The organism is Crenobacter luteus (genome assembly GCF_004345725.1).
Lineage (GTDB): Bacteria > Pseudomonadota > Gammaproteobacteria > Burkholderiales > Chromobacteriaceae > Crenobacter > Crenobacter luteus.
The window spans coordinates 54,040-110,698 of sequence record NZ_SLXG01000006.1; the positions used below are offsets into that span (position 1 = coordinate 54,040).

Here is a 56,659-nt window from a genome sequence, read left to right on the forward strand (position 1 = left end):
TTTCTTCCATCGCCGCATTGCCGGCGCGCTCGCCGAGGCCGTTGACGGTACACTCGACCTGGCGCGCGCCGCCGAGCACGGCGGCGAGGCTGTTGGACACCGCCATGCCAAGGTCGTTATGGCAGTGCGCCGACCAGATCACCTTGTCGCCGCCCGGCGTCTTGGCGATCAGCTCGCGGAAGAAGGCCTCGGTCACCTTGGGCACCGCGTAGCCGACGGTGTCCGGCACGTTCAGCGTGGTCGCGCCGGCCTCGATCACTGCGCCGAACACGCGGGCGAGGAAGTCGATATCGGAGCGCAGCGCGTCCTCGGCCGAGAATTCGACGTCGTCGGTGTATTCGCGGGCGATCTTCACCGCCTTGACCGCCGCGTCGACCACCTGGTCCGGGCTCATGCGCAGCTTGTGCTCCATGTGGATCGGGCTGGTCGCGATGAAGGTGTGGATGCGCTTCTTGGGCGCCGGCGCGATCGCCTCGCCGGCGGCGCGGATATCGCGCTCGTTGGCACGCGCCAGGCTACAGACGGTCGATTCCTTGATCACCTCGGCGATCGCGCGGATCGCGTCGAAGTCGCCCGGGCTCGCCGCGGCGAAGCCGGCCTCGATGACGTCGACGCCGAGCTTTTCCAGCTGACGCGCGATGCGCACCTTCTCTTCCTTGGTCATCGCGGCGCCCGGCGACTGCTCGCCGTCGCGCAAGGTGGTGTCGAAAATGTACAAACGGTCGCTCATGGCGGGCTCTCTCTTTGTCGCGGTCGCCGTCGTCGCGGCCCCCGTCAGGTAGGTATTGAAGTCGAACGGTCGTCCCTGGCTGGCGGCCAGCTGCGCCAGCTTGTTCAGCTGGATCAGCGGGAGGCTGCCGCGCTCGCGCCACTTGTAGATCGCGGCGCGCGACACCGGCTCGTCGGGAAACGCCGCGTTCAGCGCGTCGGCCAGGGCGCCCGGCCCGCCAAAATCCGCGACCAGCTTGTCGATGTCCAATTGCACAGTTCGCTCCTTACTTGTATTGCAGCCAGCGTACGAAAAATCGGACAGCACGTCAAACCATTTTCGACAAAAAAAGCGACAGGGGCATAGACCCTTGTCGCTTTCGCGTCCAATGTAGACATTTTGTCCGATCAGACCGGTCTGCGCCTCCGCCCCAGCATCTCCCACAACGCCATCACGTAACCCGACGCGCCATAGCAGACAAAGAAGCCGAACAGCACCAGAGCCGGCTTGGACGCCAGCACCAGGATGGCCAGCAGCACCAGCAGCAGCGCGACGAACGGCACCTTGCGGCGCACGTGCAGCTCCTTGAAGCTCCAGAAGCGCACGTTGGTCACCATCGAGACGCCGGCGAAGGCGGTGAAGCCGAGCGCCACCCACGGCAGGATCGCCAGGTCGTTGTAGCCGTACTCGTGACAGATCCACACCAGGCCCGCCACCAGCGCGGCAGCGGCCGGGCTCGGCATGCCGATGAACCAGCGCTTGTCGGCGATACCGATCATGGTGTTGAAGCGCGCCAGCCGCAGCGCGGCGGCCGCGCAGTAGATGAAGGCGACCATCCAGCCGAGCTTGCCCATGCCGGTCAGCATCCACTCGTAGGCCACCAGCGCCGGCGCGACACCGAAGCTGACCATGTCGGAAAGGCTGTCGAACTCGGCACCGAAAGCGCTCTGGCTGTGCGTCAGCCGCGCGACGCGGCCGTCCATGCCGTCGAGGATCATCGCGACGAAGATCGCGACCGCCGCGTATTCGAAGTTCTTGTTCATGCCCTGCACCACCGCGTAGAAGCCGGCAAACAGCGCGGCGAGGGTGAACAGGTTGGGCAAGAGATAGATGCCCTGGCGCCGGAGCGTGGGCTTTTCCCTGCCGAGGGTATCGGGAGTCTGCATCTTCACTTTCCACAGGGGGCAACGGCGCGATGGCGCCGCTGCGGTTGGAATGACAAGCCGTCCATTGTAACGCGAGCGCGGCGGCGAGCGCGCAACCACGCCCGACCGGCCCGCCGGCACGAGCGGTGGTAGGCTATAATTTGCCGTTTTGACCGAAATCCGGGAACCATCTTGTCCGAGCGCCTTTTCGTCCAGCTGCAGCATGCGCTGCCCAAGCTCCTGATCACCCGATTGTTCGGCTTTGTCGCCCGCCGACGCGCCGGCGCGCTGACGCAATGGATGATACGCCGCTTCATCGCCCGTTACGACGTAGACATGAACGAGGCGGCCGAATCCTCCCCGCTCGCCTATCCGACCTTCAACGCCTTTTTCACGCGCGCGCTGAAGGCCGGCGCGCGACCGTTGGCCGAGGCCCGGCTGGTCTGCCCGGTGGACGGGGCGATCAGCCAGTTCGGCGCGATCGAACGCGACCAGATTTTCCAGGCCAAGGGCAAGACCTACAGCAGCCGCGCGCTCCTGGCCTGCAGCGAGGCCGAGGCGCGCCGCTTCGACGACGGCCTGTTCGCGACCCTCTACCTGAGTCCGCGCGACTACCACCGCATCCACATGCCGTGCGACGGCCGGCTGGTGGCGATGCGCTACGTGCCGGGCGAGCTCTATTCGGTCAACCCGGCCACCGCGCGCGGCGTCGACGGCCTGTTCGCGCGCAACGAGCGCGTCGTCTGCGAGTTCGACTCTCCGCACGGCCCGTTCGCGCTGGTGCTGGTCGGCGCGACCATCGTCGGCAGCATGGAAACGGTATGGCACGGCGTGGTCAACCCGCCGCGCGGCGCCGCGGTGCGTCACTGGGACTACCGCGACCGCGACATCGTTCTCAGACAAGGCGACGAGATGGGCCGCTTTTTGCTCGGCTCGACGGTGGTGCTGCTGTTTCCGAAGGGCGAGCTGCGCTTCAACGACGCCTGGGCGCCGGCGCGCGCGGTACGCATGGGCGAGGCGATGGCCGACTGAACGGAGCGAAGCAATCGGATGCAAAAAAGCCGGGAACTGCTCCCGGCTTTTTGCATGCCCGCGTCGGGCTTAGTTCTTCGACTGGTCGACCAGCTTGTTCTTGGCGATCCACGGCATCATCGCACGCAGCTGCGCGCCGACCTGCTCGATCGGGTGGGCGGCGTTCAGACGGCGACGGGCGGTCATCGACGGGTAGTTGGTCTTGCCTTCGAGGATGAACATCTTCGCGTACTCGCCCGACTGGATGCGGTACAGCGCTTTCTTCATCGCTTCCTTGGTGGCGGCGGTGACCACTTCCGGACCGGTCACGTACTCGCCGTATTCGGCGTTGTTCGAGATCGAGTAGTTCATGTTGGCGATGCCGCCTTCGTACATCAGGTCGACGATCAGCTTCAGCTCGTGCAGGCACTCGAAGTAGGCCATTTCCGGCGCGTAACCGGCTTCGACCAGGGTCTCGAAACCGGCTTTCACCAGCTCGACGGCGCCGCCGCACAGCACGGCCTGTTCGCCGAACAGGTCGGTCTCGGTCTCTTCGCGGAAGTTGGTCTCGATCACGCCACCCTTGGTGCCGCCGTTGGCCGCCGCGTAGGACAGCGCGATGTCACGGGCCAGGCCGGACTTGTCCTGGTAGACGGCGATCAGGGTCGGCACGCCGCCGCCCTTCAGGTACTCGGAGCGCACGGTGTGGCCCGGGCCCTTCGGCGCGACCATGATCACGTCGAGATCGGCGCGCGGCACGATCTGGTTGTAGTGCACGTTGAAGCCGTGGGCGAAAGCCAGGGTGGCGCCCTGCTTCAGGTTCGGCTCGATGTCGCGGTAGTACACTTCCGGCTGCGACTCGTCCGGCAGCAGGATCATCACCACGTCGGCGCTCTTCACCGCGTCGGCGACTTCCTGCACGTTGTGGCCGGCCGCTTCGGCCTTCTTCCACGACGCGCCGTCGCGGCGCAGGCCGACGATCACGTTCACGCCGGATTCCTTCAGGTTCTGCGCGTGGGCGTGACCCTGCGAGCCGTAACCGACGATGGCGACCTGCTTGCCCTTGATGATGGAGAGGTCGGCGTCTTTGTCGTAAAACACTTTCATTTCGCAATTCCTTTTGCTCGGGGCGGCACGCCGCCGCCCCCTTCGATCAGATTTTCAGGATTCGTTCGCCACGGCCGATGCCGGAAGCACCAGTGCGGACCGTTTCCAGGATCACTGCACGGTCGACCGCCTCGATAAAGGCGTTGAGCTTGTCGCTGGTGCCGGTCAGCTCGATGGTATAGGTCTTTTCGGTCACGTCGATGATGCGGCCGCGGAAGATGTCGGCCATCCGCTTCATCTCCTCGCGGTCCTTGCCGGTGGCGCGCACCTTGATGAGCATCAGCTCGCGCTCGATGTGCTCGGACTCGTTCAGGTCGATCACCTTGACCACCTCGATCAGCTTGTTGAGCTGCTTGGTGATCTGCTCGATCACGTCGTCCGAACCGTGGGTGACGATGGTCATCCGCGACAGCGTCGGGTCTTCGGTCGTCGACACCGTCAGCGAATCGATATTGTAACCGCGAGCCGAAAACAGGCCCACCACGCGGGACAGCGCGCCCGCTTCGTTTTCCAGCAGGATGGAAAGAATGTGTCGCATGGATGTCCTCGATCAGCTCAGGTTGCCGTAGTCGCGTTCGCCGGCGTTGCCGCCGTTGTCGCGCATATGTGCCGGCAGGTCCATCTCGTCGAGACCCTTGCCATTGCCCACCATCGGATAGACGTTTTCCGACTGGTCGGTCAGGAAGTCGAGGAACACCAGGCGCTCCTTCAGCTTGGCGCTGAACGCCTCGCGCAGCACGCCTTCGACGTCGGACGGCTTCTCGACCTTGAAGCCGACGTGGCCGTAGGCCTCGGCCAACTTCACGAAGTCGGGCAGCGCGTCCATGTACGATTCGGAATAGCGGTTGCCGTAGAAGATCTCCTGCCACTGCCGCACCATGCCGAGGTAGCGGTTGTTCAGGTTCACGATCTTCACCGGGATGTGGTACTGGCGGCAGGTCGACAGCTCCTGGATGTTCATCTGGATCGACGCTTCGCCGGTGATGCACGCCACCTGCGCGTTCGGGTTGGCCAGCTGCGCGCCCATCGCGTACGGCAGGCCGACGCCCATGGTGCCGAGGCCGCCCGAGTTCAGCCACTGTTTGGGCTCGGCGAACTTGTAGTACTGCGCGGCCCACATCTGGTGCTGACCGACGTCGGAGGTGATGATGGCCTTGCCGCCGGTCACCTCGTACAGCGTCTCGACCACGTACTGCGGCTTGATCAGCTCGTCGGAGAACGTGTACTTGAGCGAGTTCGGCGCGCGCCAGTCGTCGATCTGCTTCCACCACGACGCCAGCGCGTCGGCGTCGATGCGCTGCGGCGTCTGCTTGAGCAGGTCGAGCATCTCGCGCAGCACCAGCTTGACGTCGCCGACGATGGGCACGTCGACCTTGACGCGCTTGGCGATCGACGAGGGGTCGACGTCGATGTGCACGATCTTCTTCGGCACCGCGGTGAACTTGGACGGCACGCTGATCACGCGGTCGTCGAAGCGCGCGCCGATCGCGATCAGCACGTCGCAGTTCTGCATCGCCATATTGGCTTCGTAGGTGCCGTGCATGCCGAGCATGCCGAGGTTCAGGCGGTCGTCGCCCGGGAAGGCGCCCAGGCCCATCAGCGTGTTGGTACAGGGCAGGCCGAGCGAGCGCACCAGTTCGCGGACCTCGTCGGACGCACCGCCGAGCACCGCGCCGCCGCCGACGTAGACGTAGGGGCGCTTCGCCTCGAGCAGCAGGTTGACGGCTTTCTTGATCTGGCCCGGATGGCCGCGGGTCACCGGCACGTAGGAGCGGACGCTGACGCTGTCGGGGTAGTGGAACTCGGCCAGCGCCTGCTGCACGTCCTTGGGTACGTCGACCAGTACCGGGCCGGGGCGGCCGGTCTTGGCGACGTAGAACGCCTTCTTGATGGTCGAGGCGAGCTCGGCGATGTCCTTGACGAGGAAGTTGTGCTTCACGCAGGGACGGGAAATGCCGACGGTGTCGACTTCCTGGAACGCGTCCAGGCCGATCGCCGGGGTCGGCACCTGACCGGTGATGATGACCATCGGGATCGAGTCGAGGTAGGCGGTGGCGATGCCGGTGATCGCATTGGTCGCACCCGGACCGGAAGTCACCAGCGCGACGCCCACCTTGTCGCTGGAACGCGAGTACGCGTCGGCGGCGTGCACGGCGGCCTGCTCGTGGCGTACCAGGACATGCTTGAATGCGCTCTGTTTAAAGATGGCATCATATATTTCGAGAACCGCGCCACCAGGATAACCGAAGACGAATTCGACGCCTTCTTCCTGCAGGCTGCGGACGACGATCTCCGCGCCCGATATCTGCATCATTGCCTCTTGATTTGATGTTTGTTAGGTTTTAGTGAATGAAATTAGCCTAACAGGGAAAGCCCGGTCAAGCCTTTTTGTGCAAACGCAAAACGCATAAGAAGCAGGGGTTTTCCCCCTCGTCCGGGCCCCGTTTTGCGGGCTATCCGCTTGAATCGGGAAATTTAATTCTTATGGCATTTTTCTTCGCCCACGGCCCGCTTATTGCCGCGGCGCGCCCACGCTAGAATCGCTGTTATTTTTTGCGAATCCTCACGATGAATGCTCCGCTTCCCGACGCAGGCCTCGCGCGCCGGCTCGCCAGTCTCGCCTACGAAAGCCTGCTGGTCGGCGCGCTGCTGCTGGTCGCCTCGGCGCTGATCACGCCGCTGCTGACCGCGCTCGGCCCCTCGCTGTTCGCCACCCTGCTGTCGCAGGGCTTTTTCGCTACGGTGCTGTTCGCCTACTTCGGCTGGTGCTGGGTCAGGGGCGGGCAAACGGTGGCGATGAAGACCTGGCGCATCCGGCTGGTCGACGCCGACGGCCTGACGCTGCGCTGGCGCGGCGCGCTGCGCCGCTTCGCGATCGCGCTCGGCCTCTACGTCGGCCTGCCGGCGCTGTCCTACCTGGGCCTCGCCCGCCACGACGGTAGCCTCGGCCAACATCTGGCGATCGCGCTGCTGTGGTGGCTGCTGCTGCCGCTGTCGGCGTGGCTGGACCCCGAGCGACGCTTCCTGCACGACCGCCTGGCCGGCACGCGCCAAGTGCTGACACCGAAAAAACCCCGCGGCTGAGCGCCCGTCCCGCGCCGTCCGCGTCCCGGCTCCCGCGGCTCGGCCAACGTCGGCCGAGCCGCTGAGCGTCAAAAAAAAGCGACCGCCCGTGGCGGGCGGTCGCAACGACGAGAGCGACGGTGCGGCGGCGCGCCGCTCAGGCTGCGCGCGCGTAGACCTTCTTGCCGGCGACGTAGGTCGCGGCGATCGCGCGGTCGTCGCCCATGGTCATCTGGATGAACAGCGCCTCTTCGAAGTCCTTCGCGTACTTCATGCGGTAGGCGATGATCGGCGTCGAGTAGAGGTCGATCACCGCGAGGTCGGCTTCCTTGCCCGGCTCGATCGAGCCGACCTTGTCGTCGATGCCGATCGCCTCGGCCGAACCGCGCGAAGCGAGGTAGAAGGCGTGACCGGCCGACAGCGGGTAGCCGTTCAGCTGCGCCGCCTTGTATGCCTCGTTGAGCGTCTGCAGCATCGAGAAGCTGGTGCCGGCGCCCAGGTCGGTCGCCAGGCCGACGCGGATCGGGCGGCGGCTTTCCTTGGCCTTCTTGACGCTGAACGCGCCCGAGCCGAGGAAGAAGTTCGACGTCGGGCAGTGCGCGACCGCCGCGCCGGTGGCGTGGAAGATCTCGAGCTCTTCCTCGGTCAGGTGGATGCCGTGGCCGTAGATCGCGCGCTCGCGCATCAGGCCGTACTTCTCGTATACGTTGGTGTAGCTGCTGCACTCCGGGTACAGCTCCTTGACCCACGCGACCTCGTTGACGTTCTCGGACACGTGCGACTGGATCAGCGCCGTCGGGAAGTCGCGCGCCAGCTGGCCGACCATCTCGAGCTGCTCGGGCGTCGAGGTCGGCACGAAGCGCGGCGTGATCACGTATTCGGCGCGGCCGCGGCCGTGCCACTTCTTCGCCAGCGCGGCCGATTCGTCGTAGGCGCGCTGCGGGGTATCGAGCAGCGCCTCGGGTGCGAAGCGGTCCATGGTGATCTTGCCCGCCTGCACGCGCATATTGCGCGCCTCGGCCGCCTCGAAGAAGGCGTCGACCGACTGCGGGTAGACGGTACAGTAGACGGTTGCACTGGTGACGCCGTTCTTCAGGCACTCGTTCAGGAACACGTCGGCGACCTCGTCGGCGTGGTTCTTGTCGGCGAACTGCTGCTCGGCGATGAAGGTGTAGTTGTTCAGCCAGTCCAGCAGTTGTTCGCCGTAGGCGCCGATGATCTGCGTCTGCGGGTAGTGGACGTGGGTGTCGATGAAGCCGGGGACGATCACGCTGTCCTTGTAGCTGTCGATCTCGACGCCGGCCGGCACCTTCTTCAGCATGTCGGCGGCGGGGCCGACGTCCTTGATCTTGCCGTCCTCGATGAGGACGATGGCGTCGGACTCGTAGACCATGCAGTCTTTCATGTCCTTCGCGAAGGGGTCGTCCTTGAAGGTGAGCATCGCGCCGCGAATGGCTGTAAGCATCTCGATTTCTCCTGAATGGGCGGTTTCCGGTGTCGTCTGCGCCGCGGGTCCTGCCCGGCCCGCTCGCCGGCAGACGGAAAAAATCCACGCCGGCGCGCGGACTTAGGGCAATTCCCATGGCCGCGCAGCCGCGCGGCCGGTGCATAATAGGAACTGCCGGACCGATAAGTAGCTTTATATCAAAATTCTTACGATAAAGAATCTTTAGATCAAGCTTTTTGTCCCGCGGACAACAAGAACGACAGCGACCGCTGTCAGAACCCGCGCGCCCGCGCCCGCCGGGCCGACACGCGGCGCCCCGCCGCGACGGGTTCCGGGACATCGTGGAACTCGTGAAGCAAACCCTGATAATGGATAAGCCTGTGACCCTTTCTTCCCTGCCCCCGGCCAACGCCGTCCGCACCGATGTCCCCGACGCCGAAACCGCGCGCGACCAGATCGACCGCATCGTCGCGCTGTGGCAGGCCGAGCGCCCGGACCTCGACGCGTCGACGACCGAGGTGATCGGCCGCATCGTGCGCATGGAATATTTCATCACCCGCCGCGTGCTGGCGGACCTGGCGCGCTACGAACTGAACGTCGGCGAATTCGACGTGCTCGCCGCGCTGCGCCGCACCGGCAAGCCTTACCAGTTGCCGCCGCACCAGCTGCAGGGCATGGTGCTGATCTCGTCGGGCGGGCTGACCAACCGGCTGAACCGGCTCGAGGCCAACGGGCTGATCGCGCGCCTGCCGGACCCGAGCGACCGCCGTGGCGTGCTGGTGACGCTGACCAAGAAGGGCCTGTCCGTCGTCGACGAGGCGGCCGAGTTCCACCTGGCGGCCGAGGCCGAGATGCTCGCGCCGCTGGACGCCGACGAGCGCCGCCAGATGGCCACGCTGCTGAAAAAACTGTTGCTGGCGCACGACAGCCACGACGAGGAATGAACCCTATCGTCAGTAAAGCAAAAACGGCCGGGAAATCCCGGCCGTTTTTGCTGATCGCCAACGCTCAGCGCGCCAGCGTGGCGCGCTGCAGGTGCGGCGGCGGCGTCCATTGCCAGTGCGCGCGCATCGCACCGAGCACCAGGTTCGGATACTGCGCTTGGCCGAGGCTGCCGTTGTAGCGGCCGAGCGCGCGGAACAGGTTGCCTTTCTCGATGTCGAGGTAGTGGCGCAGGATGGTGCAGCCGTAGCGCAGATTGGTCGTCAGGTCGAACAGGTTGTGCTGCGGCGTGCCGATCGCGCGCAGCCAGAACGGCATCACCTGCATCAGGCCGCGCGCGCCGACCGGGCTGATCGCGTACTTCCTGAAGCCCGACTCGACGTGGATCAGGCCGAGCACCAGCTGCGGGTCGAGCCCGGCGCGCGTCGCCTCGTAGTGGATCGCGGTCAGCAGCCGCTCGCGGAACCACGCGTCCGGCACGCGCTTTTCGAGCCGGCGCGACATCTCGGCCAACCACGCCTGCCCCTCGCGCGCGTCGTCGAACACCAGCCGGGGCGCGTTGACGTCGGACACCGAGCGCGACATCGCCGACGCGACGTTGGCCGACAGCGCTTCCTCGCGCTGCGCGCCGGCCCACGCCGGCGCGGCGAACGCGACGGCGAGGCAGGCGGCCAGCAGCGCGCGGCGCGGCACGCTCAGCGACCCAGCCGGGCCAGCACGTAGCCGAGCGCGTCGCCGACGGCGACGGCGGTCGCCGCGGCGTCGCGGCGGTGCTGGTACTCGACCTTGCCGTCCTTGAGGCCACGGTCGCCGATGGTGACGCGGTGCGGCACGCCGATCAGTTCCCAGTCGGCGAACATCGCGCCCGGGCGCTCGCCGCGGTCGTCGAGGACGACGTCGACGCCGGCGGCCGCGAGGTCGGCGTAAAGCTGGTCGGCGGCGGCCTTGACGCCCTCGTTGCGGTCGTAGCCGACCGGGCACAGCACCACGGTGAACGGCGCGATGCTGTCCGGCCAGATGATGCCCTTGTCGTCGTGGTTCTGCTCGATCGCCGCGCCGAGGATGCGGGTCACGCCGATGCCGTAGCAGCCCATCTCGAAGAAGCGCGGCTTGCCGTCCTCGTCGAGGAAGGTCGCGCCCATCGCCTCGGAGTACTTGGTGCCGAGGTAGAACACGTGGCCGACCTCGATGCCGCGCTGGATCGCCAACACGCCCTTGCCGTCCGGCGACGCGTCGCCGGCGACCACGTTGCGCAAGTCGGCCACCTCCGGCTCGGCGCAGTCGCGGCCGAAGTTGGCGCCGGTGTAGTGCTGGTCGTCCTCGTTGGCGCCGATCACGAAGTCGGCCATCGCGGCGACGGTGCGGTCGGCGATCACGCGACCCTTGAAGCCGACCGGGCCGAGCGAGCCCGGCTGCGCGCCGAAGGCTTCGCGGATCAGCGTCGGGCTGGCGAAGCTCAGCGGCTTTTTCACGCCGGCGACCTTCTCGGCCTTGATCTCGTTCAGCTCGTGGTCGCCGCGCACCAGCATCAGCACCGCCTCGCCCTCCTCGCCCTCGACGACCACCGCCTTGACGGTCTGCTTGATGTCGACCTTGAGGAAGTCGACCAGCTCGGCGATGGTCTTGACCGCCGGGGTGTGCACCTTGGTCAGCGGTGCCGTGGCGGCCGGACGGGTCCCGGCCGGCGCCACCGCCTCGGCCAACTCGATGTTGGCGGCGTAGTCGGAGTCCGGGCAGTAGACGATGGCATCCTCGCCGGTGTCGGCGATCACCTGGAATTCGTGCGAGCGGTCGCCGCCGATCGCGCCGGTGTCGGCCGCCACCGCGCGGTAGCTCAGGCCGAGGCGGTCGAAGATCTTGCAGTAGGCGGCGAACATATTGTCGTAGCTACGGCCGGCGGCTTCGGCGTCGCGGTCGAAGGAGTAGGCGTCCTTCATGGTGAACTCGCGGCCGCGCATCACGCCGAAGCGCGGACGGCGCTCGTCGCGGAACTTGGTCTGGATCTGGTAGAAGTTCTTCGGCAGCGCGCGGTAGCTCTTCAGTTCGCTGCGCGCGATGTCGGTGACGACCTCCTCGGAGGTCGGCTGGATCACGAAGTCGCGCTCGTGGCGGTCCTTGAAGCGCAACAGCTCGTCGCCCATCTTGTCCCAGCGGCCGGTTTCCTGCCACAGCCCGGCCGGCTGCACCACCGGCATGCTCAGCTCGATCGCGCCGGCGCGGTTCATCTCTTCGCGGACGATGTTTTCCACCTTGCGCAGCGACTTCAGCCCCATCGGCATCCAGGTGTAGACGCCGGCGGCGACCTTGCGGATGAAGCCGGCGCGCAGCATCAGTTTCTGGCTGACGATGTCGGCGTCGGCGGGGGCTTCTTTCAGGGTGGAGAGGAAAAACTGCGAGGCGCGCATGGCGGAGGGTCCTTACGATCAGAATTCGGGCAAATGGGGTTGATTGTAGCGGCAAGCGGACATGGCGAAAACGCCGGCTCGCCGACGCCCCGCTGCCGTTGCGGCCCGCGCCGCGCGGGACTTGGCCCGCGGGCGGCCGAGGAGTAAGCTTCGCGCTGCCTCAACGGGCCTTGCTGCAACGCAGCACCCTCGACAAGGAAAGCCACAACAATGAGTTCTGACGCGCAGAACAAGAAGGCGCTCGCCGGCCTGACCCTCGCCGCGCTCGGCGTGGTCTACGGCGACATCGGCACCAGCCCGCTGTACACGCTGAAGGAATGCTTCGGCGGCCACCTCGGCATAGACCCGACCGAGGAGAACGTGCTCGGCATCCTGTCGCTGGTGCTGTGGGCGCTGATCCTGGTGGTATCGGTCAAGTACATCGCCTTCGTGCTGCGCGCCGACAACAAGGGCGAGGGCGGCATCCTGACGCTGATGGCGCTGGCGCGCCGCCACGTCCCGGCGCGCGTCGGCTGGCCGCTGCTGCTGCTGGGGCTGATGGGCGGCGGCTTCTTCTACGGCGAGGTGGTGATCACTCCGGCGATCTCGGTGCTGTCGGCGGTCGAGGGGCTGGAAGTGGTGACGCCGGCGTTCAAGCCCTACGTGCTGCCGCTGGCCATCGTCGTGCTGACGGCGCTGTTCCTGATCCAGCGCCACGGCACCGCCAGCGTCGGCCGGCTGTTCGGCCCGGTGATGATGGTGTGGTTCGCCAGCCTCGCCGCGCTCGGCGTGCACGGCATCCTGCAGAACCCCGGCGTGCTCGCCGCGCTCAACCCCTACTGGGGCGTGCACTTCATGGCCGAACACGCGACGCTCGGCTTCCTGGCGCTCGGCTCGGTGGTGCTGGCGATCACCGGCGCCGAGGCGCTGTACGCCGACATGGGCCACTTCGGCCGCCGCCCGATCCGGCTGGCGTGGTTCTTCTACGTGCTGCCGGCGCTGACGCTGAACTATTTCGGCCAGGGCGCGCTCATGCTCGCCGACCCGGAGGCGGTCAAGAGCCCCTTCTTCCACCTCGCGCCGGACTGGGCGCTGCTGCCGCTGGTCGTACTGGCGACGCTGGCGACGGTGATCGCGTCGCAGGCGGTGATCTCGGGCGTGTTCTCGCTGACGCGCCAGGCGGTGCAGCTGGGTCTGTTGCCGCGCATGAGCATCCTGCACACCTCGGACATGGAGATCGGCCAGATCTACATCCCGATGGTGAACTGGGCGCTGTTGGCGTCGGTGATCGTCGTCATCGCCGGCTTCCAGAGCTCGAGCGCGCTGGCCGGCGCCTACGGCATCGCGGTGACCGGCACCATGGTGATCACCGCCATCCTGTCGGCGACCGTCGCGCTGCGGAACTGGAACTGGCCGGCCTATGTGGTCGCGCCGGTGCTGGCCGGCTTCCTCGCGATCGACCTGCCGTTCTTCTCGGCCAACGTGCTCAAGATCTGGCACGGCGGCTGGCTGCCGGTGGTGATCGGCATCCTGATGTTCGCGCTGATGACGACCTGGCGCCGCGGCCGCGAGCTGCTGCTCGAGCGCATCAACGAGCAGGCAATCCCGCTCGAGGGCTTCGTCGAAAGCCTGGAGGCCTACCCGCCGACGCGCGTCGAGGGCACCTCGGTATTCCTGACCAGCACCACCAAGGGCGTGCCGCACGCGCTGCTGCACAACCTCAAGCACAACCGCGTGCTGCACGAGCGCGTGGTGCTGATGACGATGCGCACGATCGACGAGCCCTACGTGCCCGAGGCCGAGCGCGTGAAGGTGACGCGCATGTCGCCGTCGTTCTGGCGCGTCGAGGCCTTCTACGGCTTCAAGGAAACGCCGGACGTGCACGACGTGATCACCGACTGCGCGACGCAGGGCCTCGAGTTCGAGCTGATGGAAACGTCGTTCTTCCTGTCGCGCGAGACGCTGATTTCCACCACCCGCCCCGGCATGGCGCGCTGGCGCGAGAAGCTGTTCGTGTGGATGAGCAAGAACGCGCTCAGGGCGACCGACTTCTTCCAGATCCCGACCAACCGCGTCGTCGAACTGGGCGCGCAGATCGAACTCTGAGCGCGCGCACGACGCAAAAAAGACCGCCCCCGGGCGGTCTTTTCGTTTGCCGGCTCGGCCAACCGTGCCGGCCCGGGCCGGCCTAGGCCTCGAACAGCGGCCGGATGCGGCGCCAGTCGAAGAAGGGGCCGGGGTCGGTCTTGCGGCCCGGCGCGATGTCTGAATGGCCGGCGACGTCGGTGAGGCCCAGCTCGCGGCGCAAGAGCGCGGCCAGCTCGGCCAAGCGTTCGTACTGCGCGTCGCTGAACGGCTCGAAGTCGGAGCCTTCCAGCTCGACGCCGAGCGAGAAGTCGTTGCAGCGCTCGCGGCCGCCGAAGCTCGACGCGCCGGCGTGCCAGGCGCGCCGCGTGACCGGCACGAACTGCACCAGCTCGCCGTCGCGGCGGATGAAGAAGTGCGCCGACACCCTCAGGTGCGCGATGCCGGCGTAGTACGGGTGCTCGGCCGGGTCGAGCGTGTTGGTGAACAGCTCTTCGACGCCCGGCCCGCCGTACTGGTTCGGCGGCAGGCTGATGTTGTGCACCACCAGCAAGGTCGGCCGAGCCCCGTCCGGGTAGTCGTCGCAGTTCGGGCTGGCGATGTGGCGCGCCGGCTCGACCCAGCCGGCGGCGTTCAGGGTCAGGCTCATGCCCGCCCTCCCGGGGCGCCGCCGTGCGGATTCCCGGCGAAGGCGGCCAGGAACAGCAGCGACTGGCCGATGCGCGCGGCGCGCTCGTACCACGGCGCGGCCAGCTCGTCGGGCAGGTGGTCGGCCAGCGTCGCGGCGAACAGCGCCAGCCAGTCGTCGAGCAGCGCGTCGGTGACGCCGACCTCGACGTGCTTGGGGCCGACGCGGTAGTCGACGTCGAGGTAGCGCTCGCCGCCGAGGCTGGTCCACCAGAAATGCGCGATGTGCGCCTCGTGGCGCGGCCAGTCGGCGACGCGCGCGAACGGGATCGACAGCCGCGGGTGGGCGCGCACGCGCGTGTAGAAGTCGGCGACCACCGCGTCGACGGTGGCGCGGCCGATGTCTTGGGCGATGTCTTTCATGGGAGTCGGGCGGATTGAACGGACAGCCCACAGCGTAACGCAAAAGGGCGCGCGCGGGGCGCCTCGGCCAAGCTTGACGCAAGACGCTGGCGGCGACGCGGCAAAGGCTTACACTGGGCTCATCAACCTTGTAGAGCCGCCGCCATGCCGCTGACCGATGCCCTGCCCCGCCCCGCGCCGTCCTTCGACGCGCCGCTGGAAATGCTCGCCGCCTGCCACGACAAGATCCGCCGTTTCTGCACCATGCTGTCCGCGCTGCCGGCCCACCTGGCCGCGCACGGCGCCGACGCCGAGGCGGCCGACGCGGCGCGCGCCGTGCTGCGCTACTTCGACCAGGCCGGGCCGCAGCACCACCGCGACGAAGAAGACGAGCTGTTCCCGCTGATCGCCGCGCGCGCGCCGGAGGCGGCCGGGGCGCTCGCGCGGCTGCGGGACGAACACGCGCGCTTCGTCGCGCAATGGCAGGTTCTGCGCGTCGCGCTCGAACGCGTCGCCGCCGGCGAAGCGGTGGCGCTGCCGGTCGGGCTGGTCGAGGCTTACGTCGACGGCTACCGCGCGCACGCCGCGTTCGAGGAGGCGTGGCTGTTCCCGCTGGCCGCGCGCCACTTGTCCGAAGACGAGATGGCCGCCGCCGGCCGGCGGATGGCGGCGCGCCGCCAGGGCTGAACGCGATGGGCTGGCGGCTCGCCGCCGACGCGGTGCTCGTCGTCCACCTCGCCTTCATCGTCTTCGTGCTGCTCGGGGGGCTGGCGGTGCGACGTTGGCCGAGGCTAGCCTGGCTGCACCTGCCGGCCGTCGCCTGGGGGGTGACGGTCGAGCTGACGCAGGGCGTCTGCCCGCTGACGCCGCTGGAGAACGCGCTGCGCCGCGCCGCCGGCGACGCGGGCTACGCCGGCGGCTTCGTCGAACACTACCTGGTCGCGCTGATCTACCCGGACGGCCTCGCCGCCGGCCACCAGCTCGCGCTCGGCATCGCCGTGCTCGCCGTCAACGCGCTCGTCTACCTGCCGTGGCTGCGGTCGCGCCGCCGCAAACACGAAGGGGACGGCTAGCCGTCCCCTTGTCACCTCAGGGCGCGCAGCCCTAGGCGGTCAGCTTCAGCAGCGCCTGGTAGGACTCGACGAACAGCGCGAGGCCGTTGCGCTGCAGCCGCGCGCCGAGCTCCTCCCAGTCGACGCCGGCGGCGGCGATGTCGGCCAGCGTCTGGCGCTCGGCGGCGAAGTCGGCGCCCGACAGCGCGTCGGCCGCCACGCCGTGGTCGCGGAAGGCGGCCAGCGTCGCGTCCGGCACGGTGTTGACCGTCTCCGGGCCGATCAGCTCTTCAACGTACAAGGTATCGCGGTAGGCCGGGTTCTTGGTGCCGGTGCTCGCCCACAGCAGGATCTGCGGATGGCCGCCGGCGGCACGGAGCGCGGCGAACTCGGCGCCGTCAAAGCGCTCGCGGTAGCGCGCGTACGCGGTCCTCGCCAGCGCGATCGCGCCACGGCCCTGCAAGGCGGCCGGCAAGGACGCGTCGATCGCGCTGTCGATGCGCGACAGGAAGAAGCTGGCGACCGCGCGCACATGCGCGATCGGCGCGCCGTCGTCGTGGCGCGCCGACAGGCCGGCGATGTAGGCGCTCCACACCGCCTCGACCTGCGCGAGGCTGAACAGCAGCGTGACGTTGACGTTGACGCCCTCGCGGATCAGGTGCGACAGCGCGACGACGCCGGCCGGGGTGGCCGGGATCTTGATCATCAGATTCGGACGGGCGACGGCGGCCCACAGCCGGCGCGCGGCCTGGAGCGTGCCGGCCGCGTCGTCGGCCAACAGCGGCGACACCTCGAGGCTGACGTAGCCGTCGGCGCCGTCGGTCGCGCGGTACTGCTCGGCCAACAGGTCGCAGGCGGCCTGCACGTCGGGCACCACCAGCGCCTCGTAGGCCTGCTCGGCCGACAGCGCGCGCACCTTCAGCGCGACGAGCTCGTCCTGGTAGCGCGCGTCGCCGCTGATCGCCTTGTGGAAAATGGTCGGATTCGAGGTGACGCCGGCGATGCCGTCCTCGGCGACGAGGCGGGCGAGCTCGCCCGAGGCGATCAGTTCGCGCGACAGGTTGTCCAGCCAGATGCGCTGGCCGAACGGGCGGATGGCTTGCAAACGGTTCATGGCGATATCCCGGTGGCGGTCGTTATTGTCCTGTCATCGTAACGCGGGCGGCGCGGCCGGCCAAGCCGGAGCCCCCTCGGCTTCGACAGGCGTTTGCCGTCAAGGTTGGCCGAGCCTCTCGGCCTCGGCCAACCTTTCGGCGCCGAACACCGCGCTGAAGGTGCTGCCCTTGTCCGGCTCGCTGGCGATCTCGAGCTTGGCGTGGTGACGCGCCAGCACATGCTTGACGATGGCCAGCCCCAGCCCGGTGCCGCCGTTGCCGCGCGAGCGGCCGCGGTCGACGCGGTAGAAGCGCTCGGTCAGCCGCGGGATGTGCTCGCGCGGGATGCCGATGCCGGTGTCGGACACCGAGAACACCGCCTTCTGGCCGCAGTCGCGCCACGCCAGCGTCACCGTGCCACCCTCGGGCGTGTAGCGGATCGCGTTCGACACCAGGTTGCCGAATGCCGAGTGCAGTTCGTTCTCGCTGCCCCACAGCCAGCGGCGCGAACGTTGCTCGCACACGATCCTGTGCCGGCCCTGCGACAGACCCTCGGCCTCGGTGCGCAAGGTCGCCAAGAGCTCGTCCATGTTGACCTTCTCGTTCGGCACCGCCTTCGGGCTGTTCTCGAGCCGCGACAGCGTCAGCAGGTCCTCGACCAGGCTCTGCATGCGCCGCGTCTGCTCGAGCATCATCGGCATGAACTGCTTGAGCATCGCCGGGTCCGGCTCGTCCATGTCGGCGAAGGTCTCGAGGAAGCCGCCGATCACCGTCAGCGGCGTCCGCAGTTCGTGCGAGACGTTGGCGACGAAGTCGCGGTGCACCGTCTGCACGCGCTCCAGCTGCGTGATGTCGCGCGACAACAAGAGCTTGCGCGTCGAGTCGAACGGCACCAGCTGGATCGCCAGCACGCGCTCGGACGGCTGCACAAAACGCAGGATCAACGGTTGCGAGAAGTTGTCGGCCGCCATGTAGGCGTGGAAGTTCGGCTGGCGCACCAGGTTGAGGATCTGGTTGCCGACGTCCTCCTTGCGGTTCAGGCCCAGATGCTCGACCGCCGACGGGTTCAGCCACTCGATGCGGTCGTGCTCGTCGAGCACCACCACGCCGTCGGGCATCGCCTCGCCGGCGCTGATGAAACGCTCGAGCACGTTGGTCAGCTTCTTCTTGTTCTGGCTCTGCGCGCGCGCCTGGCGGTAGAGCGTCATGAACACCATATGCCAGGAACCGAAGCCGTCCGGCACGCGCTCCGAGCCCGGGTGCCGGAGCCAGCGCAGCAAGAGCGCGATGTGGTAGAGGTGGAAGGCCAGCCACAGCAGGACGCAGAAGAGCGCCAGCGACAAGGCCTCGACCGCGCCGAGCGCGCCCCACACCAGGAGCGACAGGAAGGCGACGACGAGGGCGCCGATCAGGGTGCGCTGCAGGAATTCACGCAAGATGGTTCACGCCTGGGTCGAGAAGCGGTAGCCCGTGCCGCGCACGGTCTGGATCAGACTCGCGTGGCCGGTCGGCTCGAGCGCGCTCCTGAGGCGGCGGATGTGCACGTCGACGGTGCGCTCCTCGACGAACACATGGTCGCCCCACACCTGGTCCAGCAGTTGCGAACGCGAATGCACGCGCTCCGGGTGGGTCATGAAGAAGTGCAGCAGGCGGAACTCGGTCGGGCCAAGGTCGATGGTGTTCTCGTGACCGGACACGCGGTGCGTGACCGGATCCAGCCGCAGGCCCTTGACCTCGACCGCGTCGTCGGTCATCTGCGGCGCGCGGCGGCGCAGCACCGCCTTGATGCGCGCCAGCAATTCGCGCGGCGAGAACGGCTTGGTGATGTAGTCGTCGGCGCCGCTCTCGAGCCCGGCGATCTTGTCCTGCTCGTCCGAGCGCGCGGTCAGCATGATGATCGGCACGTGGCGGGTACGCTCGTCGGCCCTCAGCTTCTTGGCGATGTCGACGCCCGAGGCGCCCGGCAGCATCCAGTCGAGCAGCACCAGGTCGGGCAAGGCGTTCTTGACCAGCGTCAGCGCGGCCTCGGCGGTGCTGGCGCGCAGCACGTGGTGGCCGGCCTGGGTGAGGTTGAAGGCGATCAATTCCTGGATCGCAGGCTCGTCTTCGACCAGCAGAATGTTGGCAGGCATGGTGTGACCCCGTTTAGAAACTGTGGCAAGGATAAAAACGGGCGGTTACAGAAATATGACATGTTTTGCACCGCGACAGCCAGCGCGCGCGAGGCGCGCCGCGAACGGCGCGAGAGCGCAAAAAAAACGGGCCCGCTCGGCAGAGCGGACCCGGAAGGTCGTTTGGTCAAACCTGACTAAAGACCAGGGACAAAGAGATCGCCAGAACCATTGCACCGGTAGGCAGAACGCGCAGCCAGAGACAACAGCCCCAATCGAGGCCGCCGGGAAACAAGAGGCAACAAGCTCCGGACAGGCTTCGAGATGGCGTGTATTGTATACAATCGACCACGAGCCCATAATAATGATCGATTGGTTTGATCGCCATTTTGTCTTATTTTCCAAGGGATTGGACCCCGGGCACTTTCGAAATGCAACTGGACAAATACGACCGCAAGATCCTGGCCGCGCTGTCGGAAAACGCGCGCATCCGTTTCGCCGAACTGGCACGCCGGGTGAACCTGTCGGCGCCGGCGGTGGCCGACCGCGTCGAGAAGCTCGAGCGCGCCGGCGTGATCACCGGCTACCACGTCGCGATCGACCCGGCGCGGATCGGCATGCCCATCCAGTGCATGATCGAGCTGACGGTCAAGCACCGCGAGTACGGCACCGTGCTCGACCGGGTGCGCGGCATGCCCGAGGTGGTCGAATGCGTGGCCATCACCGGCACCAGCGCGCTGCTGATCCGCGCCGCGCTGCCGGCGATGCCGGCCTTGCAGGACCTGATCGGCAAGCTGATGCAGTACGGCGACACCAAGACCTCGATCGTCGTCGACACCCCGGTCCCGCCGCGGCTGCCGCCGCTGGGGCCGGACGAGGCCTGAGTCAGGCCGCGACGACGGTAGCCAGCGCCTCCGCCGGCACCGGGCGCGCGAAGCCGTAGCCCTGGCCGAGGTCGCAGCCGGCGTCGACCAGCCAGCGGCGCGTTTCCTCGTTCTCGACCCCCTCGGCCAGGGTGGTCATCTGCAGCGCGTCGGCCAGCTGGATGATGGCGCGCACGATCGCCTGGTTCTCGCGGCTGACCGGCAGGTCGCGCACGAAGGACTGGTCGATCTTCAGCGTGTCGATCGGCAGCCGCTTCAGGTAGGCCATATTCGAGTAGCCGGTGCCGAAGTCGTCGATCGCCACCGTCACGCCGTCTTCGCGCAGCGCCGACAACAGCGTCATCACCGCCTCCGGCTCGTCGATCAGCATCGACTCGGTCACCTCCAGCTCCAGATACCTGCCCTCGACGCCGTGGCGCGCCAGCGCGCCGCGCACGCGCGGCAGGAAGTCGGCGCGCCGCAGCTGCGCGGCGCAGATATTGACCGCCACCGGCACCAGCGGCCGGCCCTCGGCCCGCCACGCCGCCTGCTGCGCGAGCACCGCATCGATCACCCAGAAACCCAGCTCGACGATCAGGCCGGTCTCCTCGGCCAGCGGGATGAAGGCGGCCGGCATCAAGAAGCCGTCGTCCGGATGCTGCCAGCGCACCAGCGCCTCGTAGCCGGTCAGCGCGCCGTCGGCGAGCCGGTGCTGCGTCTGGTAGTGGACGCGCAGCTCGCCGTTCGGGATCGCGCGGCGCAGGCGCGTCTCGAGCAGGATGTTGGACAGCGTGTCCTCGCTCATCGCCGACTCGAAGAAACGGCAGGTGTTGCGGCCGTCGGCCTTGGCGCGGTACATCGCCGCGTCGGCGTGGCGCACCAGGTCGGCGACGCTGTCGGCGTCGTCCGGGTAGAGCGCGATGCCGATCGACGGCGAGGTGTGCACCGCGTGGCCCTGCACCGTCACCGGGTCGGCCAGCGCCGCGATGCAGGCCTCGGCCAAGGCGCGCGCCGCCTCGCGGCCCTCGAGCTCGCCGGCGATGATGATGAACTCGTCGCCACCGAGGCGTGCGACGGTGTCGGTGTCGCCGACGACGCGCTTGAGCCGGCGCGCGACCTCGAGCAGCAGGCAGTCGCCGGCGCTGTGGCCGAGCGAGTCGTTGACCGCCTTGAAGCGGTCCAGGTCGATGAACAGCACCGCCAGGTGGTGGCCGCGGTGCTGCGCCAGCAGCAGCGCCTGCGCGGCGCGCTCCTCGAGCAGCGCGCGGTTCGGCAGCTCGGTCAGCGGGTCGTAGTGGGCGAGGAAGCGGATGCGCGCCTCGTCGGCCTTGAGCCGGCTGATGTCGGTGAACACCGCGACGTAGTGGGCGATCTCGCCCTCGTCGTCGCGTACCGCCGACAGCGACAGCCACTGCGGGAAAGCCTCGCCGCTCTTGCGCGCGTTCCACACCTCGCCCTGCCAGCCGTCTTCGCGCGCCAGCATTTCGCCGATCAGGCCGACGAAGGCCGGCGGGTGGCGGCCGGTCGCCAGCAGCGCCGGCAGGCCCGACGGCAGCTCGTCGGCGCGGTAGCCGGTGATGCGGGTGAAGGCGGGGTTGGCCGAGACGATGCGCCAGTCGGCGTCGGCGATCACGATCGCCTCGGAACTGGCGTCGAACACCTGCGCCGACAGCCTGAGCGAGCGCTCGGCCAACCTTTTCTCGGTCACGTCGTGCCCGACGCCGACGTAGCCGAGGCATTCGCCGCCGTCGTCGGCGATCGCGGTCACGCGCATGCTGTAAGTCAGCACGCGACCGTCGGGGCGGCGGTAGCGCCAGTCGCGCGCCCCCGTCTCGCGCGCGTGCGCGTCCAGCAAGGCGACCGGCGTCGGGTCGGCACGGCCGCAGTAGGCGGCCAGCTCGCCGCGGCCGAGGAAGGCCAGCGGCGTCAGCCGGCCGACCGCGTCGGCGGCGGCGACGCCGAACAGCGCCTCGGCCGCCGGGTTGAAGGTGCGGATCACGCCGGTCTCGTCGGTGGCGACCACGGCGTAGGCGACGCCGTCCAAGAGCGCGCGCCGCTCCTGCGCCTCGCGCTGCACCTCGCTCAGGTCGGTGAAGGTCGTCAGCACCGCGCGCCGGCCGTCGAGCCGCAGCGGCACGCTGTTGACCGCCAGCCAGCGCAGCGGCGCGTCCGGCCGGGTCCGCAGGCCGAGCACGCGGCCGTAGACGGCGCGCCCCTCGGCCAGGGTCACCGCCGCCGGCCAGGCCGCGCGCAGCAGCGTGCGCCGCTCCTCGTCGACCGCCTCCCAGTCGATCGAGTCGAGCGCCAGGCTGAGCAGCTCGTCTTCGTCCAGGCCGAGGATGCGCGACGCGGCCGGGTTGCACGAGACGACCGCGCCGGCGTCGTCGAGGATGACCACCCCCTCGCTCATCGCCTCGATCACCGCGCGGTAGCGGGTCTCGCTGTCGGACAGGCGCCGTTCGGCGCGCTCGCGCTCGGCCGCCTCGGCGGCCAGGCGCTGCCGCCCCTGGCGCAGGCGCAGCACCGCGGCGCCGACCAGCCCGCACAACAGGCCGAAGGCCGCCGCCAGGCCGACGTGGCGCGGCGCCGGCGCGAAGCCGGTCGCGACCCAGCCGCCGGCCGGCACCGCGGCCAGCTCCCACTCCTCGGCGCCGAAGCGCAGCCGCCGCGTCAGCGGCTCGGCGCGCCACACCGCCGCGTCGCCGGCTAACAACCCGACGGCGAAGCGGCTTTGGCGCGTCGCCAGCGCGATGCGCGTCGCGTCGCGCGCGTGGCCGACGATGCGCTCGAGCCGCGCCGTATCGACCAAGGTCGAGATCTGCCCCCAGTAGCGACCGGCGCGGTAGACCGGCGTGCGCAGGATCATCGCGCTGCCGCCCTCGATCAGCGCGACCGGGCCGTCGAGCACCGGCGCGCGGGTATGCATCGCCTCGCGCACCGCGGCGCCCTGCGCCGGGTGGCGCGCGAGGTCGACGCCGAGCGCGCGGCGGTTGTCGCGGTACGGCCAGGCGTGGCTGAGCACGTTGTCGCGCAGCAGGAACACGCTGCGAAAATCGTCCTGACCGCGCGCGGCCTCGGCGATATAACGCTCGAAGCCGGCCTGGTCGAGCGCCGGCTCGGCCACGACGTGGGCCGCGAGGCCGTTCGACAGCACCGCCGCCATCTTCAGCAGCGACTCGAGCCGCTCGGCGGTCACCGCCAGCTGGCTGCGCGTCAGGTGCCGCTGGCGCTCGAGCGCCTCGCGCTGTTGCAGATGCGCCTGCCCGGTCAGCAAGGCGAGGCAGGCGACGGCGGCGATGGCGGCGGTCGCGGCGCCGACCAGCAGCGGGCGCAGGGGGGAGGAAGGAGTCACGAAGCGGGCACCCGTTCCCGCCGCCGGCCTGGGCCGGCGACGGACGACATTGCGGAAAAGGGGGCAGTGTGCCGCCGAGCGGCGGCAATGGCAATGACATGGCCGCCGCCCGCGCGGACGACGGCCGGCGCTCAGGCGCCCGGGCGGGTCGCCAGACGCTGCAGGATGTTGGAGAACTCCTCCATGAAGGTGTCGAAGCGCGTCGCCAGCCGGTCGACGTCGTAGGAGAAACGGTTGTAGCCGACTACCGCCGGGATCGCGGCGAACAGGCCGATCGCGGTCGCGATCAGCGCCTCGGCGATGCCGGGCGCGACGGTGGCGAGCGTCGCCTGGCCGGCGTTACCGAGGCCGATGAAGGCGTGCATGATGCCCCACACGGTGCCGAACAGGCCGATGTAGGGGCTGACCGAGCCGACGGTGGCGAGGAAGGAGGTGTGCGCGTCCAGCTCGTCGAGCTCGCGCTGCGCGGCGGCGCGCATCGCGCGGCGCGTGCCGTCCATCACGTCGGACAACGCGCTGGCACCCTGGCGGCGCAGCTTGAGGAATTCGCCGAAGCCGGCGGTGAAGATCTTCTCGAGGCCGGGCGCGCCGTCGCGGCGGCCGGCGTCCTCGTACAAGCGGTTGAGGTCGGCGCCGCTCCAGAAGTTGCGCTCGAAGGCCTCGGCCTCGCGGCGTGCGCGGCGCAGCAGCGCCATCTTCTGCAGGATCAACCCCCAGGACAGCACGGACAGCAGCATCAGCCCGGCCATCACCAGCTTCACCATCAGGCTGGCGTCGAGGATGAGCTGCACGATAGACAACGGTTCTTGCACGGTGGTCCCCTTTACAGGCCGGCGGTCAGCGCAGCACGCGGCCGCTGGCGAAATCGATGATGGTGGACGGCGAGCGCCGGCCGCCGACGCGGCCCGGCAACGTCAGCAGCCGCTCGCCGAAGGTGGCGCGGCAGGCGCGCGCGCTCTTGAGCGACACCTGGCCGGCCGGGTTGGCCGAGGTCGACACCAAGGGCCCGAGCGCGGCGGCGAGGTGGCGCGCGCCGTCGTGGTCGGGGATGCGCACCGCCAGCGTCTTGTGCCGGCCGCGCAGCAGCGGCAGCACGCGGCGCGACGCCGGCAACAGGAAGGTGACCGGCCCGGGCCAGCGCGCCATCAGCCGCGCCTCGTCGTCGGCCGACAAGGGCGCGACGAGCGGGCGCAACTGCTCGAGGCTGGCCGCGATCACGATCAGGCCCTTGTGGTTGGGTCGGCCCTTCAGCGCGATCACGCGGCGCAAGGCGCGCGCGTCGAGCGGGTTGCAGCCGAGGCCGTAGCAGGACTCGGTCGGATAGGCGATCACGCCGCCGGCCTTGAGGCGGGCGCGGGCGCGGCGCAGCAGCGCGGCGCGGGGTAACTGTCTGAGAAAACGCATGGGACGGGATTATCGCACCGCACGGCGCGCCGGTCAGCCCAAAATGGCTCAGAACACGCCGACGCGGCGCAGGTTCCCCGTTGGGCGCGTCGCGGCAAAAAACTTGGCCGAGCCCGGTGACGGGCTCGGCCAGGTTGGCGGACAGCGCGACAGGCGCCCGCTTACTTCTTCGCCAGCGCCTTGTTGCCGATGTCGCGGCGCAGCTGCTTGCCGGGGAACTGGATCAGGTCGGCGAGGCGGTAGGCGACCAGGCGCGCCTGCTTGACGCTCTCGCCGAGGCCGACGGTGCACAGCACGCGGCCGCCGCTGGTGACGAGCTGACCCTTGTCGTTGAACGCGGTACCGGCGTGGAACACCAGCATGTCGTCGGTGTTGTCCGGCACGTTGTCGATCACGTCGCCCTTCTTCGGGTTTTCCGGGTAGCCCTCGGCGGCGAGCACGACGCCGACCGCGACGCGGCGGTCCCATTCGGCCTCGACCTTGTCGAGCGTGCCGGCGATGCCGTGCTCGACCAGCACCGACAGGTCCGACTTCAGGCGCGCCATGATCGGCTGGGTTTCCGGGTCGCCCATGCGGCAGTTGAATTCCAGCGTCTTGACCGTGCCGTCCGGGCTGATCATCAGGCCGGCGTACAGGAAGCCGGTGTACGGCAGGCCGTCGGCCTTCATGCCCTCGACGGTCGGCAGGATCACCTCGCGCATCGCGCGCGCGTGCACCTCGGGCGTCACCACCGGCGCCGGGCTGTAGGCGCCCATGCCGCCGGTGTTCGGGCCTTCGTCGTTGTCCTTCAGGCGCTTGTGGTCCTGGCTGGTGGCCAGCGCCAGGACGTTGTCGCCGTCGACCATCACGATGAAGCTGGCTTCCTCGCCGGTGAGGAATTCCTCGATCACCACGCGGCTGCCGGCGTCGCCGAGCTTGTTGCCGGACAGCATGTCGTCGACCGCGGCGTGCGCTTCTTCCAGCGTCATCGCGACGACCACGCCCTTGCCGGCCGCCAGGCCGTCGGCCTTGATCACGATCGGCGCGCCCTTGCTGTCGATGTAGGCGTGCGCGGCCGCGACGTCGGAGAAGGTCTCGTAGTCGGCGGTCGGGATGCCGTGGCGCTTCATGAACGCCTTGGCGAAATCCTTCGACGCTTCCAGCTGCGCGGCTTCGCGCGTCGGGCCGAAGATCTTCAGGCCCTCGGCGCGGAAGGCGTCGACCACGCCGGCGGCCAAGGGCGCCTCGGGGCCGACCACGGTCAGCGCGACGCCTTCGGCCTTGGCGAACGCCAGCCATTCTTCGACCGAGTTGGCCGGTACGTTGGTCAGATGCTTGTCGAGCGCCGTGCCGGCGTTGCCCGGCGCGACGAACACTTTGGAGACGCGCGGCGACTGCGCCAGACGCCAGGCGATGGCGTGCTCGCGGCCGCCGCCGCCGATAACGAGAACTTTCATGCGGTGAGAACTCCTGTCAGCTCACTTGCAGCGGTCAAAAACGGGATGGTACGCCACCTCGCCGACCGGCTGCGAATCTTCGAAGGCCAGCGCGAGGAAAAACGCCGGCGGCACCCCCGGCAGCGTCAGCCCGACGCGGCGCGCGAAGCCGAAACGGCCGTAGTACCCGGGCTCGCCCAGCAGCACGCAGCCGGCGGCGCCCGCTTCGCGCAAGGCGGCGAGGCCGGCCTTGACGAGGCTTCGGCCAACGTCGCGGCGCTGCCGGTCGGGCCGCACCGCCAAGGGCGCGAGCCCGTACCAGCCGCAGGCTACGCCGGCGACGGTGACCGGGCTGAACGCGACGTAGCCGATCACCTCGCCGCCCTCCTCGGCGACCAGGCCGAGCGAGAGCGCGCCGGCCGCGCGCAGCGCGTCGACCAGCAGGTGCTCGTCGTGGCGGCTCCTCGGCTGCTCGGCGAACGCGGCGCACAGCACGGCGCGGATTGCCGCGCCGTCCTCGGGCCGTTCGGGCCGGATCTTCATCGCTTCCCCAACCGGTCTCAGTGGCGGAAGTGGCGGGTGCCGGTCAGCACCATCGCGATGCCGTGCTCGTCGGCGGCGGCGAACACTTCTTCGTCGCGCATCGAACCGCCCGGGTGGATGATCGCCTTGATGCCCTGCTCGGCGATCACGTCGATGCCGTCGCGGAACGGGAAGAACGCGTCCGACGCGGCGACCGCGCCGGCGAGGCTCAGACCGGCGTCCTGCGCCTTGCGGGCGGCGATGCGGGTCGAATCGACGCGGCTCATCTGGCCGGCGCCGATGCCGGCGGTCTGGCCGTTCTTGCAGAACACGATCGCGTTCGACTTCACGTACTTGGCGACGCGCCACGCGAACATCAGGTCGGCCATTTCCTGCTCGGTCGGGGCTCGCTTGGACACCACGCGCAGCTCGCCCGCGCCGACGTTCTTCAGGTCGGGCGTCTGCACCAAGAGGCCGCCGCCGACGCGCTTCATGTCGAAGCGGTTGGCGCCGGCGACCAGCGGCACTTCCAGCACGCGCACGTTCTTCTTGGCGGCGATGAGGGCCTTGGCCTCGTCGGTGAAGGCCGGGGCGATCAGCACCTCGAGGAACTGGCCGGTGACGGCTTCGACCGCCTCGGCGTCGACTTCGCGGTTGAAGGCGATGATGCCGCCGAAGGCCGACGTGGTGTCGGTGGCGAACGCCAGACGGTAGGCGGTCAGCGGGTCGGCCGCGACGGCGACGCCGCACGGGTTGGCGTGCTTGACGATCACGCAGGCCGGCGCGTCGAAGGTCTTGACCGCTTCCCACGCCGCGTCGGCGTCGGCGATGTTGTTGTACGACAGTTCCTTGCCCTGCAGCTGCTTGTAGTGGGCGATGCTGCCCGGCGCCGGGTCGAGGTCGCGGTAGAAGGCGGCGGCCTGGTGCGGGTTCTCGCCGTAGCGCATGTCCTGCACCTTGACGAACTGCGCGTTCAGGCGGTTCGGGAAGGCGAACTGCTCGGGCACGCCCTCGATCGAGTCCTCGGTCAGGCTGGTCAGGTAGTTCGAGATCGCGCCGTCGTAGGCGGCGGTGTGGGTGAACGCCTTCTTGGCCAGCTTGAAGCGGGTCGCCTTCGCCAGCGCGCCGCCGTTGGCCGCCATCTCGGCGATCAGCGCCTCGTAGTCGGCCGCGTCGGTGACGATGGCGACGTGGGCCCAGTTCTTGGCGGCGGAGCGCACCATGGTCGGGCCGCCGATGTCGATGTTCTCGATCGCGTCTTCCAGCGTGCAGTCGGCCTTGGCGATGGTCGCCTCGAACGGGTAGAGGTTGACGCAGACGAGGTCGATGTTGCCGATGCCGTGCTCGGCCATCTTGGCGACATGCTCGGGCAGGTCGCGGCGGCCGAGGATGCCGCCGTGCACCTTCGGGTGCAGCGTCTTGACGCGGCCGTCGAGCATTTCCGGGAAGCCGGTGTAGTCGGACACCTCGGTCACGGCGATGCCGGCGTCGGCCAACAGCTTGGCGGTGCCGCCGGTCGACAGCAGCTCGACGCCCTGCGCGGCGAGGCCGCGCGCGAATTCGACGACGCCGGTCTTGTCCGACACGCTGAGGAGGGCACGTTGGATCTTGCTCATGATTCTGCGTTCCAGTCTGGTTGATTTAAAACTTCAATATCGAAAAACTTTGCGTGAAGCGACACCCGAAAAAGCCAAAGGCCGCCTCGCGGCGGCCCTTTCGGCGTCAGATCAGGTCGTAATTCTTCATCTTCTTGCGCAGCGTGTTGCGGTTCAGCCCCAGCAACTCGGCCGCCCGCGTCTGGTTGCCCTGCGTCTGCGTCAGCACCACCTCGATCAACGGTTTTTCCACGCAGGCGAGCACCATGTCGTAGATGGCCGACGGCGTTTCGCCGTCCAGGTCGCGAAAGTACTGTTCCATCGCGAGCCGGATGGTCTGGGCGATATGGTCGTTGCTTTGCATGGTTGTTGTTGGTGTCAGCGTTTTAGTTGTCCACATCCCCGGCCGCCCCCTCGTCAAGGTAGCTGAGGCGTTCTCCGCTCTCGGCGAGGCGGTCGAAATAGGCCGCGACCGCCGCCCTTTGCGTCTCGGTGCTCTCGAGCTGGTACATCGCCTGCCGGAACGCGTTCGCACCGGCCAGCCCGCGGGTGTACCAGGCGATATGCTTGCGCGCGACCCGGCAGCCCGAGTATTCGCCGTAAAAGCGGTATAGCTCGTCCAGATGCTCCAGCAGCACGTCGCGGATCTCGTCGACGCGCGGCGGCGGCAGCAACTGGCCGGTATTCAGATAGTGGTCGATCTCGCGGAAGATCCACGGCCGGCCCTGCGCGGCGCGGCCGATCATGATCGCGTCGGCGCCGGTCTTTTCAAGCACGAAGCGTGCCTTCTGCGGGCTGTCGATGTCGCCGTTGGCCACCAGCGGGATCGCGATCGCACGCTTGACCGCGGCGATGGTGTCGTACTCGGCCTCGCCCTTGTACATGTCCTCGCGCGTACGCCCGTGCAGCGCCAGCGCGGCGATGCCGGCATCCTCGGCCAACCTCGCGATCTTCATCACGTTCTTGTTGGCGCGACTCCAACCGGTGCGGGTCTTGAGCGTCACCGGCACATCGACCGCCCTGACCACCGCGTCGAGGATGCGCGCGACCAGGTCCTCGTGCTGCATCAGCGCCGAACCGGCGGCGACGTTGCACACCTTCTTGGCCGGGCAGCCCATGTTGATGTCGATGATCTGCGCGCCGTGCGCGACGTTCAGGCGTGCCGCCTCGGCCATCTGCGCCGGGTCGGCGCCGGCGATCTGCACCACGACCGGCTCGACCTCGCCGTCGTGGTTGGCGCGCCGCAGCGTCTTGGGCGTGGTCCACAGCGCCTTGTTCGAGGTGATCATCTCCGACACCGCCATGCCGGCGCCCAGCCGCTTGCACAGCATGCGGAACGGGCGGTCGGTGACGCCGGCCATCGGCGCGACGATCAACCGGTTCTTCAGCGTGTAAGGCCCGATGCGCATGGGTCTGGAGATGGCTTTGCGGTCGAAAAGGGCCGCCATTGTATAGCTTTTCGCGCGGCCGGTAAAAACCTTTTTGATTATTTTTTAGGCAGGGCCGATAGCCGGAAATAATCGCCCTGAACGTGAAAACGGCGGGCGCCCGCGTGGGGCGTCCGCCGTCGTGTGAGGGGGAAGTCAACCGGTAAGCCGGGTTCTGTCGTGGACAGTCATTCCTCTAGACCTGCCGTTGCCGACAGGCTCAAGCAACCTACCCGGGTGCAGCGCGGGCCACGCCATCGCACCCCTATTTGGTCTTGCTCCGGATGGGGTTTAGCCTGCCGTCCGTGTTGCCACGTCCGCGGTGCGCTCTTACCGGGCCGGGTTTCCCCGGCCGCCCCCGAAAGGGTCCACCTTTTCACCCTTGCCTGTGCCTTGTTCCCGCTCCGCTCGCGCGTTCGGGGGCCATCGGCGGTTCCGCTCTCTGTTCCACTTTCCATCGCCTCGCGGCGTCCGGCCGTTAGCCGGCATCCCGCCCTGTGGAGCCCGGACTTTCCTCCCCATCCACCAAAGGATGCGGCGACTGTCTGGTTGGCTTCCGGCCGCCATTGTAGCGCAAGCACCCGGCGCCGTCAGGCTCGGCCAACGTCGGGCTGTCCCGCCCTCAGTCGAAGCGCCGCGTGAAGCGGGTCTCGACCGACGAATCGACGTTGCCGGCGCGCAGCACGACCGACCAGCTCTTGCTGAACTGGTAGGAGAACTTGAACGCCTGCTTGGCGCTGCGTATCCCGTACTCGTAGCCGACGAACAGCTCGCGCGTCAGCTGCTTGCCGACGACGAGGATCTGCTCGGCCGGGCTGACGCGGCCGTCGGCGTAGGTCTTCTCGCCGCGGCTGCTCAGCCCCAGGTCGTCGAACAGGCCGACGCGGTCGTTGATGTTGCCGGCGAGGAAGGCGCCGGCGCTGGCCGCCAGCGCGACGTCGTCGCCGCCGCCGGTGCTGGCGGCGCGCCCGAGCACCAGCCAGGCGAGCTTGTCCTTGTCGCTCATCGCCTCGTCGGCGATCAGCCGCACATTCGGCGCGGACACCGTCCCCGTCACCTCGACGCCGGCGCCGACCGGCGACAGCCGGCGCTTGGCGCGCACCGACAGGCTCGGGTTGTCGAGCGGGCCGGCGAAGGTGATCACGCCGCGCTCGATGTCGAGGTCCTGGCCGTAAGCCTTGTAGCGGCCCTCGACCACGCGGACCTGCCCGAGCGCGGTCGGCGCCTCGCCGGGCTTGGCCGCCAGCCGGACCGTGCCGGTCAGCGACACGTTCAGGCCCTGGCCGCTCAGCCGGAAGCGGTCGCCGAGGTCCAGGTCGAGCGCCAGCGTGATCGGCAGGCTGGGCGCGCCGTCGGCCGGCGCCTTGTCGCGCCCCTTGACCACCACGTCGTCGGACAGCGTCGGCGCGCCTTCCTTCGGCAGGTCGATGCGGCCGCGGTCGGCGCGCAGCCGTCCGCTGACGAGCACGCCCTGCGGCGTCAGCGCGATCTCGCTGACGCCCGACACCACCAGCCGCCGCTCGCGACTGCTCAGCAGCGCGAACTGGCGGAACTCGATCTTCGCGTTCGCCTCGGCGCCCGCGTCGCCGGCGCGGAAACGCCCGGCGGCGACCACCTCGCCGCGCCCGCCGGCAAAGCGCAGCTGCTCGAGCCGGATCTCGCGGCCGTCGATCTGCGCGGCGAGCACGCCGTCTTCCAGCTTCAGGCCGCTCTTGCTGTCGACAAAGCCCAGCCGGCTGCCGGCGACGCTGCCGCGCCACAAGGGCGCGGCCGGCGTGCCCGACACCAGCAGGTCGGCGGCGACCGCGCCGCTGAGCGTCATGCCCGGCCCGGTCAGCGCCGTCAGCCGCGCCAGCTCGGCCACCGCCAGCCGCACGCGGCCGTTCATCGGCGCGTTCATCTGCGGCAGGCCGGTCGGCGCGGCGAGGCTCAGCTGTCCGTCGACGGTCGCGAAGCGGCTTTCGACGGCGACATCGACCAGCGCACGCCCGCCGGCGAGGCGCACGGCCAACTCGCTCTTGCCCAGCTCGAGCACGGCCTTGCGACCGTCGCGGCCGGGCGCGACGACGTCGCCGGCCTGACGGCGCAGCGCGAGCGTGCCGCGCGCGCCGGCGCCGAGCGTCAGGTCCCAGTCGGCGGCGAACACCAGGTTCTGTTCGACGGGCAGCTTCAGCCACGGCTCGAGCCTCGCGAGCGCCAGCGTGTCGAGCGCGCCGCGCGTGCGGACCGCGCCGCTGGCGCGCCAGTCGAAGGCGTCGAGCCGCACCGTGCCGCCGGCGAGCGCGAAGCGCGTCGCCGACAGCGACACCGCGTCGGCGGCGGCGGAAACCTTCGCCGGGCTCAACAGGCGCAGGCCGAGCTCGCCGGACAGCGCGAGGCGTTCGACCGTGCCGCGCCACACCAGCGCGTCGGGCGCGAGCCCGCCGTTGGCCGACAGCGCCAGCGTGTGCGGCCGCCCCTGCAGCTTGAGCGCGCCGGCCGCCTCGATACGGTGCGCGCCGCGGTTGCCGTCGGCGTCGACGCGGAGCGTGTCGATCGTCTGCCCCGGCACGGCGACGTCGCTGGCCGCGAGCGCGAGCTTGAACGGCGCGTTGCCGCCGACGCGCACGTCGCCGTCGAGGTCGAGCCGCTGCGCCCGCACGCCGCCGGGAGCCGCCAGGCCGTCGACGCGCAGGCGCGCCGCGAGCTGCGGCGCGGCGCTGCTGCCCGACAGCGTCAGCTCGCCGCGCGCCGAACCGGCGAAGCCCGGGCCGATGCGCGACAGCGCCGGCGCGTCGAGCTTGACGGCGATCGCGTCGCCGGGCGCGCCCCAGCGGCCGTTGGCGTCGAAACGGTTCTCGGCCAACGCGACGCGCGCCGCGAGCCGGGTCAGACGTTGGCCGAGCAAGGCCGCGTCGATGCGCGCCGCCAGCGGCGACCCCGACAGCCGGCTGTTGGCCAGCTCGAGCAACAGCTTGGCCGACAGCGGCGCGGCCAGATTGCCGCTCGCCGACAACTTGCCGTTCAGCTCGCTCGTCGGCAGGCCCTTCATCAGCCGCGCGACGTCGACGCCGCGCAGATTGCCGGCCAGCGCGAAGCGCTGCGGGCCGTCGAGACCGAGTTCGCCGGCCAGCGCCAGCTCACCGCGTCCGCCGACCGGGCCGGTACCGAGGCGCAGCGCCTCGAGCTTGAGCGTGCGCGGCGCACCGCCGCCGGACAGCGCCAGCCGGCCGTCCGCCGACAGCGTGCGGCCGGCCAGCGCGAAGGCCACGCGCGGCGCGGCGGCGGAGCCGCCCAGGGCGATCCGTCCGCCTACCGTGTCGGCCGGCGCCTTCTCGTGCAGCGCGGCGAGGCCGACGTCGCTCAAGGTCGCCGTGAAGTCGAGCGCGTCGCCCGCCACGCGGCCGGCGACGTTCACGCGGCCGGCGAGCAGCTGCACCAGCGCGTCCTCGACAGTGAAGCCCGCGTCGTCGACGGCGACCCGGCCGGCGACGAGGTCGAAGGGCAGCCGGTCGGCGGACAGCGCGCCCGGTTCGAGGTTGCTCGCCGTGACGCCGCCCACGAGCGCGTCGCCGTCGGCCGGGCGCAGCAGCAGCGCGAGGTTGAGGCGGGCGGCCGGCCAGGCGGGATTCAGCGCGCGCGGGTTGACGCCGCCGACGCGCACGTCGAGTGCGCGCACCTTGTGGTAGACGCGCGGCGCGAACGGCGCGAGCCGGCCGTCGACCTCGGCCGACAGGCCTTCGCCCGTCACCGTCCCGGCCAGCCGCGGCGACAGCAGGTCGGACGACAAGGTGAACGCGGCGGCGACCGCGCGCCCCTCGAGTTCGCCGTCGGCCGTCAGCCGCCCCGACAAGGCGAACGGCCGCACCGCGCCGAGCGACAGCGTCGCCCCTGCCCTGCCCCAGGGGCTGCCGAGCCGCTTGAGCTCGACGCGGTGGACGTCGTCGCGGTAGCGGTAGGCCGCCTCGACGTCGAACAACTGCGCCTGCCCGTCCCGGCTGACGCTCTGCAGCGTCAGCGCGTCCAGCCGCACCGCCAGCGGCAGCCCGAGGCTGTCGGGCGCGCCGGCCGGCGGCGTCGGCGACGGTTTCAGCGCGGTCGACTTCAGGTGGCCGAGCGCCAGCCGCTCGACCCACAGCTCGCCGCGCCACAGCGCGCGCGGCCGCCAGTCGAGCGCGACGCGGTCGAGCTCGACGCGCTCGTATTCGCTCTGCCAGACGAGGCCGGACAGCTCGAAGCCGTCCCACAGCGTGCCGCGCCCTTCGGCGACCGCGAGCCGGCCGCCACTCAAGGTGTCCAGATGGCGCGTCAGCGTCGCGAAGCCGGCCGGCGTCGCCGTCAGCCACGCCAGCGCGACGAGCAGCGCCGAGAGCACCGGGAAGCCGACGACGAGCGCGGTGCGGACGACGCGACGCCGGCGCGGCGCGGGCGGTGGCGTCTCGCCCTGCGGCGGGGTCGGCGGCGGCGCGTCGTCGCGGATCGGCGTGTCGTCCATCAGAAGGCCACCCCCAGACCGAGATACCAGCGGATCTTGCCGTCGCGGTCGCCGCGGGCGATGTCGAGCGCGAACGGCGCGACCGGGCTGGCCCAGCGCACGCCGACGCCGTAGCCGCCGGCCGCGTCGAAGCTGGCCCAGTTCTGCGCGGCGTCGCCGGCGTCGTAGAACAGCGCGCCCGAGACGGTGCGAGTGAGCGGGAGCTGGTATTCGAGGCTGGCGACGGCGAGCACGCGGCCGCCGTCGACCGAGCCGTTCGGCCCGGCCACGCCGAGGCTCTCGAATTCGTAGCCGCGCACGGAGGCGGCGCCGCCGGTGCGGAACAGGCGGCTGGACGGCACCCGGTCGGAGTCGGCCGCCCATACCTCGCCGAGCTCGCCGCGCACGACGACGGTCCCGAAGCGGCGGTCGGGTGTCCAGTAATAGGCGGCGCGGCCATAACCGCGCACGAAGGAGGTGTCGGACAGCGCGCCGCCGAGCGTGCCGGTCAGCTGCCCCTCGAGCAGGTGGCCGCTGCGCGGGCGCTGCGGGTTGTCGAGCGCGCGCCGCGTCCAGACGTAGCTGAGCATGGTCGCGAACAGCTTGTCGCTCTCGACGCCGCCCAGCGTGCGACGCTCGCTCTCGAACTCGACGCCGTAGCGCGCGCTGATGTCGCCGCGCTGGCGGATGCGCCACAGCCCGCCCGACAGCGTCTCGGTATCGAGGCCCTGCACCAGGCTGTCCTCGTAAGACAGGTTGACGCTGTGCGAATAGCCGGACAGGTTGCGCGGAAAGCCGAGGCCGACCGCGAACTTTTGCTGGTTTTCCTTGATATCGGCCAACAGCGAGCCGGTCAGCGCGCGCTTGAACAGGTTGTAGTGTTCGTAGCCGGCGCGCACGCCGGGGCCGTCGCTGTTCGAGTACAGCAGGCCGAGCTCGACCTTCTGGCGCGGCTGTTCGGTAACCGCCGCGTGAACCGGCACGCGGCCGTTCGCGACCGCGTCGAAGTCGGCGCTGACCACCGCGCCGGCGAAGTGCGGATCCTGCTCGATCGCGTTCTGCAGGCCGATCAGGTCGGCCAGCCGGTAGGGGTCGCCGTCGCGGAAGTCGGCGAGGCCCTCGACGATGCGCTGCGGGTAGCGTTCGAGCCCGGAGACGCTCAAGGGCCCGAATTCGATGCGCGGGCCGCTGTCGTAGCGCGCGGTCAGCTCGACGCGGCCGCTGTCGGGGTCGACCTCGGCGCGGCTGTCGGCCAGCCGTGCGAACGGGAAACGGTCGGCGGTCAGCAGCCGCAGCACCGCGCGCTTGCTGTCGGTCCAGTCGCCCTGCGAGAACGGCGCCCCCAGCGGCAGCGACCAGGCCTCGAGCGCGGCGGCGAAGCGCTGCTGGTAGTCGGGCTCCTGGCGGACAGGGCCGTCGAGCACCACGGTGACGTCGGCGATCAGCGCCGGCTCGCCGGCGTCGACGCGTACGACGTAGCCCTGGTCGCCGTCCTTGTCGACCTTGACCTGGGTCTTGAAGTAGCCGGCGGTCTCGGCCAACGCGCGCGCCTCGCCCGGCGTCGCCTCGAGCAGCGCGGCCAGCAGCGCCTCGTCCATGTCCGGGTCGTCGCGGCGGGTGATCAGTTCGAGGTGGCTCGTCAGCAGCTCGGCGAGCCCGGACGGCGCGTCGACGCGCACCGTGTAGTCGAGCGCGGCGTGGACGGGAGAAACGGCGAGGACGGCGGCGAGCGCCAGCAGCCTCAGGGAAGGGATCGACGGCATGTTCGGCTTCGTGTCGCAGACCGGCCCCATGGTAAAGAATCCGGCGCGCGACGGCAAAATTCGCTTGGCATTTCCGGCCCGGCACGGGCAAGCGCGCTTCACCCCGCCGGGCCGGGCGCGCACGAAAAAACGGCGGGGAGATCCCCGCCGTTTTGCTTGCCTGACGCTGCCGCTTACTTCTTGCGCTGCGGCGGCAGGTCGGTGCAGCTGCCGTGCGCGACTTCAGCGGCCATACCGATCGACTCGCCCAGCGTCGGGTGCGGGTGGATGGTCTTGCCGATGTCGGTCGCGTCGCAGCCCATCTCGATCGCGAGGCAGATCTCGCCGATCATGTCGCCGGCGTGGGTGCCGACGATGCCGCCGCCGATCACCTGATGGGTATTGGCGTCGAAGATCAGCTTGGTGAAGCCCTCGTCGCGACCGTTGGCGATCGCGCGGCCGCTAGCGGCCCACGGGAACACCGATTTCTCGATCTTGATGCCTTCGGCCTTGGCTTGCGCCTCGGTCATGCCGACCCATGCCACTTCCGGATCGGTGTAGGCCACGCCCGGGATCACGCGCGCGTCGAAGTAGGCCTTCTCGCCATGGGCGACTTCCGCGGCGACATGCGCCTCGTGCACCGCCTTGTGCGCCAGCATCGGCTGGCCGACGATGTCGCCGATCGCGAAGATGTGCGGCACGTTGGTGCGCATCTGCTTGTCGACCGGGATGAAGCCGCGGTCGGTGACGACCACGCCGGCGTTCTCGGCGCCGATGCTCTTGCCGTTCGGCGCGCGGCCGGCGGCGACCAGCACCAGGTCGTAACGCTGCGGTTCCTTCGGCGCCTTCTCGCCTTCGAAGGTCACGTAGATGCCGTCTTCGCGGGCTTCCACGGCGGTGGTCTTGGTGTTCAGCATGATGTTGTCGAAACGGTGTTCGTTCATCTTCTGCCACACCTTGACCAGGTCGCGGTCCGGACCCTGCATCAGGCCGTCCATCATCTCGACCACGTCGAGACGCGCGCCCAGCGTCGAGTACACGGTGCCCATCTCGAGGCCGATGATGCCGCCGCCGATGACCAGCATCTTCTTCGGCACGAACTTCAGTTCCAAAGCGCCGGTCGAGTCGACGATGCGCGGGTCTTCCGGGATGAAGGGCAGCTTCACGACGCGGCTGCCGGCGGCGATGATCGCCTTCTGGAACTTGACGACGACGCGCTCGTTCTTCAGGTCCTTGCCGCTGCCGGTGGTCAGGTCGACCGCGATGTGGTGCGGGTCGATGAAGGTGCCGATGCCGCGCACGATGTCGACCTTGCGCGCCTTGGCCATGCCGGCCAGGCCGCCGGTCAGCTTGCCGATCACCTTTTCCTTGTAGCCGCGCAGCTGGTCGATGTCGATCTCGGGCTTGCCGAACTTGATGCCGTTCGCTTCGAGGTGCGCGACCTCGTCGATCACGGCCGCGTTGTGCAGCAGCGCCTTCGACGGGATGCAGCCGACGTTCAGGCACACGCCGCCCAGCGTCGCGTAGCGCTCGACGAGGATGGTCTTCATGCCGAGGTCGGCCGAGCGGAACGCGGCGGAGTAACCGCCGGGGCCGGCGCCGAGCACCAGCATTTCGCACTCGAAGTCGGCGCCGCCGGCGTGGGTAGCCGCTTGCGGCGTGGCCTTGGGTGCTTCGACCGGCGCGGCGGCCGGGGCCGGGGCGGCGGCTTTCGGCGCCTCGGCGGCGGCGCCGGCAGCCTCGACGAGGGCGATCACGTCGCCTTCGGAGACCTTGCTGCCGACGGACACTTTCACTTCCTTGATCACGCCGGCGTGGCTGGCCGGCACTTCCATGGTCGCCTTGTCGGTTTCCAGGGTGATCAGCGACTCTTCGACGGCGACGGTGTCGCCTGCCTTGACGAACACCTCGATCACGTCGACACCGCTGTGACCGCCGATGTCCGGCACTTTCAATTCGATCAGTTGGCTCATGTTGTCTTTATTCCTGACGAGGCAGTGAGGGGCCGGCCCCGGCGCACGCCGGGGCTCGGCCAACGTTGGCGGGGCTTCACGCCCCGCCCACGCCTCACAGAACGAGACGACGGATGTCCGCCAGCAGTTTGCCCAGATGGACGGTGAACTTGGCCGCGGCGGCGCCGTCGATCACGCGGTGGTCGAAGGACAGCGACAGCGGGCACATCAGGCGCGGCGCGAATTCCTTGCCGTTCCACACCGGCTTGACCTGCGACTTGCACACGCCGAGGATCGCGACTTCCGGCGCGTTGATGATCGGCGTGAAGCTCGAACCGCCGATGCCGCCGAGCGACGAGATGGTGAAGGTGGCGCCCTGCATGTCGGTCGGCTTGAGCTTGCCTTCGCGCGCGAGGCCCGACAGCGTGGTCAGTTCCTGGGCGATTTCCTTCAGGCCCTTCTTGTCCACGTCCTTGATCACCGGGACGACCAGGCCGTTCGGCGTGTCGGCGGCGAAACCGATGTGGTAGTACTGCTTGAGCACCAGGTTGTCGCCGTCGAGCGAGGCGTTGAAGGTCGGGAAGGCCTTGAGCGCCTCGGCGGCGGCCTTGATGATGAAGGCCAGCGGGCTGAGCTTCAGGCCCGACTTTTCCCACTCCTTGCCGATCTGCTTGCGGAAGTCTTCCAGCTCGGTGATGTCGCACTCGTCGTTGAACGTGACGTGCGGGATCACCACCCAGTTGCGGTGCAGGTTGGCGCCCGACAGCTTCTGGATGCGGGTCAGCGGCTTGGTCTCGACCGGGCCGAACTTGGCGAAGTCGACCTTCGGCCACGGCAACAGGTCGAGGCCGGCGCCAGCGGCGGCGGCCGGTGCGGCGACGCCCGGCACCACGCCGGTGATCTGGCCGGTCAGCACGCCCTTCACGAAGGCCTTCACGTCGGTGTCGACGATGCGGCCCTTGCGGCCGCTGCCCTTGACCTGGCCGAGGTTGACGCCCAGCTCGCGCGCCAGCTTGCGCACGGACGGACCGGCGTGGGCCTTGGCGAAGCTGGCTTCGTCGATCGCGGCGGCGGCAACCGGCGCGGCAGCGACCGGGGCGGCAACCGGCGCCGGCGCGGCGGCCGGAGCGGGAGCGGCTTTCGGTGCCTCGGCAGCGGCCGGAGCAGCGGCCACGTTGGCCGAGCCGGCGCCTTCGACGACGACGATCAGGTCGCCCTGACTCACCTTGTCGCCCACCTTGACCTTCACTTCGACGACGCGGCCGGCGGCGGTCGACGGCACTTCCATGGTCGCCTTGTCGGTTTCCAGCGTGATCAGGCTGTCGTCGACGGCGATCTCGTCGCCGACCTTGACGGCCACTTCGATCACGTCGACACCGGCGTGACCGCCGATGTCCGGCACGGTCACTTCGACGCGCGCGGCGGCGGCCGGCGCGGCGGCCGGAGCCGGAGCGGCTTCGGCGGCCTTCGGGGCCTCGGCGACGGGGGCCGGGGCGGCGGCAGCGGCGCCGGCGACTTCGACGCGGGCGATCACGCTGCCTTCGGAGACCTTGTCGCCGACCTTGATCAGCAGGTCCTTGACGATGCCGGCGACCTCGGCCGGCACTTCCATGGTCGCCTTGTCGGTTTCCAGGGTAATCAGCGAGTCGTCGACGGACACGGTGGCGCCCGGCTGGATGAAGACCTCGATGACGTCGACGTTCTCGTGGCCGCCGATGTCCGGTACTTTGAGTTCGATGATCTGGCTCATTGTGTTTCCTCGTGCGAAACGGGGAGGTTGTCTCCCCGTTTCGGTCAGCTCACGTGATTAGGCTTTCCAGGACGGCACTTTGTCCGCGTTGATACCGTACTTGGCGATCGCCTCGGCCACCTTGGCGGCCGGGATCTTGCCTTCGTCGGCCAGCGCCTTCAGCGCGGCGACGGCGACGTAGTAGCGGTTCACCTCGAAGAACTCGCGCAGTTTCTGGCGGGAATCCGAGCGGCCGAAGCCGTCGGTGCCCAGCACCACGTAGCGGCCCGGCACGTATTCACGCACCTGGTCGGCGTAGTTGCGGATGTAGTCGGTCGCGACGATGGTCGGGCCTTCGAAGCCTTCGAGCACCTCGGTGACGTACGGCTTCTTCGGCGCCTCGGTCGGGTGCAGGAGGTTCCAGCGGGAAGCTTCCATGCCGTCGCGGCGCAGCTCGTTGAACGAGGTGGCGCTGAAGATGTCGGACGCGACGCCGAAGTCGGCGGCCAGCAGGTCGGCGGCGGCGATCACTTCGTTGAAGATGGTGCCCGAACCCATCAGCTTGACGCGCAGCGCGCCGTCGCCGACGGATTTCAGCTTGTACAGACCCTTGATGATGCCGGCCTCGGCGCCTTCCGGCATCGCCGGGTGCGCGTAGTTCTCGTTCATCACCGTCAGGTAGTAGAAGACGTCTTCCTGCTTCTCGCCGTACATGCGCTTCAGACCGTCCTGGACGATCACCGCCAGCTCGTACGCGAAGGTCGGGTCGTAGGTCACGCAGTTCGGGATCAGGCCGGCCTGGATGTGGCTGTGGCCGTCTTCGTGCTGCAGGCCCTCGCCGTTCAGCGTGGTGCGACCGGCGGTACCGCCGAGCAGGAAGCCGCGGGCGCGCAGGTCGCCGGCGGCCCAGGCGAGGTCGCCGATACGCTGGAAGCCGAACATCGAGTAGTAGATGTAGAACGGGACCATCGGGATGCCGTGGTTGGCGTACGAGGTCGCGGCGGCGATCCACGAGGACATCGCGCCCGGCTCGTTGATGCCTTCCTGCAGCACCTGACCGTCGGTCGACTCCTTGTAGAACATCAGCTGGTCGTGGTCCTGCGGCACGTAGTTCTGGCCGACGTGGCTCCAGATGCCGAGCTGGCGGAACATGCCTTCCATGCCGAAGGTACGCGATTCGTCCGGCACGATCGGCACGATCTGCTTGCCGATCTGCTTGTCCTTGACCAGCACGTTCAGCATGCGCACGAAGGCCATCGTGGTCGAGAACTCGCGCTCGCCCGAATCCTTCAGCAGCGCGTCGAAAGCGGACAGTTCCGGCACGGCCAGCGGCGTGGTCACCGGCTTGCGCTGCGGCAGGTAGCCGCCCAGCGCCTTGCGGCGGGCGTGCAGGTACTGCATTTCCGGGCTGTCGGCCGGCGGCAGGTAGAACGGCACCTTCTCGACTTCTTCGTCGGACAGCGGGATGCCGTAGCGGTCACGGAAGCGCTTGATGTCTTCCATGTCCATTTTCTTCTGCTGGTGCGAGGTGTTCTGCGCCTCGCCCGAGCCGCCCATGCCTTCGCCCTTGACGGTCTTGGCGAGGATCACGGTCGGCTTGCCGTTGGCGTTGTGGGTCGCTTCGTGGTAGGCAGCGTACACCTTGCGCGGGTCGTGGCCGCCGCGGTTCAGCGCCCAGATCTCGTCGTCGGTCAGGTCGGCGACCAGCTCGAGCAGTTCCGGGTACTTGCCGAAGAACTTCTCGCGCACGTAGGCGCCGTCCTTGGACTTGAAGGTCTGGTAGTCGCCGTCGACGCACTCCATCATGCGCTTCTTCAACAGGCCGGTCTTGTCCTTGGCCAGCAGCGCGTCCCACTTGGAACCCCAGATCACCTTGACGACGTTCCAGCCGGCGCCTTTGAACTCGCCTTCCAGTTCCTGGATGATCTTGCCGTTGCCGCGCACCGGGCCGTCCAGACGCTGCAGGTTGCAGTTGATCACGAACACCAGGTTGTCGAGGCCTTCACGGGCGGCGACGCCGATCGCGCCGCGCGATTCCGGCTCGTCCATCTCGCCGTCGCCGCAGAACACCCACACCTTGCGGCCGGCGGTCTTCGCGAGGCCACGGTCTTCCAGGTACTTCATGAAGCGCGCCTGGTAGATCGCCATCAGCGGACCCAGGCCCATCGACACGGTCGGGAACTGCCAGAAGTCCGGCATCAGCCACGGGTGCGGGTAGGAGGACAGACCCTTGCCGTCGACTTCCTGGCGGAAGTTGATCATCTGCTCTTCGGTCAGGCGGCCTTCGACGAAAGCGCGGGCGTAGATGCCGGGCGCCGAATGGCCCTGCACGAACACCAGGTCGCCGCCGTGCGCGTCGCCCGGGGCGTTCCAGAAATGGTTGAAGCCGATCTCGTACAGCGTCGAGGCCGACTGGAAGGAGGCGATATGGCCGCCCAGACCCATGTCGTTGCCCTTGTTGGCGCGCACGACGGTGGCGAGCGCGTTCCAGCGCACGATGTTGCGCAGGCGCTCTTCGACGGCCGGGTCGCCGGGCAGCGGCGCCTGGCGGTCGACCGACACGGTGTTCACGTACGGGGTCGTCGAGCCCATGTCGACGTCGGCACCGCCGCGGCGCGCGTTCTCGACCAGTTGCTCGAGCAGGTAATGGGCACGCTCGGCGCCGTCGTTCTCCAGCACCGACGCCAGCGCGTCGAGCCACTCACGGGTTTCCAACGGATCGATGTCGTTAGGAAAGATTGCAGCCATCTCTCATCCTCACAGGAGTTCGCGGAAGACCGGGGTACGGGTTCCGTCTTTGTTTTCAGCCGGCTCGCTTACGAAGCGGCAGAGTCCTCGGCGGATTATATGCGAACAATTCCGCAAACGAAATTTTCATTTACGAACAGTTGCAGGAGCCGAGTGCAGTGTAAGTCCGGGGGAAAACGGAAAGGAATCCCCTTTTAAAGCTTTCACTCCAAAAAGCAGAAAATGACGCCGTTGTTGCGCCGCAACATGTTGTTTTTTTGCGATTTGACGACCGGAAAGCCGGTCAGGCGGGACGGCGCAGGGGCGCCGGGAGGCGGTATGGAAGCGGCTTCCGGCAGGTGGCGGGACGGCGGCGGCGCGGCACAGGCGCGAAAACGAAAACGCCCGCCGGGGACGGTCGAATATCCGAACAAAATTGTCGGGAATGCGCCCGCAGCGCGGGCCGCGGACGCGCTCAGCGGGACGCAAAATGCCGGTGAACGTCGCCAAACCGGGCGTCGGCCGGCTTTTTGCCGCGCGTTGTGCCGTCTTCCTTGAGGGTTTTTTCTATTTCGCGCATCCGCGCCTCGATCGCCGAGCGCAGGTAGAAGTCGTCGCCGGGCGCCTTGCCCGCCAGTTGGTACTGCTCCATCGCCGCGCCGTAGCGCATTTCGAAGTAGAACGCGTTGCCGAGCGCCGCGTGGTAGCGCAGCCGGTCGCGGTCGGCGTAGAGGCGCGCCTGCAGCCGGTAGAGTTCCGCATCCGTATTATGGCGACTCAAGGCCTCGCGCAGCCGCGCGCCGGCCGCGTCGCGGTCGCCGGCCTCGAGCAGGAAGTCGATCTCGGCCAGCGTCAGCGCGCGGTTGCCGGGGAAGGCGGCGCGACCGGCGCGGAAGGCGGCGCGCGCGGCCGCGGCGTCGCCCGAGGCGCGCGCGATCGCCGCCGAGAGCGTGGCCAGCATCGGATGGGCCGGCAGCCGGGCCTGCGCCTCCCTGAGCGCGGCGGCGGCCTCGCCGACGCGGCGCTGCGCGAGGCGCGCGCTCGCCAGCCCGAACCAGGTCGCGCCCTCGTTGAGGAACTGTCGGTTCCTGAGCGCCGCCTCGCCAAAGCGCGCCGCCTCGTCGGCGCCGGCGACCGCGACGCGCAGCTTCTCGCGCGCCAGCAGGTAGTCGACGCTGTCGGCGCGCATCTTCAGCGGCAGGCCGAGCGCGCGGTTCTGCGCCTCGCTGATCCGCTCGACCGTCACCGGGTGGGTGCGCAGGAAGGCGTAGGCGTTGTTGTCGTTATGGCGGTTGGCCTGCTGCATGCGCTCGAAAAAGCTCGGCATCGCGCGCACGTCGAAGCCGGCGGCGGCCAGATACTGCATGCCGAGCCGGTCGGCCTCGCGCTCGAAGTCGCGGCTGTACGAGAGCTGGTTCTGGATCGACAGGCCGATGCCGGCGTTGAGCACGCCTATCGTCGCGTCGGCGCTGCCGCTGCGCGCCGCCAGCGCGCCGGCGAGGATGGCCGCCAGCATCACCAGCTGGTTGGGCGCGCTGGCCGCCTTCATGCGCGCCATGTGGCGCTGGGCGACGTGGGCGATCTCGTGCGCGAGCACCGACGCGAGCTCGGCCTCGCTCTGCGACGCGAGCAGCAGCCCACTGTTGACGCCGATGTAGCCACCCGGCAGCGCGAAGGCGTTGATCGAGCGGTCGTTGACGACGAAGAACTGGTAGCGGGTGCCGGCCGACAGCGCCGGTTGCGCGAGGCGGCCGCCCAGATCGTTCAGGTAGAGGGTAACCTCGGCGTCGTCGGCGATCTCGCCGCCGGCGCGCATCGCGGCGACCACGTTGCGGCCTATCCTCGCCTCGTCGGCGGCCGACAGCGCGCTGTCGGCCGCCTCGCCCAGGTCGGGCAGATCGTAGTACGGCAACTCGCCGTGGCTGGCGGCCGGCGCGAAGGCCAGCGCGACCGCAACGGCGAGCGCAGGAAGGAAACGGCGGGTGGGCGGGGTCATGCCGCCTATGATAGGCGCAAGCGCGCGACAGTTGCAGCGGCGGCCGCGCTTATTTTCAGATCGCGTAATCGGCCGTCGCCCCGCCGGCCGCCTGCCACGCGCGCTGGTTGGACAAGAACAAGCGGCCGTCGAAGCCGTCGAGCGCGCCGGCGCGCGCGAACAGGTCGTGCACCGGCCCCTTGACCTCGGCCAACCACAACACGACGCCGCGCGCGGCCAGCATCGCGTCGAAGCGCAGCAGCCAGTCGACCGCGCTGGCGTCGACGCGGTTGACGCCGCTCATCGACAGCACCAGGCAGCGCGTGCCCGGCCGCTCGGCCAACCTTTGCCACAGGTCGGCGTCGACGCGGCGCAGGTTGCCGAAGTAGAGGCTGTCGTCGACGCGCAAAAACAGATGACCCGGCAAGCGCTCGGCGTGCGGATGGCGCGCGACGTTGCGGAAATGCTCGGAGCCGGGCAGGCGGCCGAGCTCGGCCAGGTGCGGCCGGCCGCTCTTGGCCAGCCAGGCACCGAGCGACAGGAGCACGCCGGCGACCACGCCGACGTCGACGCCGACGGCCAGCGACAGCGCGAAGGTCGCGGCGAAAGCGACGCCGTCGGCGCGGTCGGCGCGCCACGCGCGCGACAGCGGCGACAGGTCGATCATCGCGGCGACCGGCACGACGATGACCGCCGCCAGCACCGCCAGCGGCAGCGTCGCCAGCGAACCGGCCGCGAACAAGAGCCAGGCGGCGGTCGCCAGCGCGGTCACCAGCGAGGCGAACTGGCTTTGCGCGCCGGCCTCGGCGTTGACCACCGAGCGCGACAGCCCGCCGGTCACCGGCAGGCCGCCGAACAGGCCGGAGGCGACGTTGGCCGCGCCGAGCGCGACCATCTCGGGCTCGGGCTCGACCGTCTCGCCGCGCCGTACCGCCAGCCACTGCGCGACCGACAGGCCCTGCACCAGGTTGACCATCGCGATGAAGAAAGCCGGCAGCAGCAAGGATTCGACGGCGGCGAACGACGCCGCCGGCCAGACCGGCGCCGGCAGGCCGGCGGTCACCGGGCCCAGTAGCGGCTGCGCGGCGAACCACGGCCAGCGCGCGGCGACGAGCGTCGCGGCCGCCACCGCCCACACCGGCGCGGTGCGCGCGACGAGCTCGGCCAGGCCCTGCCCCACCCCCAGCCGCACCAGCGTCGGCGCGAGACGCCGCCGCGCCCACCACAGCCAGGCCAGCGTCGCGCCGCCGGCCGCCAGCGCCGGGAGCCGTGCGCCGTCGACGATGCGCGGCAAGGCGGCGACGAAGTCGGTCAGCGTCGCGCCGCCGGCCCTGACGCCGACCAGCGAGCCGAGCTGCGAGGCGACGATCAGCACCGCCGACGCGGCGGTGAACGCCGACAGCACCGGCCGCGACAGGAAATCGGCCAGAAAGCCGGCCCGCGCCAAGCCGAGCGCGGCCAGCATCGCGCCCGACAGCAGCGCCAACAGCGCCGCCAGCGCGACGTAATCGGCGCTGCCCGGCACGGCGAAACGCGACAGCGTCGCCGCGGTCAGCAAGGACGTCAGCGCCATCGGCCCGACCGACTGCTCGCGACTCGGGCCGAGCCACGCGTAGACGAGCAGCGGCGGCAGGCTCGCGTACAGGCCGACCTCGGCCGGCAGCCCGGCCAGGAGCGCGTAGGCCAGCCCCTGCGGCACCAGAAGCAGCGCGACCACCGCGCCGGCGGCGATATCGGTCGGCAGGCTCGCGCGCCGGGCGGCAGCCAGCCCCGCGCCGACCCAGCTCACCGGAACACCACGCGGTGCAAGGCCATGCCGGCCAGCATCGCGGCGACGAAGAGCGCCGCGTCCGGCAGCCCGGCGCCCAGCCGCACCAGCGCCGGCCCCGGACACAGCCCGGCCAGCCCCCAGCCGGCGCCGAACAACAGACTGCCGGCGACGAGGCGGCCGTCGACGCGCGTCGCGGTCGGCAGGTTCAGCGGCTCGCCCAGCGGCGTCGTACCGCCGGCGCGCACGCCGCGAAAGCCGAGCAGCGCCACCGCGAGCGCGCCGCCCATCACCAGGATCAGGCTGGGATCCCAGGCGCCGGCCAGGTCGAGGAAGGCGAGCACCTTGGCCGGGTCGGCCATGCCCGACAACAGCAGGCCGACGCCGAACAGCAGGCCGCTGGCGAAAGCGACCGCGACGGTTTTGGGTTTCATCGTGATTCTCCTCAGGCGATCAGATGGCGCGTGACGTAGACGGTGGCGAAGCCCGCCGCCATGAAGGCGAGCGTGGCGGCCAGCGAGCGCGGCGAGCGGCGCGCCAGCCCGCACACGCCGTGGCCGCTGGTGCAGCCGGAACCGAGCCGGGTGCCGAAGCCGACCAGCAGCCCCGCCGCCAGCAGGCTCGGCCAACCCTGGCCCGACGCGGCAGGCAAGACGCCGCCGAACGCGAGCCACAGCGTCGGCGCGACGACGAGGCCGGCGACGAAGGCCAGCCGCACCGGCCAGTCGGCGGCGCGCTCGATCAGGCCGCCGACGACGCCGCTGATACCGGCGATGCGGCCGGCCAGCCGCAGGTAGACGACCACGGCGACGCCGATCAGCGCGCCGCCCGCCAGCGACGACGCCGGCGTGAATGCAAGCCAGTCTATGGCCATCACACTTCCTCCTCTTGCGGCGCGCAGTAGAGCGCGTACAAAGCCGACAGCATCGCCAGCGCCTCGCGGCTGGCGATGCTGTAATAGATCCACTTGCCGTCGCGTCGCGTCGCGACCAGGCCTTCGTTGCGCAGCACACCCAGCTGCTGCGACAGCGTCGGCTGGCGCACGCCGGTCAGCGCCTCCAGCTCCGACACCGATTTCTCGCCGTCGACCAGCTGGCACAAGAGCAGCAGCCGGTCGGCGTTGGCCAGACTCTTGAGCAGGGCGGCCGCGCTCTCGGCGTGACCGCGCAGTTGTTCCAGTTCCATCGCGTCCCCTGTTTCGGTCGGTTGCGGTCCGTGCGGTCGAGTTGCGACGGACCCTGAAAACATTATATTGACTGATATATTATTTATCAATATATTGAAATCGTCACTTTCGCCAGCGGAGGCCACCATGCCCGTCCAGATCGACGCCTTCTACGACGCCGTCACCGGCACCGTCAGCTACCTCGTCTACGACACGCCCGGCGGCCGCGCCGCCATCGTCGACCCGGTGCTCGACTACGACCCGAAGTCGGGCCGCACCAGCCACACCGGCGCGCAGCGGATCGTCGCGCGGGTGCGCGAACTGGGGCTGACCGTCGACTGGCTGCTCGAGACGCACGCGCACGCCGACCACCTGTCGGCCGCCGCGTGGCTGCAACGCGAACTGGGCGGCCGGATCGCGATCGGCCGCCAGATCGACAAGGTGCAGCGTCACTTCAAGCCGGTGTTCAACCTCGAAGCCGGCTTCGCGACCGACGGCACGCCGTTCGACGTACTGCTCGACGACGGCGACACGCTGCCGCTCGGCCAACTCTCGATCGAGGTGATGCACCTGCCCGGCCACACCGCCGCCGACGTCGCCTACCGCGTCGACGACGCGGTCTTCGTCGGCGACACGCTGTTCATGCCCGACGTCGGCACCGCGCGCTGCGACTTCCCCGGCGGCGACGCCGCCACGCTGTACCACTCGGTGCAGCGGCTGTACGCGCTGCCGCCCGAGACGCGGCTGTTCATGTGCCACGACTACCCGCCCGCCGGCCGCGCGCCGGCGTGGGAAACGACGGTCGCCGAGCAGCGCGCGCGCAACATCCACCTGCGCGACGGCGTCGGCGAGGCGGACTTCGTCGCGATGCGCACCGCGCGCGACGCGACGCTGGCGATGCCGGTGCTGATCCTGCCGGCGATCCAGGTCAACATCCGCGCCGGCCACCTGCCGCCGCCGGAGGCGAACGGCCGTCGCTACCTGAAGATCCCGCTCGATACGCTGTGAGAAGCCGCTCCCGCTCGCGCGCCGATCTGGAATAAACTGTTGTCCATGTTCAACTCCCGGCCGCGCGGCGACGCCGCGCGACCCACCCGCATGGACCCTTCGCCCAGCCCCCTGCCACCGGCCCCCGAACGGCTGGTGCACGAACGCGGCGTGCCGGCCTTCGGCATGTACCAGGGCGTGGTCGGCAGCCTGTCCTGGGCACGGCTGCAGACGCCGCCGCTCAAGCGGCTGACGCGCCGCCTGCACCACAAGCGCTGGCAGTCGGTCACCTTCGCGCACGCGCGCTACCTCGTCGCGGTCACCGTGCTCGAAGCCGGCTGGACCGGCGCCGCCCACGCCTTCGTGTTCGACCGCGAGGCCGGCCGCGTCGTCGCCGAGTTCACCGCCGCCGGCCTGCCGGGGCGTCGCGCCGCGGTCGAGGACCGCGCGTTCGGCGACGCCACCTTCCGCACCGGCAGCCGCTGCGTCGCCTTCCGCCGCGCCGAAACGCGTCTCGAGGTGACGGTCAACGCTCCCGAACTCAAACTCGCCGCCCACGTCGACCTGTCCGAGCCCGGCCCGGTGCTCGCCACGATCGCGCCGGCCAACTGGCTGGCGCACGCCGCGCACAAGAGCGGCGCGCTGCCGGTCGCCGGCTACGTCGAGGCCGGCGGCGTCCACCTGCCGCTCGACGGCGCGACCGCCAGCCTCGACAGCGCGAACGGCCTGTTGGCGCGCAACACGCGCTGGTGCCGCGCCGGCGCGCAGCGCCCGGGCCTGGGCTTCAACCTCGCCACCGGCTTCATGGGCCGCGCCGAGAACGCGCTGTGGCTGGACGGCGCGCTGTTCCGCCTGGCCGAAGCGAGCTTCGCCGTCGACGCGACCGACCCGCGTTCGCCGTGGCGCGTGCGTACCGCCGACGGCCTCGTCGACCTCGAATTCCGCCCCGAGGGCGAGCGGGGCGACGCGCTGCGCCACCTGGGCGCCGAACAGCGTTCGCTACAGCGCGTCGGCACCTTTAACGGCCACGTCGTCCACCCGGCCAGCGGCCAGACGCGGCGCGTCGACGCGCTGCTCGGCCTCGTCGAGGAGCACGCGTCGCGATGGTGAGCCCGGACCGCGCCGTCGGCGTGTTCGGCGGCACCTTCGACCCGATCCACGCCGGTCACCTGCGGCTGGCGCGCGCGCTGCGCGACGAGCTCTCGCTGTCCGAGGTGCGGCTGATCCCGGCCGGCGACCCCTACCACCGCGAGGCCGCGCCGCTCGCCAGCGCCGAGCAGCGTCTCGCGATGGCGCGCCTCGCCGTCGCCGGCGAGCCGGGCCTCGTCGTCGACGAGCGCGAGGTGCGGCGCGGCCGGCCGAGCTACACGGTCGAGACGCTCGCCGAGCTACGCGCCGAGCTCGGCCCCGACGTGCCGATCTGGTGCCTGATCGGCGGCGACTCGCTGGCGCAGCTCGCGACATGGCGGCGCTGGCGCGAGCTGTTCGCGCTCGCCCATCTCGCGGTCGCGCTCAGGCCGGGCTTCGACCCGGCGACTCTGCCCGAGCCGGTAGCCGCCGAATGGCGGCAGCGCCAAGTGTCTGATTTTCCAAATCGAACGCCCTCGGGTACAATCCGCGCCTTGACTTTGCCGCCGATGGACATCTCGGCCACCGATTTGCGCGCCCGGCTCGGCCAGGGCGCCGCGGTCGACGGCCTGATCGCGCCGGCCGTGCTCGCCTATATCGAGGCCGGGCACCTGTACGGCGCCGGGGCCGCGCGGCCCACTTGAAGGAAGACTATGGAACTGGACGCTAAAGAGATCGCGAAACTCGCGGTCGACGCCCTCGAAGACGTGAAGGGCAAGGACATCATCGAACTCGACACCACCCAGCTGACCTCGCTGTTCCAGCGCATGATCGTCTGCACCGGCGACTCGAACCGCCAGGTGAAGGCGCTGGCCAACAACGTACACGTCAAGCTGAAGGAAGCGGGCGTCGACATCGTCGGCACCGAAGGCCAGGAATCGGGCGAGTGGGTGCTGGTCGACGCCGGCGACGTGGTCGTCCACGTGATGCTGCCGGCGGTGCGCGACTACTACGACATCGAGGCGCTGTGGGGTGGCGAGAAGCCGTCCTTCGTGCCGGCCGGCGGTCGCCCGTGGAAGGCGCTGTAAGCGCGTAACCCGCCCCCGCAAAAGGTTGGCCGAGCCTGTGCTCGGCCAACCTTTTTGCTTTTTCGGAGAACCCGACGATGAAAATGACCATCCTCGCGGTCGGCACCAAGATGCCGCGCTGGGTCGACGAGGCCTTCGACGACTACGCCAAGCGCTTCGGCCGCGACATCGCGCTGGAACTGAAGGAAATCAAGCCCGAGAAGCGCGGCGGCGGCGTCACCGCCGAGCGCGGCATCGCCGCCGAGCACGCGCGCCTCGTCGCCGCCTTGCCGCCGCGCGCGCGCCTCGTGGTGCTCGACGAACGCGGCCGGAACTGGACCAGCATGCAACTGGCGGCCGGCCTGAAGGACTGGCTGGCCGACGGCCAGGACATCGCCTTCGTGATCGGCGGCGCCGACGGCTTGTCGGCCGAACTGAAACAGCGCGCCGACCTGACGCTGCAGCTGTCGGCGATGACGCTGCCGCACGGCATGGTGCGCGTGATGCTGGCCGAACAGCTGTACCGCGCGGTATCCATCCTCAACAACCACCCCTACCACCGCGAGTAGGCCGGACGCGACAAGACCCCGGCCGAGCGTCGACGCCGGGCCGGGGCCTGCCCCCGCGCGCCTCAGCGCCTGAACAGGCCCTTGAGCGCGTCCAGCCCCTGGCCGAGCAGGTCGCCGCCGCCCGCGGGCAGCGTGCCGTCCGGCGACAGCTTGTCGACCAGCTGCGGCAGGTAGTCGGCGATGCCGGCCGCCAGCTGCTGCGGGTCGAGACCGGCCTTGCCGGCCAGCGCCGCGATCGTCTCGTTGCCGAGCACCGACTCGATCTGCTCGGCCGTCACCGGCAGCTTGTCGCCCGAGCCGAGCCACGAGGCGACCGCCTCGGAGAGCCCGCCCTGGCGCAGCTTGTCGAGCAACCCCTCCAGCCCGCCGCTGTCCTGCAGCAACTGCGCGACGGCACCGGCCAGCGCGCCCTGATCGCCCCCCAGGGCCCCCCGCAGACTATCGAGCCACGTCATCTTCCACCTCCCGTTGCGGCGGCCGACGCCGCCATGACAAAAAGATCGCCGCGCGCCGCGCGCGCCACCATTCAGCGTAGCAGGCGGGGCGGCGGACGCAAAAAACGGCAAGACGCTGGCCAAGTCGTTGAAATGATTCGATAATGGCGCGACTTCACCGCGAAAGACTCGCCCGATGACCCGATTCCTGCTGCTGTTCGCCACCGTCGCCGCCCTGTCGTCCGTCCCCGCCCGCGCCGAGATCTGGGGCTACGTCGACGAGGACGGTCGGGCGCACCTGGCCGAGCGGCAGCTCGACGCGCGCTACCAGCTGTTCCAGAAAGGCGGTAGCCTCAAGCGCGAGGACGCGGTCGACGACGTGGTGATCGTCGGCAAGACCCGCCAGGGCGTCGCGCCGGGCGACGTCGCGGGCCTGCCCAGGGTCGCCGCGCCGCACATCAGCGCCAGCCGCAAGGCACCCTACCGCGAGATGATCGCCCGCGTCGCCCGCGAACACCGGCTCGACCCCGAGCTGCTGCACGCGATCGTCAGCGTCGAGTCCGGCTACCAGAGCGCGGCGCTGTCGCCCAAGGGCGCGGTCGGCCTGATGCAGGTGATGCCGGCCACCGGCGAGCGCTTCGGCGTCACCGAGCTGTCCGACCCGCGCCAGAACCTCAAGGCCGGCGCGCGCTACCTGAAATTCCTGCTGACCGCGTTCAACGGCAACCTGCCGCTGGTGCTGGCCGCCTACAACGCCGGCGAGGGTGCGGTGCAGAAGTACAACAACCGCATCCCGCCCTACCCCGAAACGCGCGACTACGTCGCCAAGGTGCTGGCCAGCTACCGCGGCGGCGCCGAACCGTCCGGCGCGCTGCGCGACGCCGGCGGCAAGCGCATGCGCGTGGTCATCCAGCCCGACCGGGCGCTGTGACGCCCGCCGCCCACTGGCAAACGAAAACGGCCCGCTGTCGCAGCGGGCCGTTTTTTCATGCGCAGAGCGCGAAACGAGACGGACTAGCGTCCGGCCGACAAGCTCGCCGCGACGCGGCGCAGCGTCAGCCACGCGTCGCCCGGCTCGGCACCCTTGATCTGGCGGTCGGCGCGCGCGCACTCGGCCAGCAAGGTCATCAGCGTGCGCGGCCCGACGCGGCGCAAGGCCGGCTCGGCCAACCTCTGCCGCTCGCCCCACAAGCGCAACTCGCGCGCCAGATCGCGCACGGTGCGGCCGTCCTTGAGGCCTTGGCGCAGCCTGAGCAGCGCGCGCACATCCTCGCTCGCCGCCCACAACACCAGCACCGGCGCCTCGCCCTCGGCTTCCAGCCCGTCTAGCATGCGCGCGACGCGCGCGGAATCGCCCGACAGCCACGCCTCGGACAGCTGGAACACGTCGAAGCGCGCGACGTTGGCGACCGAGGCGCGCAAGTCGTCGAAGGCGATCTCGCCGGCCGGAAACAGCAGCGCGAGCTTGTCGACCTCCTGGCGCGCAGCCAGCAGGTTGCCCTCGACGCGGTCGGCGAAGAAGGCGAGCGCCTCGGCCGACAGGCTCTGGCCCTGGCGCTTCAGCCGCCGCGCGATCCAGCCCGGCAGCTCGGCGCGGCCGACGGGCTTGGCCTCGACCACCTGCGCGGCGGCGGCGAGCGCGGTGAACCACTTGCTCGACAGCTGCGCCTTCTCCAGCTTGGGCAGGATGACGAGGGTCAGCGTGTCGGCCGGCGGCGCGCCGGCCAGATCCTGCAGCGCGGTCGCGCCTTCGGTGCCGGGCTTGCCGGACGGGATGCGGATCTCGAGCAGGCGCAGCGACGCGAACAGCGACAGGCTCTGGCTGGCTTCATTCAGCCGCGACCAGTCGAAGCCGCCCTCGACGGTCAGCACCTCGCGCTCGGCGTAGCCGGCCGCGCGCGCGGCGGCGCGGATCGCGTCGGCGGCCTCGAGCGCGATCAGCGCCTCCTCGCCGTGGATCAGGTAAAGCGGCGCGAGACTGCGGCCGAGCTGGCCGGGCAGCGACTCAGCGGACAGGCTGGGCATCGCGCGGGACGGCCGGCTTCAGCGACTGCTGTGCCGCCGCCGGCAAGGGCTTCATATAGGCGAGGCTGCGCGCGAGCTGGTCGGCGGCGTCGCGGCGCATGTCGCGCCACAGGAAGCTCTCCTCCTCCTCCTTGGCCAGCACGGCCGAGTCGAAGTAGGCGAGGCGGCGGCGCACGATCACGGTGCGCGGCTCGCCGTAGCGTTCGCCGCCGCGCAGCAGCTCGGCGGTCACGCGCAGCGTCAGCAGGTACTCGTTGACGCGGCCGGCGCGGTTGATCGTCAGGATGTCCTTGGCGCTCGCCTCGTCGCTCAGGCGCAGCACGACCTCGGCCTGGGCGGCCGAGGTGGCGACGGTCAGGCGCGGGTCGCGCGCGAGCGCCTTGCCGAGTTCCGACATCACGGAACCCTGACCGTCGAGATAGACCGAGGCGAACGGCAGCGGCGCCAGCGGCGCGGTCAGGCCGCGCAGCTGGAAGCCGCAGGCGGTGAGCGCGAACAGCGAGGCCAGCAGCAACAGCTTGCGGATGAAACGCATGGGCTCTCCGGCGGGGGGCGAGCCCCCCCGAAACGGTTAAACGACGATGTTGACCAGACGCCCCGGCACCACGATCACCTTCTTGGCCGGCTTGCCTTCCATGAACTTCTGCACGTTCTCGTTGGCCATCGCGGCCGCCTCGATCGCGCCCCGGTCGGCGTCGGCCGGCACGGTCACGCTGCCCCTGAGCTTGCCGTTGACCTGCACCATCAGTTCGAGCTCGGTCTTCACGAGAGCCGACTCGTCGATGCTCGGCCAACCCTGCTCGAGCAACGTGGTACCCGGCTTGAGTTCGCTCCACAGCGCCTCGGCGATGTGCGGCACGATAGGCGACAGCAGCACGACGACGGCTTCGAGCACTTCCTGCGCGACGGCGCGTCCCTGCTCGCCGGACTTGTCGGCCTTGTCGTAGGCGTTCAGCAGCTCCATCACCGCGGCGATCGCGGTGTTGAACTGCTGGCGGCGGCCGTAGTCGTCGGCGACCTTCTGGATCGTCGCGTGCAGCTTGAAGCGCAGCTCCTTGAGGTTGGCCGACAGCTCGCCCGACGCGTACTTGTCGACCACGCCGGCGGCGACATGCTCGCCGACGGTCTTCCACAGGCGCTTGAGGAAGCGGAACGCGCCCTCGACGCCGGCGTCCGACCACTCCAGGCTCTGGTCCGGCGGCGCGGCGAACATCATGAACAGGCGCGCGGTGTCGGCGCCGTACTTCTCGATGAATTCCGACGGGTCGACGCCGTTGTTCTTCGACTTGGACATCTTCTCGACGCCGCCGACCGTGACCGGCTGACCGTCGACGCGGTGGGTCGCGCCGACGATCTTGCCCTTGGCGTCGCGCTCGAGGATCACGTCCTGCGGCGCGATCCAGTCCTTCGAGCCGTTCGGCAGCTCGCGGTAGAAGGTCTCGCACACCACCATGCCCTGCGTCAGCAGGCTCTTGAACGGCTCGTCGCTCGACACCAGGCCCTCGTCGCGCATCAGCTTGTGGAAGAAGCGCGCGTACAGGAGGTGCAGGATCGCGTGCTCGATGCCGCCGACGTACTGGTCGACCTGCAGCCAGTAATCGGCCGCCTGCTTGTCGACCATCGCGGTGTCGCACTTCGGGCTGGCGTAGCGCGCGTAGTACCACGACGACTCGACGAAGGTGTCCATCGTGTCGGTTTCGCGGCGCGCCGCGCCGCCGCACTTGGGACACGTGGTCTCGTAGAATTCCGGCATGCGGGCCAGCGGCGAACCGGCGCCGTCCGGCACCACGTTCTCGGGCAGCACCACCGGCAGCTGGTCTTCCGGCACCGGCACGTCGCCGCAGCACGGGCAGTGGATGATCGGGATCGGGCAGCCCCAGTAGCGCTGACGGCTGATGCCCCAGTCGCGCAGGCGGTACTGGGTTTTCTTGCTGCCGCGCTGCTGCGCGGCGAGGTCGGCGACGATGGCGTCGAACGCCGCCTGGTAGCCCAGATTGTCGTACTTGCCGGAATTGACGGTCACGACCGACTCGTCCTTGGCGCCGTACCATTCTTTCCAGACGGTCGGCTCGAAGTCGTCGTCGCCCGAGGCCGGCGCGATCACCTGCTTGATCGGCAGCGCGTACTTGTTGGCGAACGCGAAGTCGCGCTCGTCGTGGCCCGGCACCGCCATCACGGCGCCCTCGCCGTAGCCCCACAGCACGTAGTTGGCGACCCACACCGGCAGCTTGTCGCCGGTCAGCGGGTGGACGACGAACAGGCCGGTCGGCAGGCCCTTCTTCTCCATCGTCGCCATGTCGGCCTCGGCGACCGAGCCGGCCTTGCATTCGGCGATGAAGGCCTGCAGCGCCGGGTTGTCCGCGGCCGCCTGCGTCGCCAGCGGGTGCTCGGCGGCGACCGCCACGTAGGTCGCGCCCATCAGCGTATCGGGACGGGTGGTGTAGACCTTCAGCTCGCCGGCGTGGCCGACGCTGGCCGCGTCGTACGGGAACACGATCTCGGCGCCGTAGCTCTTGCCGATCCAGTTGCGCTGCATGGTCTTGACCTGCTCGGGCCAGCCGTCGAGCGTGTCGAGGCTGTCGAGCAGTTCATCGGCGTACTTGGTGATCGCGAAGTAATACATCGGGATTTCGCGCTTCTCGACCAGCGCGCCGGAGCGCCAGCCGCGGCCGTCGATCACCTGCTCGTTGGCGAGCACGGTCTGGTCGACCGGGTCCCAGTTCACCACGCCGTTCTTCTTGTAGATGATGCCCTTCTCGAACAGGCGGGTGAACAGCCACTGCTCCCAGCGGTAGTACTCGGGGGTGCAGGTGGCCAGTTCGCGCTCCCAGTCGAGCGCGAAGCCCAACTGCTTGAGCTGGCCCTTCATGTACTCGATGTTGGCGTAGGTCCACGCCGCCGGCGCGCCGCCGCTCTTCATCGCGGCGTTCTCGGCCGGCAGGCCGAAGGCGTCCCAGCCCATCGGCTGCAGCACGTTGTAGCCCTGCAGCTTCATGAAGCGCGCCAGCGCGTCGGTGATGGTGTAGTTGCGCACGTGGCCCATGTGCAGCTTGCCCGACGGGTACGGGAACATCGACAGGGCGTAGTACTTCGGGCGGGTGGTATCCTCGACGGCGCGGAAGGCGGCGGTCGTCTCCCAGTGCGCTTGCGCGGCGGCTTCGACTTCGCGCGGGCTGTAGTGTTCTTGCATGGCGATCTTTTATCCGGTTAAAGCGGTCGGGCTGAACCCGCCCGCGTCGGC

47 protein-coding genes, 1 other RNA gene and 1 pseudogene (1 of these 49 cut by a window edge) are annotated in these 56,659 nt (G+C 69.5%); 13 read left to right on the forward strand and 36 right to left on the reverse strand.

The annotated features are described in order from the left end of the window. Both EV683_RS05460 and pssA read right to left on the reverse strand, forming a co-directional pair. On the reverse strand, positions 1 to 985 hold the 5' portion of the coding sequence (locus tag EV683_RS05460) for a 2-isopropylmalate synthase (RefSeq protein ID WP_066611164.1). Its footprint begins 809 nt before the window's first position; 985 of the gene's 1,794 nt are visible here — the first part of the coding sequence; the start codon lies at positions 983 to 985; its stop codon lies beyond the left edge, outside the window. Positions 986 to 1,116: 131 nt separating this feature from the next. Then, positions 1,117 to 1,875, reverse strand: coding sequence for a CDP-diacylglycerol--serine O-phosphatidyltransferase (gene pssA / locus EV683_RS05465; RefSeq protein ID WP_131862109.1), 759 nt, complete (start codon positions 1,873 to 1,875; stop codon positions 1,117 to 1,119). 171 nt (positions 1,876 to 2,046) lie between these two features. Between pssA and asd the strand changes: the two genes are divergently transcribed. Then, entirely contained in the window at positions 2,047 to 2,886 is an 840-nt protein-coding gene (gene asd / locus EV683_RS05470; protein ID WP_066611162.1) for an archaetidylserine decarboxylase, read from the forward strand. A 69-nt stretch (positions 2,887 to 2,955) separates the two neighbouring features. On the opposite strand, the pseudogene ilvC reads toward asd, so the two are convergent. The 3 genes and pseudogenes from ilvC to ilvB form a co-directional block, all read right to left on the reverse strand. Further along, positions 2,956 to 3,990: pseudogene (gene ilvC / locus EV683_RS05475) on the reverse strand (ketol-acid reductoisomerase); the annotation flags it as partial. 28 nt (positions 3,991 to 4,018) lie between these two features. Further along, positions 4,019 to 4,510 carry an acetolactate synthase small subunit gene (ilvN, locus tag EV683_RS05480; protein WP_066611160.1) on the reverse strand — a complete coding sequence of 164 codons (492 nt, stop codon included), beginning with the start codon at positions 4,508 to 4,510 and terminating at the stop codon, positions 4,019 to 4,021. A gap of 12 nt (positions 4,511 to 4,522) precedes the next feature. Then, positions 4,523 to 6,283: a biosynthetic-type acetolactate synthase large subunit gene (ilvB, locus tag EV683_RS05485; protein ID WP_066611286.1), complete on the reverse strand. Its 1,761-nt coding sequence runs from the start codon at positions 6,281 to 6,283 to the stop codon at positions 4,523 to 4,525. A 257-nt stretch (positions 6,284 to 6,540) separates the two neighbouring features. Here ilvB and EV683_RS05490 point away from each other — a divergent pair, with 257 nt between their 5' ends. After that, a complete protein-coding gene (locus EV683_RS05490; protein ID WP_066611158.1) occupies positions 6,541 to 7,056 on the forward strand; it encodes an RDD family protein in 516 nt (171 codons plus the stop codon). Between the two features lie 136 nt (positions 7,057 to 7,192). Here the strand turns inward: EV683_RS05490 and guaD are convergent, their stop codons facing one another. Further along, entirely contained in the window at positions 7,193 to 8,500 is a 1,308-nt protein-coding gene (gene guaD, locus EV683_RS05495; RefSeq protein ID WP_066611156.1) for a guanine deaminase, read from the reverse strand. 362 nt (positions 8,501 to 8,862) lie between these two features. On the opposite strand from guaD, the gene EV683_RS05500 reads away from it, so the two are divergent. Further along, the gene (locus EV683_RS05500) at positions 8,863 to 9,426 is read left to right on the forward strand and encodes a MarR family winged helix-turn-helix transcriptional regulator (RefSeq protein ID WP_231879839.1); all 564 of its coding nucleotides are present in this window, start codon (positions 8,863 to 8,865) and stop codon (positions 9,424 to 9,426) included. A 64-nt stretch (positions 9,427 to 9,490) separates the two neighbouring features. Here the strand turns inward: EV683_RS05500 and EV683_RS05505 are convergent, their stop codons facing one another. Beyond that, a complete protein-coding gene (locus EV683_RS05505) occupies positions 9,491 to 10,117 on the reverse strand; it encodes a lytic transglycosylase domain-containing protein (protein WP_243694723.1) in 627 nt (208 codons plus the stop codon). Between the two features lie 2 nt (positions 10,118 to 10,119). Next, the gene (locus EV683_RS05510) at positions 10,120 to 11,829 is read right to left on the reverse strand and encodes a proline--tRNA ligase (RefSeq protein WP_066611153.1); all 1,710 of its coding nucleotides are present in this window, start codon (positions 11,827 to 11,829) and stop codon (positions 10,120 to 10,122) included. A gap of 210 nt (positions 11,830 to 12,039) precedes the next feature. Between EV683_RS05510 and kup the strand changes: the two genes are divergently transcribed. Beyond that, the gene (kup, locus tag EV683_RS05515; RefSeq protein ID WP_066611152.1) at positions 12,040 to 13,914 is read left to right on the forward strand and encodes a low affinity potassium transporter Kup; all 1,875 of its coding nucleotides are present in this window, start codon (positions 12,040 to 12,042) and stop codon (positions 13,912 to 13,914) included. A gap of 82 nt (positions 13,915 to 13,996) precedes the next feature. On the opposite strand, the gene ampD is transcribed toward kup, so the two are convergent. Then, positions 13,997 to 14,542 (reverse strand): 1,6-anhydro-N-acetylmuramyl-L-alanine amidase AmpD, encoded by a 546-nt coding sequence (gene ampD / locus EV683_RS05520; protein ID WP_131862110.1) that lies wholly within the window; start codon positions 14,540 to 14,542, stop codon positions 13,997 to 13,999. Beyond that, positions 14,539 to 14,943 carry a group III truncated hemoglobin gene (locus EV683_RS05525; protein WP_131862111.1) on the reverse strand — a complete coding sequence of 135 codons (405 nt, stop codon included), beginning with the start codon at positions 14,941 to 14,943 and terminating at the stop codon, positions 14,539 to 14,541. Before EV683_RS05525 ends, ampD begins: the two co-directional genes overlap by 4 nt. A 144-nt stretch (positions 14,944 to 15,087) precedes the next feature. Between EV683_RS05525 and EV683_RS05530 the strand changes: the two genes are divergently transcribed. Beyond that, a complete protein-coding gene (locus tag EV683_RS05530; RefSeq protein ID WP_131862112.1) occupies positions 15,088 to 15,609 on the forward strand; it encodes a hemerythrin domain-containing protein in 522 nt (173 codons plus the stop codon). A gap of 5 nt (positions 15,610 to 15,614) precedes the next feature. Beyond that, positions 15,615 to 15,995, forward strand: coding sequence for a DUF2784 domain-containing protein (locus EV683_RS05535; RefSeq protein ID WP_131862113.1), 381 nt, complete (start codon positions 15,615 to 15,617; stop codon positions 15,993 to 15,995). 31 nt (positions 15,996 to 16,026) lie between these two features. Here EV683_RS05535 and tal read toward each other — a convergent pair whose 3' ends face one another. The 3 genes from tal to phoB form a co-directional block, all read right to left on the reverse strand. Next, positions 16,027 to 17,088 (reverse strand): transaldolase, encoded by a 1,062-nt coding sequence (gene tal, locus EV683_RS05540; protein ID WP_131862114.1) that lies wholly within the window; start codon positions 17,086 to 17,088, stop codon positions 16,027 to 16,029. Positions 17,089 to 17,187: 99 nt separating this feature from the next. After that, entirely contained in the window at positions 17,188 to 18,504 is a 1,317-nt protein-coding gene (gene phoR, locus EV683_RS05545) for a phosphate regulon sensor histidine kinase PhoR (protein WP_131862115.1), read from the reverse strand. A gap of 6 nt (positions 18,505 to 18,510) precedes the next feature. Continuing rightward, positions 18,511 to 19,200: a phosphate regulon transcriptional regulator PhoB gene (gene phoB / locus EV683_RS05550; RefSeq protein WP_066611137.1), complete on the reverse strand. Its 690-nt coding sequence runs from the start codon at positions 19,198 to 19,200 to the stop codon at positions 18,511 to 18,513. Positions 19,201 to 19,610: 410 nt separating this feature from the next. On the opposite strand from phoB, the gene EV683_RS05555 reads away from it, so the two are divergent. Further along, complete coding sequence (locus EV683_RS05555) at positions 19,611 to 20,063, forward strand: Lrp/AsnC family transcriptional regulator (protein WP_231879838.1); 453 nt, start codon at positions 19,611 to 19,613, stop codon at positions 20,061 to 20,063. A gap of 1 nt (position 20,064) precedes the next feature. Here the strand turns inward: EV683_RS05555 and EV683_RS14695 are convergent, their stop codons facing one another. The 19 genes from EV683_RS14695 to EV683_RS05650 form a co-directional block, all read right to left on the reverse strand. Continuing rightward, positions 20,065 to 23,394 carry a bifunctional diguanylate cyclase/phosphodiesterase gene (locus tag EV683_RS14695; protein ID WP_131862116.1) on the reverse strand — a complete coding sequence of 1,110 codons (3,330 nt, stop codon included), beginning with the start codon at positions 23,392 to 23,394 and terminating at the stop codon, positions 20,065 to 20,067. A 131-nt stretch (positions 23,395 to 23,525) separates the two neighbouring features. After that, positions 23,526 to 24,206 (reverse strand): protein TolQ, encoded by a 681-nt coding sequence (gene tolQ, locus EV683_RS05565; RefSeq protein ID WP_207910405.1) that lies wholly within the window; start codon positions 24,204 to 24,206, stop codon positions 23,526 to 23,528. Positions 24,207 to 24,231: 25 nt separating this feature from the next. Further along, positions 24,232 to 24,798, reverse strand: coding sequence for an L-threonylcarbamoyladenylate synthase (locus EV683_RS05570; protein WP_131862117.1), 567 nt, complete (start codon positions 24,796 to 24,798; stop codon positions 24,232 to 24,234). A gap of 161 nt (positions 24,799 to 24,959) precedes the next feature. Further along, positions 24,960 to 26,234: a phosphoribosylamine--glycine ligase gene (gene purD, locus EV683_RS05575; RefSeq protein WP_066611125.1), complete on the reverse strand. Its 1,275-nt coding sequence runs from the start codon at positions 26,232 to 26,234 to the stop codon at positions 24,960 to 24,962. Positions 26,235 to 26,255: 21 nt separating this feature from the next. Beyond that, the gene (locus EV683_RS05580; protein WP_131862118.1) at positions 26,256 to 26,756 is read right to left on the reverse strand and encodes a GNAT family N-acetyltransferase; all 501 of its coding nucleotides are present in this window, start codon (positions 26,754 to 26,756) and stop codon (positions 26,256 to 26,258) included. Between the two features lie 17 nt (positions 26,757 to 26,773). Beyond that, a complete protein-coding gene (gene purH / locus EV683_RS05585; protein WP_131862119.1) occupies positions 26,774 to 28,351 on the reverse strand; it encodes a bifunctional phosphoribosylaminoimidazolecarboxamide formyltransferase/IMP cyclohydrolase in 1,578 nt (525 codons plus the stop codon). Positions 28,352 to 28,457: 106 nt separating this feature from the next. After that, a complete protein-coding gene (locus EV683_RS05590; RefSeq protein WP_066611120.1) occupies positions 28,458 to 28,694 on the reverse strand; it encodes a helix-turn-helix domain-containing protein in 237 nt (78 codons plus the stop codon). Between the two features lie 22 nt (positions 28,695 to 28,716). Next, the gene (gene dusB / locus EV683_RS05595; RefSeq protein WP_066611264.1) at positions 28,717 to 29,739 is read right to left on the reverse strand and encodes a tRNA dihydrouridine synthase DusB; all 1,023 of its coding nucleotides are present in this window, start codon (positions 29,737 to 29,739) and stop codon (positions 28,717 to 28,719) included. A 166-nt stretch (positions 29,740 to 29,905) separates the two neighbouring features. Then, positions 29,906 to 30,314: RNase P RNA component class A (gene rnpB / locus EV683_RS05600), an RNA gene on the reverse strand. A gap of 65 nt (positions 30,315 to 30,379) precedes the next feature. Continuing rightward, positions 30,380 to 34,231, reverse strand: a complete 3,852-nt coding sequence (locus EV683_RS05605) for a translocation/assembly module TamB domain-containing protein (protein WP_131862120.1) — start codon at positions 34,229 to 34,231, stop codon at positions 30,380 to 30,382. Next, positions 34,231 to 35,973, reverse strand: a complete 1,743-nt coding sequence (locus EV683_RS05610) for an autotransporter assembly complex protein TamA (RefSeq protein ID WP_131862121.1) — start codon at positions 35,971 to 35,973, stop codon at positions 34,231 to 34,233. The genes EV683_RS05605 and EV683_RS05610 overlap by 1 nt, the downstream gene beginning before the upstream one ends. 173 nt (positions 35,974 to 36,146) lie before the next feature. Further along, positions 36,147 to 37,925 (reverse strand): dihydrolipoyl dehydrogenase, encoded by a 1,779-nt coding sequence (lpdA, locus tag EV683_RS05615; RefSeq protein ID WP_131862122.1) that lies wholly within the window; start codon positions 37,923 to 37,925, stop codon positions 36,147 to 36,149. Positions 37,926 to 38,019: 94 nt separating this feature from the next. Further along, a complete protein-coding gene (aceF, locus tag EV683_RS05620; protein ID WP_131862123.1) occupies positions 38,020 to 39,654 on the reverse strand; it encodes a dihydrolipoyllysine-residue acetyltransferase in 1,635 nt (544 codons plus the stop codon). A gap of 57 nt (positions 39,655 to 39,711) precedes the next feature. Further along, on the reverse strand, positions 39,712 to 42,381 hold the full coding sequence (gene aceE / locus EV683_RS05625; protein WP_066611108.1) for a pyruvate dehydrogenase (acetyl-transferring), homodimeric type: 2,670 nt from the start codon (positions 42,379 to 42,381) through the stop codon (positions 39,712 to 39,714). Positions 42,382 to 42,835: 454 nt separating this feature from the next. Continuing rightward, entirely contained in the window at positions 42,836 to 44,356 is a 1,521-nt protein-coding gene (locus tag EV683_RS05630) for a M48 family metallopeptidase (RefSeq protein ID WP_131862124.1), read from the reverse strand. 55 nt (positions 44,357 to 44,411) lie between these two features. Continuing rightward, positions 44,412 to 46,124, reverse strand: a complete 1,713-nt coding sequence (locus EV683_RS05635) for a SulP family inorganic anion transporter (protein WP_066611106.1) — start codon at positions 46,122 to 46,124, stop codon at positions 44,412 to 44,414. Then, positions 46,121 to 46,537 (reverse strand): DUF6691 family protein, encoded by a 417-nt coding sequence (locus EV683_RS05640; RefSeq protein WP_066611104.1) that lies wholly within the window; start codon positions 46,535 to 46,537, stop codon positions 46,121 to 46,123. The genes EV683_RS05635 and EV683_RS05640 overlap by 4 nt, the downstream gene beginning before the upstream one ends. An 11-nt stretch (positions 46,538 to 46,548) precedes the next feature. Next, on the reverse strand, positions 46,549 to 46,977 hold the full coding sequence (locus tag EV683_RS05645; RefSeq protein WP_131862125.1) for a YeeE/YedE family protein: 429 nt from the start codon (positions 46,975 to 46,977) through the stop codon (positions 46,549 to 46,551). After that, complete coding sequence (locus EV683_RS05650; protein ID WP_066611100.1) at positions 46,977 to 47,288, reverse strand: ArsR/SmtB family transcription factor; 312 nt, start codon at positions 47,286 to 47,288, stop codon at positions 46,977 to 46,979. The genes EV683_RS05645 and EV683_RS05650 overlap by 1 nt, the downstream gene beginning before the upstream one ends. Before the next feature lie 127 nt (positions 47,289 to 47,415). Between EV683_RS05650 and EV683_RS05655 the strand changes: the two genes are divergently transcribed. The 5 genes from EV683_RS05655 (at position 47,416) to rlmH (ending at position 50,959) form a co-directional block, all read left to right on the forward strand. Next, positions 47,416 to 48,276 (forward strand): MBL fold metallo-hydrolase, encoded by an 861-nt coding sequence (locus EV683_RS05655; RefSeq protein WP_066611098.1) that lies wholly within the window; start codon positions 47,416 to 47,418, stop codon positions 48,274 to 48,276. Between the two features lie 90 nt (positions 48,277 to 48,366). Beyond that, positions 48,367 to 49,365, forward strand: a complete 999-nt coding sequence (locus tag EV683_RS05660) for a DUF2804 family protein (RefSeq protein WP_131862126.1) — start codon at positions 48,367 to 48,369, stop codon at positions 49,363 to 49,365. After that, entirely contained in the window at positions 49,359 to 50,027 is a 669-nt protein-coding gene (nadD, locus tag EV683_RS05665) for a nicotinate-nucleotide adenylyltransferase (protein ID WP_131862127.1), read from the forward strand. Before EV683_RS05660 ends, nadD begins: the two co-directional genes overlap by 7 nt. 9 nt (positions 50,028 to 50,036) lie before the next feature. Further along, positions 50,037 to 50,411, forward strand: a complete 375-nt coding sequence (rsfS, locus tag EV683_RS05670) for a ribosome silencing factor (protein ID WP_197457412.1) — start codon at positions 50,037 to 50,039, stop codon at positions 50,409 to 50,411. Between the two features lie 77 nt (positions 50,412 to 50,488). Next, positions 50,489 to 50,959, forward strand: coding sequence for a 23S rRNA (pseudouridine(1915)-N(3))-methyltransferase RlmH (gene rlmH, locus EV683_RS05675; RefSeq protein WP_131862128.1), 471 nt, complete (start codon positions 50,489 to 50,491; stop codon positions 50,957 to 50,959). A gap of 62 nt (positions 50,960 to 51,021) precedes the next feature. Here the strand turns inward: rlmH and EV683_RS05680 are convergent, their stop codons facing one another. Further along, the gene (locus tag EV683_RS05680) at positions 51,022 to 51,618 is read right to left on the reverse strand and encodes a YidB family protein (RefSeq protein ID WP_243694724.1); all 597 of its coding nucleotides are present in this window, start codon (positions 51,616 to 51,618) and stop codon (positions 51,022 to 51,024) included. Here EV683_RS05680 and EV683_RS05685 point away from each other — a divergent pair. Then, positions 51,590 to 52,324 (forward strand): lytic transglycosylase domain-containing protein, encoded by a 735-nt coding sequence (locus EV683_RS05685; protein ID WP_131862129.1) that lies wholly within the window; start codon positions 51,590 to 51,592, stop codon positions 52,322 to 52,324. The genes EV683_RS05680 and EV683_RS05685 overlap by 29 nt on opposite strands. A gap of 83 nt (positions 52,325 to 52,407) precedes the next feature. On the opposite strand, the gene holA is transcribed toward EV683_RS05685, so the two are convergent. The 3 genes from holA to leuS are packed head-to-tail and all read right to left on the reverse strand — an operon-like array spanning position 52,408 to position 56,608. Further along, a complete protein-coding gene (gene holA, locus EV683_RS05690) occupies positions 52,408 to 53,418 on the reverse strand; it encodes a DNA polymerase III subunit delta (protein WP_131862130.1) in 1,011 nt (336 codons plus the stop codon). Then, entirely contained in the window at positions 53,399 to 53,953 is a 555-nt protein-coding gene (locus EV683_RS05695; protein ID WP_131862131.1) for an LPS-assembly lipoprotein LptE, read from the reverse strand. Before EV683_RS05695 ends, holA begins: the two co-directional genes overlap by 20 nt. A gap of 36 nt (positions 53,954 to 53,989) precedes the next feature. Beyond that, positions 53,990 to 56,608, reverse strand: a complete 2,619-nt coding sequence (gene leuS, locus EV683_RS05700; protein WP_131862132.1) for a leucine--tRNA ligase — start codon at positions 56,606 to 56,608, stop codon at positions 53,990 to 53,992. Positions 56,609 to 56,659 lie beyond the last annotated feature (51 nt).

Excerpts from the sequence above, each read along its gene's own strand:
- pssA (WP_131862109.1), bottom strand. The coding sequence starts at position 1,875 with ATGCAGACTCCCGATACCCTCGGCAGGGAAAAGCCCACGCTCCGGCGC.
- ilvN (WP_066611160.1), bottom strand. The coding sequence starts at position 4,510 with ATGCGACACATTCTTTCCATCCTGCTGGAAAACGAAGCGGGCGCGCTG.
- ilvB (WP_066611286.1), bottom strand. The coding sequence starts at position 6,283 with ATGCAGATATCGGGCGCGGAGATCGTCGTCCGCAGCCTGCAGGAAGAA.
- EV683_RS05490 (WP_066611158.1), top strand. The coding sequence starts at position 6,541 with ATGAATGCTCCGCTTCCCGACGCAGGCCTCGCGCGCCGGCTCGCCAGT.
- guaD (WP_066611156.1), bottom strand. The coding sequence starts at position 8,500 with ATGCTTACAGCCATTCGCGGCGCGATGCTCACCTTCAAGGACGACCCC.
- EV683_RS05510 (WP_066611153.1), bottom strand. The coding sequence starts at position 11,829 with ATGCGCGCCTCGCAGTTTTTCCTCTCCACCCTGAAAGAAGCCCCCGCC.
- kup (WP_066611152.1), top strand. The coding sequence starts at position 12,040 with ATGAGTTCTGACGCGCAGAACAAGAAGGCGCTCGCCGGCCTGACCCTC.
- ampD (WP_131862110.1), bottom strand. The coding sequence starts at position 14,542 with ATGAGCCTGACCCTGAACGCCGCCGGCTGGGTCGAGCCGGCGCGCCAC.
- EV683_RS05525 (WP_131862111.1), bottom strand. The coding sequence starts at position 14,943 with ATGAAAGACATCGCCCAAGACATCGGCCGCGCCACCGTCGACGCGGTG.
- EV683_RS05530 (WP_131862112.1), top strand. The coding sequence starts at position 15,088 with ATGCCGCTGACCGATGCCCTGCCCCGCCCCGCGCCGTCCTTCGACGCG.
- EV683_RS05535 (WP_131862113.1), top strand. The coding sequence starts at position 15,615 with ATGGGCTGGCGGCTCGCCGCCGACGCGGTGCTCGTCGTCCACCTCGCC.
- tal (WP_131862114.1), bottom strand. The coding sequence starts at position 17,088 with ATGAACCGTTTGCAAGCCATCCGCCCGTTCGGCCAGCGCATCTGGCTG.
- phoB (WP_066611137.1), bottom strand. The coding sequence starts at position 19,200 with ATGCCTGCCAACATTCTGCTGGTCGAAGACGAGCCTGCGATCCAGGAA.
- EV683_RS05555 (WP_231879838.1), top strand. The coding sequence starts at position 19,611 with ATGCAACTGGACAAATACGACCGCAAGATCCTGGCCGCGCTGTCGGAA.
- EV683_RS05570 (WP_131862117.1), bottom strand. The coding sequence starts at position 24,798 with ATGCGTTTTCTCAGACAGTTACCCCGCGCCGCGCTGCTGCGCCGCGCC.
- purD (WP_066611125.1), bottom strand. The coding sequence starts at position 26,234 with ATGAAAGTTCTCGTTATCGGCGGCGGCGGCCGCGAGCACGCCATCGCC.
- EV683_RS05580 (WP_131862118.1), bottom strand. The coding sequence starts at position 26,756 with ATGAAGATCCGGCCCGAACGGCCCGAGGACGGCGCGGCAATCCGCGCC.
- purH (WP_131862119.1), bottom strand. The coding sequence starts at position 28,351 with ATGAGCAAGATCCAACGTGCCCTCCTCAGCGTGTCGGACAAGACCGGC.
- EV683_RS05590 (WP_066611120.1), bottom strand. The coding sequence starts at position 28,694 with ATGCAAAGCAACGACCATATCGCCCAGACCATCCGGCTCGCGATGGAA.
- dusB (WP_066611264.1), bottom strand. The coding sequence starts at position 29,739 with ATGCGCATCGGGCCTTACACGCTGAAGAACCGGTTGATCGTCGCGCCG.
- EV683_RS05605 (WP_131862120.1), bottom strand. The coding sequence starts at position 34,231 with ATGGACGACACGCCGATCCGCGACGACGCGCCGCCGCCGACCCCGCCG.
- EV683_RS05610 (WP_131862121.1), bottom strand. The coding sequence starts at position 35,973 with ATGCCGTCGATCCCTTCCCTGAGGCTGCTGGCGCTCGCCGCCGTCCTC.
- lpdA (WP_131862122.1), bottom strand. The coding sequence starts at position 37,925 with ATGAGCCAACTGATCGAATTGAAAGTGCCGGACATCGGCGGTCACAGC.
- aceF (WP_131862123.1), bottom strand. The coding sequence starts at position 39,654 with ATGAGCCAGATCATCGAACTCAAAGTACCGGACATCGGCGGCCACGAG.
- aceE (WP_066611108.1), bottom strand. The coding sequence starts at position 42,381 with ATGGCTGCAATCTTTCCTAACGACATCGATCCGTTGGAAACCCGTGAG.
- EV683_RS05630 (WP_131862124.1), bottom strand. The coding sequence starts at position 44,356 with ATGACCCCGCCCACCCGCCGTTTCCTTCCTGCGCTCGCCGTTGCGGTC.
- EV683_RS05640 (WP_066611104.1), bottom strand. The coding sequence starts at position 46,537 with ATGAAACCCAAAACCGTCGCGGTCGCTTTCGCCAGCGGCCTGCTGTTC.
- EV683_RS05645 (WP_131862125.1), bottom strand. The coding sequence starts at position 46,977 with ATGGCCATAGACTGGCTTGCATTCACGCCGGCGTCGTCGCTGGCGGGC.
- EV683_RS05650 (WP_066611100.1), bottom strand. The coding sequence starts at position 47,288 with ATGGAACTGGAACAACTGCGCGGTCACGCCGAGAGCGCGGCCGCCCTG.
- EV683_RS05655 (WP_066611098.1), top strand. The coding sequence starts at position 47,416 with ATGCCCGTCCAGATCGACGCCTTCTACGACGCCGTCACCGGCACCGTC.
- EV683_RS05660 (WP_131862126.1), top strand. The coding sequence starts at position 48,367 with ATGGACCCTTCGCCCAGCCCCCTGCCACCGGCCCCCGAACGGCTGGTG.
- nadD (WP_131862127.1), top strand. The coding sequence starts at position 49,359 with ATGGTGAGCCCGGACCGCGCCGTCGGCGTGTTCGGCGGCACCTTCGAC.
- rsfS (WP_197457412.1), top strand. The coding sequence starts at position 50,037 with ATGGAACTGGACGCTAAAGAGATCGCGAAACTCGCGGTCGACGCCCTC.
- rlmH (WP_131862128.1), top strand. The coding sequence starts at position 50,489 with ATGAAAATGACCATCCTCGCGGTCGGCACCAAGATGCCGCGCTGGGTC.
- EV683_RS05685 (WP_131862129.1), top strand. The coding sequence starts at position 51,590 with ATGACCCGATTCCTGCTGCTGTTCGCCACCGTCGCCGCCCTGTCGTCC.
- holA (WP_131862130.1), bottom strand. The coding sequence starts at position 53,418 with ATGCCCAGCCTGTCCGCTGAGTCGCTGCCCGGCCAGCTCGGCCGCAGT.
- EV683_RS05695 (WP_131862131.1), bottom strand. The coding sequence starts at position 53,953 with ATGCGTTTCATCCGCAAGCTGTTGCTGCTGGCCTCGCTGTTCGCGCTC.
- leuS (WP_131862132.1), bottom strand. The coding sequence starts at position 56,608 with ATGCAAGAACACTACAGCCCGCGCGAAGTCGAAGCCGCCGCGCAAGCG.